Genomic DNA, 56782 nt, shown 5'->3' with positions numbered 1-56782 from the left:
GTATTGCAAGAGCGTTATCGCATTCCGGGCAGCATGCCTTTCATGCCGCGCATCATTTTCGCCATGCCGCCCCCCTTGGAAAACATTTTCATCATTTTCTGGGTTTGCTCGAACTGGCTCAGCAGACGGTTCACATCCTGCACCTGAACCCCTGCCCCCGCTGCAATGCGCCGTTTGCGCGCAGCCTTGATAAGCTCCGGCTTGCGGCGCTCCTGCGGGGTCATGGAATTGATGATGCCTTCGAGGCGGTTGACCATCTTGTCGTTGACCTGGGCGTCACCGGCCATCTGCCCCATCTGGCCGGGCAGCTTGTCCATCAAGGCAGCCATGCCGCCCATTTTTTTCATTTGCTGCATCTGTTGCTTGAAGTCTTCGAGATCAAAACTCTTGCCGGACTTGAGCTTCTTTGCCAGCTTTTGCGCTTCTTCCTGATCCACGCCACGCTGCGCATCCTCGATCAGCGACAACACGTCACCCATGCCCAGCACGCGGGAAGCCATACGGTCCGGATAGAATGCTTCCAGTCCAGCCGATTTCTCACCCACGCCGACAAACTTGATTGGCTTGCCGGTGACATGCCGCACCGACAGCGCCGCACCACCGCGCGCATCGCCATCCAGCTTGGTCAAAATCACACCCGTAAGCGGTAGCGCATCGCTGAAGGCGCGGGCAGTGTTCACCGCGTCCTGGCCCTGCATCGCATCGACCACAAAAAGTGTCTCGACCGGATCAAGCGCCGAGTGCAGACGCTTGATCTCATCCATCATGACTTCATCTATCGCCAGGCGGCCGGCGGTATCGACGATCACGACATCATGAAAATGCTTGCGTGCAAAATCCACGGCAGACAAGGCAATCTGTTCTGGCTGCTGCCCGATCTGAGACGGGAAGAAGTCCGTATCAAGTTGCTGCGCCAATGTTTTTAGCTGTTCGATCGCGGCTGGACGATAAACGTCGCAACTGGTCAGCAGCACTTTCTTTTTCATCTGTTCACGCAAAAACTTCGCCAACTTGCCGGCAGTAGTGGTTTTGCCCGCACCCTGCAGACCCGCCAGCAAAATCACCGCGGGTGGGCGCGCGGCCAGATCGAGCGTGGCATTGTGTTCACCCATGAGGCGAGTCAGTTCTTCGTAAACGACCTGCACCACCGCCTGCCCCGGCGTCAGGCTGGACAGCACCTCCTGGCCGAGCGCGCGCTCCCTGACCTGGGAAATGAAATCCTTGACCACCGGCAGTGCCACGTCGGCTTCCAGCAAAGCCATGCGCACTTCACGCAAGGCATCCTGGATATTGGCTTCAGTCAGGCGCGCCTGACCACGCAGATTTTTGATGACGCCGGAAAGGCGTTGTGAAAGGTTATCGAACATGTGTGTCCCTAACTGAGGTGAGGCGTTAGGGGTGAGGGGTGAGGCGAAAAAGCAAAGACACGCACCGGACCCGGTTTTGCGCCTCACCCCTCCCGCCTCACCCCTACACCCTTTTTAATGGTGTAGAATCGGACAATCTGAATTTTATCCTAAACCATGCCGGATTTATCACCTCTTTTCCTGACCGCACTCCTCTATGCCGGACTCGGAGCCTATTTCTGGCGCGCGCTCTGGCTTGGGAAAAACACCACCACAACGCCCCATGCGTGGGAAAAACCAGCCATTCTGCTGCCGCTGCTGCTCCATGCATGGCTGTTGCTGCAATTTATCATCCAACCAGACGGAATCAAGCTTGGTGTTGGGCACGCCATCTCCGCCATCGCCTGGCTTACGGTACTGGTGTACTGGCTGGGCAGCCTGCGCAACAATCTGGGATGCCTGCAGGGGTTTGTCCTCCCATTCGCCGCGCTCAGCATAGCCGCCCCCTTGCTCCTTCCCGCCACACATACCCTGCTGCATGCCGAGCAAACCCTTTTCAAGATTCATTTGTTCATTGCCACCCTTGCCTACAGCCTGTTTACCATCGCAGCCATGCATGCGCTTCTGATGGCGGCATTCGAACGGCATCTCCACTCCAGACCGCTTTCAACCCTGCTACAGAGGCTCCCCCCGTTACTTACCATGGAACACCTGCTATTCCGCATCCTGTGGGCAGGTTTCACCCTGCTCACCCTGACCCTGATGAGCGGCATGCTGTTTTCGGAGGAACTATTTGGCAAGGCACTGCAACTCAGCCACAAAACCGTATTTGCACTGATTTCCTGGGGCATCTTTGCCGCTCTGCTGGGTGGGCGCCTGCGCTATGGCTGGCGCGGACGCACGGCCATACGCTTGACGCTGAGCGGATTCATGGCGCTGTTACTGGCCTATATCGGCAGCAAATTCGTGCTTGAAATCGTTCTTGGCCGTTGAAATAATGGTCAAAACCGCTCAACACCGCCGGTTATCCCTCGCATAAGGATTCCGTCGCTTGGACGACACTCCCATCAGCGTACTGCTAGGCGTACTCATCATTCTGTTGATTCTCTCGGGGTTTTTCTCCATCTCCGAAACCAGCATGATGGCGCTTAACCGTTACCGGCTGAAACATCTTGCCCAGTCCGGCCACCGCGGCGCCAAGCTCACCACTCAACTGCTGGCCCGGACCGACAAGCTGCTCGGTGTGATCCTGCTGGGCAACAATCTCATCAACGCCGCATCGGCAACCCTGGTCACCATCATCACCGTCCGCCTGGTCGGCGAGGGAGAGCTCGCCCTGTCCATCAGCACCCTGGCAGTCACTTTCGCCATCCTGGTATTCAGCGAAATCACCCCCAAGGTCATGGGCGCCGCCTACCCGGAACGGATCGCCCTGCCTCTGAGTTTCATCCTGGCGCCCCTGCTGAAACTGTTTTATCCCGTCATCTGGTTTGTCAACCTGTTCGTCCAGGCGCTATTGTGGGCACTGCGCCTGAAGCCGGGATCGGCAACAGCCAGCAGCTTGAGCCTGGAAGAGTTGCGCACACTGGTGCTAGAGGCCGGGCACTACATCCCGCAAAAGCACCAGAGTATCCTGATCAACCTGTTCGAGCTGGAAAACATCACCGTGGATGACGTCATGACACCACGCAACCAGATCGAAGCCATCGATATCGACGCGCCCGCGGAAGAAATTCGCCGCCAGCTTTCCACCAGCCACCACACCCGCATCCCGGTTTACCAGGGACAACTGGACAATATTATCGGCCTGGTCCATGCACGCAAGGTGCTGCACCAGACCCAGAGCGGAGAACTTGACGCCGACGCGCTGCGCGACATTATGCGCGAGCCCTATTTCATCCCCGCCAGCACTGCGCTGTTTTCCCAATTACAGCATTTCCAGGAAAATCAGCGCCGCATCGGCATGGTAGTGGACGAATATGGCGAACTGCTTGGGCTGGTCAGCCTCGAAGACATACTGGAAGAAATCGTTGGCGAATTCACCACCCATGCCCCAGCGCAGGGCGGCACCTATCGCCGCCAGGAGGACGGAAGCTGGCTGGTGGACGGAAGCAGCCTGTTGCGCAATCTGAATCGCAAACTCGGCCTGCAATTTCCACTCGACGGACCCAAAACCCTGAATGGCCTGATCCTCGAACATCTGGAAGACATTCCCGAGGCCGGCATTAGCCTGAAAATTGCTGGCGTTCCCCTGGAAATCATGCAAACTCAGGACCGTTCGGTAAAAGGGGTCAGAATCTTCCCCCCTGCCGCCATGGCTGAGCAATAGCGCCTCCCGCCTTTACAAAAAAACATGCAGGGGGCATCATTTGAAAATCATTCTACATACTAGGCAGAAAACTTAAGATGGTCGCAGCGACGGTTCCAACTGGATTAAGCGGTCTGGCTCGCGCCCTGGTTCAAGAGGGCCTGCTGCTTGACGCCGATGCCGACGCAATCCAGACACAAGCCGCAGCAGCCAAAACCAGTTTTGTAAGCCAGCTGATTCAAAGCAACAAGTTAAACGCACTACAAGTAGCCGAATTTGCTTCGAAAAATTTTGGCTTCCCGTTGCTCGACCTGAGTATGGTTGATGCCGAGCATCTGCCCAAAGGCGTGCTTGACGCCTCTATTGTGCAAAGCCGGCGAATTATTGCCCTGTACCAGCGCGGCTCCCACCTCTTTATCGCCACATCCGACCCCACTAATCTTCAAACGCTCAATGATGTCCGCTTTCAAACCAACCACACTGTCGAACAGGTGGTGGTTGAAGACAACAAACTTGGCAAGCTGATCGAAAAAATAGTCGAATCCAGTGACACCTCGATGAAAAGCCTGGATGTCGAGGATATCGGCGATCTCGAATTCACCGATGACGAGACGCTGGCAAAACAGGACGAAAACGCCAGCGCGGAAATCGACGATGCTCCGGTAGTCAAATACCTCCAGAAAATTCTCATGGATGCAATCAATGGTGGCGCATCCGATATTCACTTCGAGCCCTATGAGAAGTTTTACCGCATTCGCTATCGCACTGACGGCATACTGTTCGAGGTGGCTCAACCCCCTCTCGCCATCAAGGACAAGATTTCTTCTCGCATCAAGGTGATTTCCAAACTGGATATCGCCGAAAAGCGCGTCCCTCAGGACGGGCGGATGAAGCTGGTACTATCCAAGAACCGCGCCATCGACTTCCGCGTCAGCAGCCTGCCCACGCTGTATGGCGAGAAGATCGTAATGCGTATTCTCGACCCTTCCAGCGCCACCCTGGGGATTGATGCGCTTGGCTATGACCCAGACCAGAAAGAAGCTCTGCTCAATGCAGTCGAACGGCCATATGGCATGGTACTGGTCACCGGTCCGACAGGTAGCGGCAAAACGGTTTCGCTGTATACCTGCCTCAACATCCTCAACAAACCGGGCGTCAACATCTCAACAGCAGAGGACCCGGCCGAAATCAACCTGCCTGGCGTCAACCAGGTGAACGTCAACGACAAGGCGGGGCTGACTTTTGCCGCCGCGCTCAAGTCCTTTCTGCGCCAGGACCCGGATGTCATCATGGTGGGCGAGATCCGCGACCTCGAAACGGCCGACATCGCCATCAAGGCGGCGCAAACCGGCCACATGGTACTATCCACCCTGCATACCAACGATGCACCCGCCACCCTGACGCGGCTGATGAACATGGGTGTTGCGCCTTTCAATATCGCCTCGTCGGTGATCATGATCACCGCCCAGCGTTTGGCACGCCGCTTGTGCAGCTGCAAAAAACCCATCGATATTCCCCGGGAAGCCTTGCTGCGCGCCGGCTTTGCCGAGGGTGATCTGGATGGCAGCTGGCAACCCTACGGTCATGTTGGCTGTGAAAGATGCAAGGGTTCCGGCTACAAGGGCCGGGTCGGCATTTATCAGGTCATGCCGATAACTGACGAGATGAGCCGGCTCATCATGAAGAACGGCACCGCCCACGACATTGCCGATCAGGCGCGCCGCGAGGGTGTACAGGATTTGCGCCAGGCCGGACTGCGCAAGGTCAAAGCTGGACTGACCTCGCTGGAAGAAATTGAAGCCGTGACCAACGAATGAGGATCAACCCATGGCAGTCGCAAAAAAAATAGCCGTAAAAGAATACAACTTCAGCTGGGAAGCCAAGGACAAGAAGGGCAAGACAGTCAAGGGCGACATGGTGGCGGCAAGCGAAACCATCGTCAACGCCATACTACGCCGCCAGGGCATGAGTGTCCTGCGGGTCAAAAAACAGCGCACGCGTGGCGGCAAGATTACCGACAAGGACATCACGCTTTTTACCCGCCAGCTTTCCACCATGATGAAAGCCGGTGTGCCACTATTGCAGTCATTTGACATCGTGGGCAAAGGTCACAGCAATCCTGCGGTGCAAAAACTGTTGCTCGACATCAAGTCCGACATTTCCACCGGCAGCAGCATGAGCCAGGCATTCAAGAAATATCCGCTGTATTTTGACGCGCTATACTGCAACCTGATCAATGCCGGCGAGCAGGCAGGTATTCTCGACACCATTCTTGATCGTCTTGCCACCTACAAGGAAAAAATCCAGGCCATCAAGGGCAAGATCAAGGCTGCCCTGTTTTATCCGATATCAATCATCGTGGTGGCATTTGTGATTACTGCGGTAATCATGATTTTCGTGGTGCCTGCATTCAAGGAACTTTTCACCAGCTTCGGCGCCGACTTGCCAGCTCCCACCTTGTTCGTGATGGCCGTATCCGACTTTTTCGTTGCCTATTGGTACCTGATTTTCGGTGGTATCGGCGGCGGATTCTGGTTCTTTTTTTACACCTGGAAACGCTCGCGCAAGATGCAGGAAGTGATGGACCGGCTGTTTCTCAAAGTCCCCGTATTCGGCCCGGTCATCGAAAAAGCCACCATCGCACGCTGGAGCCGCACTCTTGCCACCATGTTTGCAGCTGGCGTACCGCTGGTGGAGGCCATGGATTCTGTTGCTGGCGCGGCCGGGAACATCGTTTACTACAACGCCACCAAGAAAGTCCAGGGAGAGGTCAGCACTGGCACCAGTCTCACAGTGGCCATGCAAAACACCAACCTGTTCCCCAATATGGTGCTACAGATGGTATCCATCGGCGAGGAATCCGGCGCGCTTGATTCCATGCTCAGCAAGGTGGCCGATTTTTATGAAGCAGAAGTGGATGATGCGGTTGAGGCCCTTGCCAGTCTGATGGAGCCGATAATCATGGTCGTTCTCGGTACGCTGATTGGCGGCCTGGTCATCGCCATGTACCTGCCGATTTTCAAACTGGGCCAAGTGGTCTAAGTCAAAAACAGGTTTCGCGCCCTTCGGGGGGCGGAACCTGCCTACCCAATCCGGAACGCCCCCGATGGAACTGCTGCAACTTCTCCAAACCACTCCAGTGGCCTTTGTTGCTCTATGCGGGCTACTGGGCCTGATGGTGGGCAGTTTCCTGAATGTCGTCATCCATCGACTGCCCCGGATGATGGAACAGGAGTGGCGCGAGCAGTGTGCGTCGCTCGACGTCGACCCGGCACAAGTATCTCCAGCGCCAGGCAGCCCGCGCTACAACCTGGTCGTCCCGCGCTCCGCCTGCCCCGCCTGCGGGCATCAGATTCGTGCGCTGGAAAATATTCCCGTGTTGAGCTACCTGGCGCTCGGCGGCCGCTGCGCCCAGTGCAAAACCCGCATCAGCCCGCGCTATCCCGTTGTGGAAGTGCTAACAGGCGTACTTAGCGCCTTTGCCGCCTGGCATTTTGGTTTTGGCGCCGCAGCGCTGACTGCGCTGGTATTCGTCTGGGCACTGATTGCATTGACCTTTATCGATTTCGATACTCAACTGCTGCCCGACAGCATTACCCAGCCGCTGCTGTGGCTTGGGCTGCTGGTCAATATTGGCGGCACCTTTACCAGTCTCCCCTCTGCCGTGCTTGGTGCTGTGGCAGGTTATCTCATTCTGTGGTGCGTTTACTGGTTGTTCAAGCTCACCACCGGCAAGGAAGGCATGGGCTTCGGGGATTTCAAGCTGCTGGCCGCCATCGGCGCCTGGCTGGGCTGGCAGGTGCTGCCACTCACCATTCTGTTGTCCTCCCTGGTAGGGGCGGCGGTAGGCATCACGCTCATCCTGTTCGCCGGCCATGGCCGCCAGATCCCCATCCCTTTTGGGCCCTACCTCGCTGGAGGCGGCCTGATTGCATTGTTCTGGGGGCAGGCCATCACGCAGGCCTATCTCGGCGTTGCGCTCTAAGCTGGTCATCGGACTGACCGGCGGTATCGGCTGCGGCAAAAGCGCCGTGGCGGAGCTGTTTGCCGAACAGGGAATTTCCATTGTGGACACCGACCAAATCGCCCGGCAGCTCACGGCAGCGGGCGAGCCTGCTCTGGCTGCCATTGCATATGGGTTTGGCGCGGAATTTCTGCTGCCTGATGGCGAACTGGACCGGTCCCGCCTGCGCCATCTAATTTTTTCATCCCCCGAAGCGAAGGAAAAACTGGAAGCCATTCTCCACCCCCTGATCCGGGATGAAGTCAAACGTCGGCTCGCACTGACGCAATCACCTTACGCCATGGTTGCCGTACCGCTGTTACTGGAAACCGGAGCCTATCGGGATATCGCCCAACGGATACTGGTCGTGGACTGCGGCGAAGCACAACAGGTGGAACGGGTCGTGGCGCGCAATGGCCTGGATGAGGCTGAAGTTCACGCCATCATGGCTCATCAGCTCAGCCGTCAGGAACGGCTGCGCCAGGCTGACGATATCGTGGACAATCACGGCACCCGGCCCGCACTGAGTCCGCAGGTGAAGCGCCTGCATCTCCGTTATCTGGAGTTAGCCGCTTCTCAGGGCTGAGACGGCTTGCGCATTTCCTTTTCCTGCTCACGCAACTGGCGCAGGCGTGCCTCCGCCATTGAAAGCTGATAGAAATCCCCATCTCGGGTTTTAAGGGCGATCTGCAACTGTATGACCGCTTCAGTCAGATTCCCCTGCAAGACATACGCCTCTGCCAGCGCGCGGTGTTGCGGCACAATTTTACCCAAGGCAGCATAGGCCTGAGCCTGGAGCATATATAGGCGCGCATCGTTATCGCGGCTTTTCATGGCGCCATTCAGCAGAGCCAATGCCTCGGCAGCCGCACCAGTCTGCAGCATGGTTTCAGCACAGCCCTGGATCAGGGCAAGGTGGTTGGGGAAACGCTTCAAACCATTGCGACAGATATCGAGAGCCGCCCCGTGCTGCCTTGTTGCAAGCTTGACCTGCATCGCCAGCACCTCGAACATGGGATGATCTGCCAGCTTACGCGCCAGCGCCAGTTCCCGCTCTGCCCGGCTGTAGTCCTTGCTACGCAGCAGCGCGCTGGCCAGGCCATAACGCTGCGCCACTTCGCTACTGTATTTTTTTTCTGCCAGCGCGGCCTCAAATCCCTTGACCGCGTTCTGGGGAGAACCTTCTCCAGCCTCCAGTTTGGCACGCACCAGCCGGAAGGCCTGACTATCCGGCACCTGGCGGTAAGGCAGGGCCTCGACCCGGTTTTGCACATCGGCGATACGCTCGGTGGTGAGGGGATGGGTGCGCAAATATACCGGCGCATTATTTTCATACAGGCGGCCATACTTCTGCATGCGCCCAAAAAAATCAGCCATCGCTCGGGGGTCGAACCCGGATGCGCCCAGAACCTGAAGTCCAATGCGATCAGCCTCGCGCTCGTGTTCACGCGTGTAATCAAGCTGGCTCTGGATACCCGTCGCCTGCGCGGTCGCCACAGCAGCATTCGCCACCTGGGGATTGGAGCGTGCCGCCAGAATGGCGATGGCCAATGCGGCAAGAGAAGTCAGCGTATTCTTCTGCGTCCCCGCGATTACCCTTGCCAGATGCCTCTGGGTAACATGGGAAATTTCATGCGCCAGCACGCTGGCCAGCTCCGATTCGCTCTGTGCGGATAAAATCAGGCCGGTGTGGACACCGATGAACCCGCCGGGCAGCGCGAAAGCATTCAGGGTGCTGTCCCGAATAACAAAAAACTCAAAGCTACCGGCTGACTCCTGACTGTTGGCCACCAGCCTCGCGCCCAAGGCATTGAGATAATCCGTCACCTCGGCATCGCTCACCAGGTCGCGGCTGCCACGGATGTCCGTCATGATGGATTCACCGATACGGCGTTCCTGTCGCGAAGAAAATACGGCCTGGGAAGATTCACCCAGATCAGGCAATTCATTTGCCAGTGCGTGGGGCGGCAAACACATCAGAAACAGCAGTAAATAAATCAATTTCATGGTGCTATGATAGCTGCTCCAGCTAATAAGTTCACATACAACAAGGAGCTACGGTGAGCCAATTCACCCATTTCGATGCACAAGGCCAGGCCCACATGGTGGATGTAGGGGACAAAACCGAAACCCGGCGCATCGCTCGCGCCTCCGGCCGAATTCAGATGCAACCAGAAACACTACAACTCATCCTTGCCGGAAATGCAAAAAAAGGCGACGTCCTCGGCATCGCACGCATCGCCGCGATCCAGGGTTCAAAGCGCACGGCAGACCTGATCCCCCTCTGCCATCCGCTGGCACTCACCAGGGTAGCCGCGGAATTCAACATCGACCAAGGCAACCACACGATCGAATGCGTGGTGACGGCTGAAACGCTTGGCCGCACCGGAGTTGAAATGGAAGCACTGACCGCGGTAAGCGTCGGTCTGCTGACTATCTATGACATGTGCAAGGCCGTTGACCGCGGCATGCAGATAAGCGCCATCCAACTACTGGAAAAACAGGGCGGAAAATCTGGCCACTGGATCCGTACAGGAGCGTAAAACACATGGCACTGACCCGGCTTTACTCCTCTTCCACCGGTGACGCCCCCTGTGGGCACACTCCTCACCACTCACGGCCCTGACACCATGTTTGAATACATTTTTTTTGATGAGGAACTACGCCAGCGTTTTGTCACTTATGCACGCTCGCATGGCGTCGACTGCACTCTGCCCGCGGATGATATGGGGCTGTTGGCTGCCACGCCTGAAGACATAAACGAGATGGTTTCCGATGAACTGGATACCTATTATGATGCGCTGATGGAGGAACAGGCAGACCGGACAGATGCAGCCGATGGCAAGGCAACCCATCAGGCTGCCGGCGTTCGCGTCACGCTCTCCGATGGGAGCGCCTGCATGATAAAACTTGAACCCGCTCTGGCCAACCGGCTGCTCGCTGCCTTTACGCTCGAGGAAATACAGGAACTGGTCAATGCCATTGCCCGCAGCGTGGAAAACCCGTCTGACGGCCCTTTGTGTCAACGCTGAATCAAGTACCCGACAATTTAGATCAGGTCTATTTATTGACTAATCAAAAAAATCCGGTTGAGCATATACTGGTTTTCTTGATAAATTCTCACGACTTAGCAGGACTGTGCCATGCCCTTTCTGCCTACCCCGTGGCTCTGCCATGGAGGCATAATCAAACTCAACCCGCCTGGTTTCCCTGAAATGATGGAAGAGACTGCGCCCGGCAGCTGTAACCGGCAAGGGAATGAATTTGCTTTGGTACATTAGAAAACCCTGTTTTATTAATAGACGAAACTACCGTCTAAACACCGTAGCAGCTATGAGTCCAACCGCTCTGGACTCACTAAAACCTACTGATTAAAGGCCCTTAATGAACGCTCAAGTGCAGTTCGAGAACCACGACAAGCAGGAAGTCAAGAACACCACCTGTTACATGTGCGCCTGCCGTTGCGGTATCCGCGTCACACTGAAAAACGGCGAGATACGTTACATCCAGGGCAACCCCGACCATCCGCTCAACCAGGGCGTGATCTGCGCCAAGGGTTCATCCGGGATCATGAAGCAATATTCCCCCGCGCGCCTGACCCAGCCGCTGCGCCGCAAGCCGGGCAGCGAGCGTGGCGCGGGCGAGTTCGAGGCGATTTCCTGGGATGAGGCCTTTGCCATGCTGGAAGAGCGGCTGGCGCATATCCGCGCTACCGATCCGAAGCAATTCGCGCTCTTTACCGGGCGCGACCAGATGCAAGCCTTGACCGGCCTCTTCGCCAAGCAGTTCGGCACCCCAAACTATGCCGCCCACGGTGGCTTTTGCTCGGTCAACATGGCGGCCGGCATGATCTACACCATCGGCGGCTCGTTCTGGGAGTTCGGCGGCCCCGACCTCGACCGCGCCAAGCTGTTCGTGATGATCGGCACCGCCGAGGACCACCATTCCAACCCGATGAAAATCGCCTTGGCCAAATTCAAGCGCAACGGCGGCCGCTTCATCTCGATCAACCCGGTGCGCACAGGCTATTCGGCCATCGCCGACGAATGGGTGCCGATCAAGCCGGGCACCGACGGCGCGCTGCTGCTGGCGCTGAACCACGAAATCATTCGCCAGGGCTTGTACGACCGCGATTTTTTGGTGCAGTATTCGAACGCGGCGGAACTGGTGAATCTCGACGAGGCCAGCAGCGAATTCGGCATGTTCGTGCGCACCGAAGTGCCCGAGGAAGAGGGCTGCTTCGACCCGCAGAACAAGCTGTGGTGGGATCGCAATAGCAACAAGGCGGTGGTGACTCATGCTCCCGGTGCGGATCCCTTTTTGCTGGGCGAATTCAAGCTCAAGGATGGCACGCTGCTCAAGCCCGCGTTCCAGTTGCTGCAGGAACGGGTCGAGGACTACACCCCGGAATGGGCGGAAGGGATTACCGGCATCCCCGCTGCCACCATCCGCCGCCTGGCGCACGAAATGGGCGTCACCGCGCGCGACCAGCGCATCGAGTTGCCCATCGCCTGGACCGACACCTGGGGCAAGGAACACGAAACCGTCACCGGCAATCCCGTCGCCTTCCACGCCATGCGAGGCATGGCAGCGCATTCCAACGGCTTTCAGACCATCCGTTCGCTGGCCATCCTGATGTCGCTCTTGGGCACCATCGACCGCCCCGGCGGCTTCCGCCACAAAGTGCCGTTCCCGCGCCCCATCCCGCCCTGCGCCAAGACCCCCAAGGGACCGGAAGGCGTGCGCCCGAATACGCCGCTCGATGGCATGGCGCTGGGCTGGCCGGCCGAACCGGACGATCTGTTCGTGGACGAAAACGGCGCCCCGGTGCGCATCGACAAGGCATTTTCCTGGGAGCATCCGCTGGCGGTGCACGGCCTGATGCACAACGTCATCACCAATGCCTGGCGTGGCGACCCCTACACCATCGACACGCTGCTGATTTTCATGTCCAACATGGCGTGGAATTCGACCATGAACACCGTCTCGGTGCGCGACATGCTCAACGACAAGCGCGAGGACGGCGAGTACAAGATTCCCTTCCTGGTGGTGTGCGACGCCTTCCACTCGGAAACGACCGCCTTCGCCGACCTGGTGTTGCCGGACACCTCCTACCTGGAGCGCCATGACGTGATGTCCATCCTCGACCGGCCGATTTCCGAGTTTGACGGCCCGGTGGACGCGGTGCGTATCCCGATCGTGCCACCCAAGGGCGAATGCAAGCCGTTCCAGGAAGTGCTGATCGAGCTGGGCGCGCGCCTGAAGCTGCCGGCCTTTACCCAGAAAGATGGCTCCCGCAAGTATCGCGACTACCCGGACTTCATCGTCAACCACGAAACCGAGCCCGGCTCCGGCATCGGCTTCCTCGCCGGCTGGCGCGGCAAGGGTGGCGAAAAAAACATGCGTGGCGAGCCCAATCCGCGCCAGTGGGAAATGTACGCCCAGAACGGCGGCTTCTTCCACCACGAACTGCCGCGTTCCTACCAGTACATGCGCAACTGGAACCAGGGCTACCTGGAATGGGCGCAGCGTAACCGCATCACGCGCTACGCCGAGCCAATCTCGATCCATATCTATTCGGAAGTGCTGCAGAAATTCCGCCTTGCCGCCCAAGGCAGGACGGAGGGGCGTCAACCGCCGCAACACCTGAAAAAACGCATCGAAACCTATTTCGATCCGCTGCCGTTCTATTACGAAACGCTCGAATCCCAGCTCACCGATACCCACAAGTACCCGCTCAACGCCATCACCCAGCGGCCAATGGCGATGTACCACTCGTGGGACTCGCAGAACGCCTGGCTGCGCCAGATTCATGCCCACAATTACCTCTTCGTCAATCCGAAAACCGCTGCCGCGCAAGGCATCAATGACGGCGGCTGGATGTGGGCCGAATCCATGCACGGCAAGGTGCGCTGCATGTGCCGCTACTCCGAGGCGGTGGAACCGGGCACGGTATGGACCTGGAACGCCATCGGCAAAGCCGCCGGGGCATGGGGGCTGGATGCGGACGCCAACGAGTCGCAAAAAGGCTTCCTGCTCAACCACCTGATCAGCGAGGAGTTGCCGGCCCACGACGCCGGCGCCCATCTTTCCAACTCCGACCCGATTACCGGGCAGGCCGGCTGGTTCGACGTGCGGGTGCGCATTTACCCGGCGGGCGCGGAAGAGCCGCAACAAACCTCGCCGCAATTCGAGCCGCTCAAGCCGGCGCCGGGAATGGCGCAAAAAAGGCCGGACTGGTTTGCCTTCTTTGCCGGGAAAGGAGACTGGAAATGAGCCAGCTTGCCCTCGTTATCGACCTCAACGTGTGCGTTGGCTGTCATGCCTGCGTCACCAACTGCAAGGAATGGAACACCTCCGGCATGGCCGGGCCGCTGTCCGATTTCAACCCCTATGGCGCCGAACCCACCGGCACTTTCTTCAACCGGGTACAGACCTTTGAAATTGGAAGCTTCCCCAATACCGAAACGGTGCATTTCCCCAAATCCTGCCTGCACTGCGAGGATCCGCCGTGCGTGCCGGTGTGCCCCACCGGCGCTTCCTACAAGCGCAAGGAAGACGGCATCGTGCTGGTGGATTACGACAAGTGCATCGGCTGCAAGTATTGCTCCTGGGCATGTCCGTACGGCGTGCGCGAGATCGACGAGAAGCAGAAGGTGATGAAAAAATGCACCTTGTGCGTGGACCGCATCTACGACATGGGATTGCCGGAAAAGGAACGCAAGCCCGCCTGCGTGCTTGCCTGCCCGACCAGCGCGCGTCTCTTCGGCGACGTGCATGATCCGGAGTCAGCGGTGTCGGTGGCGATCCGCGAAAACAGCGGCTACCAGCTCATGCCGGAATGGGGAACCAAGCCGTCCAACCACTATCTGCCGCGGCGCAAGACGCAGCTGCGCATCCACGACGACGAACTGGTCCGCGCCGACAATCCGCTCAAGAAGGAACGTCTGCTGCCCAAGCCAGACAAGAGCGAGCCTTCGCTGGACGATGTGACTTCGTGGTAAAAAACCAAATTAACCACGGGGGGGCACGGGGAAAATTAATGAATGTATGTATTTCTGTCTGGCACATTTGGGCAAATGAATTGAAGCCTCAAGTTCTTGCCTTCCCCGTGTGCCCCGTGTGCCCCGTGGTTAAATAGTCGTTTTGGAATAATTGAAAAAATGGAGTTTTAGACCGTGCATCCTGCCTTTTCCGTAATTTTCCTCACCACCCTGATCGGTGTCGGCCAGGGATTATTCCTGGCCTTGTACACCGGCCAGGTTTACGCCCTTTTCAATGTACTTTCCGCGCAGGGAGACCATCAGTTTTACGCCGTGGGCAGCCTGCTCGCGCTGGCATTTCTGGTGGCGGGACTGGTCGCATCATTTTTCCACCTCGGCCATCCCGAACGCGCCTGGCGCGCCGCCGCCCAGTGGCGCACCTCCTGGCTGTCGCGCGAAGTGCTCGTTCTGCCGGCATTCATGGCCTGCGTGCTGGCTTACGGCGCGGCACATTATTTCGCCTGGAATATTCCACTGTTTACCCTGGGCGAGACCCTGCAAGTTGACCTCATCATGCTGTTCGGCGCCGCTGGCACGCTGCTGTGCTTCGCGCTGTTCGTCAGCACCGGCATGATCTACGCCTGCCTGCGCTTCCTGCAGGAATGGCATACCCCGCTCACGGTAAGCAACTTCATCCTGCTTGGCGGCGCCTCCGGCTTCGCCCTGGCCACCGGCTACGCCGCAATCGCCGCGCCCGAACTGACCGGCTTTTACGGCAAGTGGGCGCTCATCATCACGCTGCTCGCCCTGCTCTCGCGCCTGGCATCGCTGGTGAGAAACCACAAGCTCAAGCCGAAATCCACCCTGCAAAGCGCTATCGGCGTACGCCACACCAATATCGCGCAAAAATCGCAGGGCTTCATGGGTGGATCATTCAATACGCGCGAGTTTTTCCATGGCAAATCGCAAAGCCTGTTGCGCTCGGTTAAATGGCTGTTTATTGCCCTGACCTTCGCACTGCCGCTGGCATTTCTTGCCTGGGGCCTGTCGGTCAACTCTGCCGGAATGTTGTTGCTGGCATTTGCCGTTCAATACGCGGGGCTGATCGCCGAACGCTGGTTTTTCTTTGCGCAGGCAAATCATCCGCAGAATTTGTACTATCAAGCAATCTCTTGAATGGAATATATATCCCATAAATTGAATGGCTTGCATAATGGTCGAAATTTGGTATATTAGCGCTTTCTAAAGTTCAACCAGATTCAAGGCAAGGAGAAATCATGTTCGGCATCCCTGAAATCGACATTAGCGGCCTCGAAAAACTGAAGTCGGAAGGCAAGATCAAGCTGATCGATGTCCGCTCGGAAGGTGAAGTTGCACGCGGCTGCATCGAAGGCGCCGAACATATTCCCATGCACCTCATCCCGCTCAAGGCCAACGAGTTTTGCGCGGAAACACCGACCGTTTTTTATTGCCAGAGCGGCGCACGCTCGGGGCAAGTGACCGCCTTCATGTCGCAACAAGGTTTCAGCAACGTGATGAACCTGCAAGGCGGCATCCTGGCCTGGATGCGTTCCGGCCAGATGCTGTCCAGCCCGGTATAAATTTTCGGTTGCAATAATTTCACAAACTCTAAATAATCCCTTTTTTCGTTGGCAACAATTAACCTGCTTAGGAGATCTACATGAACGCTGATAAAGAACTGGACGCTCGCGGCCTGAACTGCCCCCTGCCGATTCTGCGCGCCAAGAAAGCACTGGCCGAAATCGGTTCCGGTCAAGTACTGAAAATCCTGTCCACCGATCCGGGTTCAGTCAAAGACTTCCAGGCATTTGCCAAGCAGACCGGCAACGAATTGATGTCTTCCACTGAAGCGGGCGGCGAATACACCTTCTTCATGAAGAAAAAATAAATCAGCACCTATTCCAAAATAATAAAAACAAGCGTCCGCCAAAACGCATAAAACCAACACGAGGGGCCTATCAAGAAATGGATGATCAAAAGAAACTAACGATTATCGCCACCAAGGGAACGCTGGACTGGGCCTATCCGCCCTTCATCCTGGCGTCCACTGCTGCGGCGCTCGGCTACGAAGCAACGATTTTCTTCACTTTCTACGGCCTGCAGTGCCTGCGCAAAGATCTGTCCTGCTTGAAGGTCAGCCCCTTGGGTAACCCTGGCATGCCCATGAAGATGCCGTTCGGGCCGAAATGGTTCATGGATATCAACTGGAACATCCCGAACATCATCCAGGCATCCATTCCCTGGTATGAAGACGTTGCCACTGCATTGATGAAAAAAACCATCGCCAACAATGGCGTGGCGACCATCGCAGAACTGCGTGAACTGTGCCAGGAAGCGGAAGTCAAGTTTCTGGCCTGCCAGATGACGGTAGAGCTGTTCGGTTTCAAGCATAGCGATTTCATCGACGGGATCGATTATGTCGGCGCGGCCACCTACTTTGAGTACGGCGGCGAAGCAGACATCAGCCTGTTCATCTAAAAGAACCGGCCACGCCAGAAAAACCGGCCTTGTGCCGGTTTTTTTTCGCCCTTACAATTAGCTCAGGCGTCAGGCTGTCCTGCCGCTTTACATGCCCCCGCTGACCATTTCATTCGCCCCCGCAGAACCGCACACTCCAGCCTGTTCAACTGAGGTTTATTGGTTTAAGCATTTTTACACTGGAACCATGATGAAAACATCTTCCTTCTTGCACCTTACGGCATTCTGCCTGTGCACGACACTGGCTCTGCCAGGGTGCGCCAAGAAGCCCGAGGAGCAAAAAAAGGGGCCGCCTGCGGCTGTCATCACTGTCACCCAGGCGCAGATCCGCACCATGCAGATCCTGGAACAGTCGGTCGGCGAAGCAGACAGTTCGAGCGCACCAAAGGTTGGGGCCGAAGTGGCTGGCCGCATCATCAAGGTGAACGTGGACATCGGTGATCAGGTAAAGAAAAACCAGGTACTGGCCGAGATTGACCCCACCGATTATTCCGCCGATGCCAAGCGGCTCGAAGCCCAGGCCGTCAGCCAGGGCAAGCTGACCGAACGCTATCGTGAACTGGCAAAAAAAGGCTTCATCTCCCCTTCTGCTCTCGAAAGCCACGCTGCACAGGATGTTGCGGCACGCGAGCTCTACACCCGCGGCGCGAAGAACTTGTCACGTACCCGCATCGTCTCGCCGGTGGACGGCAAGGTCGATAGCCGCTTTGTCTCGGCCGGAGACTGGATCGATCTGGGCAAACCGGCATTCCAGCTTTCCAGCAGCGAAAATCTGCGCATCCGCCTGCCCTTCCCGGAAGGTGCCGCGCCGCGCATCAAGGTGGGTCAGACAGTTACACTCTCCACACCCACCGCACCCGGCGCCGGCGTAAGCGGAAAAATCGAACAAATTCTGCAGACGGTAGTGAGCAGCAACCGGGCCTTCGATGCCGTGGTGGAAGTAAGGAACCCTGGCGGCTGGAAACCCGGCGCCTCGGTCAACGGCGCTGTCATCGTCGAGGAACATGAACAGGCCATCGTGGTGCCGGAGATTAGCGTGGTGCTGCGCCCGGCCGGCAAGGTGGTCTACGTGATCGCCAATGGCAAGGCTGTTCAGCACATTGTCACCACGGGGGTCACTCAGAACGGTCAGGTGGAAATCCTGCAAGGGCTCGGGGAGGGCGAAACGGTAGCCATGGACGGCGCAGGCTTCCTCACTGACCAGGCAGCGGTCAGCGTGAAAGAAACGAACGCCCCAAAAGGCGCACGAAAATGACCCTGCCCGAACTTTCCATCAAGCGCCATGTGCTGGCGTTCATGCTGTCGGCCGTGCTGGTGCTGTTCGGCTACATCAGCTACCAGCGCATCGGCATGGATCGCTTTCCCCTGATCGAGTTTCCCATTGTCTCGATCTCCACCACGCTGAAAGGCGCCAACCCCGACATCGTTGACGCCAGCGTCACCAACGTGATCGAAACGTCGATCAACAGCGTGCCCGGCATCGAACACATCCAGTCTTCCTCCTCTCCCGGCGTGTCGGTGATCAACATCACCTTCAGCCTGGACAAGAAAGTCGATGTCGCCTTCAACGAGGTGCAGGCCAAGGTCAACCAGATCCTGCGCCGCCTGCCCAAGGATGCCGACCCACCCGTCGTCGCCAAGGTCGAGACCAACGCCATGCCGATCATGTGGCTGGCGCTGCGCGGCGACCGCACCCAGCAGCAGCTCAACCAGTACGCCATCAACACCATCAAGAAGCGTCTGGAAACCATCAACGGCGTGGGCGAGGTGCGGCTGGGCGGGCGGCGCGACCGCACCATCCGGGTCAACCTGCTGCCGGCCAGAATGTCCGCATTCAAGGTCACCGCCCAGGATATCAACGTCGCCTTTGCCAACGAGCACGTCCAGCTCGCCGGTGGTTTTCTGGTCAGCGAGAAAACCGAAAACCTGATCAAACTCGACCTGGAATTCCATCGCCTCGACGATCTGGCAAAAATGATCGTCGCCTACCGCGACGGTGCGCCGGTGCGCCTTAAAGATATCGCCGAAATCGAGGATGGTCTGGCTGATTACCGGCAGCTCGCGCGTTTCATGGGCAAGACCACCATCGGCCTGGGTATCGTCAAGGTCACCAATACCAACACCGTGGCGATTGTCGAGGCGATCAAAAAACGCCTGGAAAGCGAGATCATCCCGCAACTGCCGCCCGGCATGACCCTGGAAGTCGTCTCCAACGATGCAATCTTCATCCAGGAAATCGTCAATTCCCTCAAGGAACATCTGATCGAAGGCACCCTGCTGGCCTCGCTGATCGTCTGGCTGTTCCTGCGCAGCATGCGCTCCACCCTGATCATCGCCACTGCCATCCCGGTGTCGCTGATGGGCGCGGTGGCGGTGATCTATTTTTTCGGCTACACCCTCAATTCGCTCACCATGCTCGCCCTGCTGCTGTTGATCGGCGTGGTAGTGGACGACGCCATCGTGGTTTTAGAGAATATCTTCCGCCACCGCGAGGAAATCGACGCCGACCCGGTCACCGCCGCCATCAACGGTAGCCACGAAGTGATGTTCGCGGTGATCGCCGCCACGCTGTCCCTGGTATCGATTTTCGCGCCGGTGATTTTCCTTGGCGGCATCATCGGCCAGTTTTTCAAATCCTTCGCGGTGGTGGTGACCTTCGGCGTGCTGGTCTCCCTGCTTGTGTCGCTCACGCTGACGCCGATGCTGTGCTCGCGCTACCTCAAGGCGGAAAAACAGCACGGGCGCCTGTATTACACCCTCGACCGTTTCTTTCACGGCATGGACAAGCTCTACCGCTATCTGCTCGACAAGGCGTTGCAACACCGCTGGAAGGTGGTGGCATTGACCCTGGCGACCGTGATGGCGAGCAGCTACTTTTTCATCAACGTAGGCAAGACTTTCGTGCCCGAGGAGGACGAAGGCCGCTTCATGGTGAATCTGAGAACCCCGCTCGGCTCCAGCATCGAATACACCGACAGCCGTTTACGCCTGGTCGAGGAGCTGTTGATTCGCCACAAGGAAATCGTCACCGAATTTGCCCTGATCGGTCTCGGCAATGCAGGGCAGGTCAATCAGGCAATGGTGGTGGTGCGCATGGCGCCGCGCGGCGAACGTAAAATCAGGCAGCAGGACGTCATCCCCGTGATCCGCAAGGAGCTGGCGCAAATCCCCGGCGCACGCGCTTTCGCCGCGCCCTACCCGATGGTCGGCGGCCAGCGCGGAGAGCCCCTGCAGTTCGTGATCAACGGTCCCAATCTTGCCGAAGTGGGGCGTCTAGCCAAGGCCATGCAGCAAACTCTTTCGGCCGATCCCGGCCTGGGGCGCATGGACCTCGATTTGCAGCTCGATCTGCCGCAACTCGTTCTCGATCCTGACCGCACCCGTATTGCTTCCGCCGGGCTGACGACCCAGGACGTGGCGCTGGCGCTCAACATGCTCTCCGGCGGCGTGGATATCGCCAAATTCAACGACGAGCCGGGCGACGGCCAGCGCTACGATATCCGGGTCAAGGCCAGGGACGGCGAATTCAGGCAGCCTTCCGATCTGAACAAGGTTTACCTGCGTTCGCGCGATGGGTCGCTGGTACGCCTGGACACCGTGGCGAGCTTGAAGCAGACGCTTGGACCGGCAGTGATCGGGCGCTTCGACCTGCAATATGCGGCTACCTTCTACGGCACGCCCACCATCCCGCTCGGCGATGCGGTAACCAGGGTGAAGGCCGCCGCCGCGGAAACCATGCCGATAGGCTATAGCGTGAAAATGATCGGCCAGGCGGAAGAATTCGCCAAGACCGTGCAGTACATGATCTTCGCTTTCTCTTTGGCAATGGTCCTGCTCTACATGGTGCTGGCGAGCCAGTTCAACTCCTTCATCCAGCCCTTCATCATCATGGTGGCACAGCCGCTGGCGATCATCGGCGGGGTGATGGCCTTGTGGCTGTTCAACCACACCCTCAACATCTACTCGATGATCGGACTGGTGCTGCTGATCGGTCTGGTGGCGAAAAACTCGATCCTGCTGGTGGATCTCACCAACCAGCGGCGCAAGGAAGGGAAAGGCATAGACGAGGCGCTCTCCAACGCCTGCCCGATCCGGATGAGACCGGTGCTGATGACCTCGCTGACGGTGATCCTGGCGCTGCTACCGGCGGCACTAGGCCTGGGAGCAGGCTCGGAAACCAATGGCCCGCTGGCCGTAGCGGTGATCGGCGGCATGATCACCTCCACGCTGCTCACCCTGGTAGTGGTTCCGGCGGTCTATTCCCTGGTTGAAGGCGGGCTGGAGCGCTGGCGTACACGGCATCCGCAAGCGGAGAATTGACTAGAAAAAACCATTAACCACGGAGATCACAGAGGGCACGGAGTAAAAACAATGGACACACCTTAATCCGTTATTCCCGAAGACATCAAAAACCCGATATCGGTTTCTCCGTGTCCTCTGTGATCTCCGTGGTTAAAATGCCTCTATCAACTCAAGCCGAACCGGTCAACTCAAAGCACACCCGGCCATCCTGATTGCTGGTCATGGCAAGCCGGCACCCTGCCTGGCGCGCCAGCCGCTCCGCCTGATACAGGCCGACGCCCAGTCCATTGTCGGAGTGAACAGGGGTGGTGAGAACACGATTCGCCAGTTCATTGCCCAGGGCAGAGCCATCGTCGCACACGGTCAGAGACCCGCCTCCCTCACATGAAAATCCGACCCGGATTGCCAGGTCGCGTTCCACCTTGCGTTTTTCAAGCGCATTCTGCAACAGATTGTCCGCCACGCTATCAAACAGCTCCCCTGGCAGGCGCACATGCGCCGCCATGCTCATGCCATAGGCGGCAAATTCGAGCCTTTCCCCGGCATAGCGCTGCTGCAAAGCCTCCCACCAGGCTTGCGCGGAAACACGTTCGATAGCCTCAGCCGCATTCACACTGGGCGACTTGAGCTTGTCCAGCGTCAGTTGCAGGCGTTGCACGATCTGCGGCAACTGACGCTGCATCAAAGCCTGCAAGGCCTGCGCCTGCCCGGCATCACTGTCTACCACCGCCGCACTCAGGGTTTTGAGTGATTGCAGCAGGTTTTTCACATCATGGGTCAGGCGCGCCCCGGTTTCATAAATTGCCTGGGTGTAGGCGTTGTACTTCTGCTCCTGTTCACGTTGCTTGGCCTCGTAAAAATGCCCGAGTACCTGTGTCAACAACTTGATATGGAGCACCAGGGCTGGACTCAAAGCCCAGCGTGTATAAATCACCAGATGCACCTGATGGAAAGTGAAGTCCACGGAGTGCTTGGAAACCTCGCCAAACTTGCCCCCGCCACCCGGTGCCTGCCAGCGCCCGCCCGCCACCCAGGGCAAAGCGGCAATATCTTCCAGTGCCAGCCGCAGAAAGCTTGCCGCATCGTTCTCCTGCTCCGCCAGGACCGCAAGATTGCGCAGCCAGCGTTCGAAAGGCAGCCCCACGCCCAGGAGGTAACGCGACATCAACTGGCCAACGCCGGAAAAACTGCCATGCGGATTCCACAGCCAGCCCAGGGCAAACAGGACGCCAGCGATCCCCATCAGGGCCTGCGCCAGGGCCAGGGGATAATTGCTCTGGCTGATCATCTTGACTGCAAAGCTGCCCAGCACCAGCACCACGACCAGCAGGAACAGCATCAGGCTATAGAAAAAATCAACCGCATAAAAAGGCCGGGCTTTCTGCCGCGCCCCTGATATTGCGATCAGAAGCGGCACCACAACAAGCCCATAACGCGTCATCAGGATCAGGGCCATGTTGCCCCGGACCTCGCCAAACAGGTGCGGCACCACCCATAACAGCAGGATGGACAACAGATACAGCAAGGCAAACAGGTGGCCAAAGCGCTGACGGCGCTCTGTCATGCCCGCCACATCGCCACCGGCCAGGCCGACCAGGATGCCCAGCCACAGCGTGGCTGCCCACCAGCTGTGCCAGAACACGATCAGCGCGCCCCCTCCCAGCAGGACCAGCACCACATGGCCCAGGGAAAGCCGGTTTTCGCTGCGCCATACCGGCTGCCACAGCAGAAACAGGCCAAGATGCACCAGCAGGGCAGCGCTCGACCACCACGCATCCACTCCCCAGGCAAGCGCAAAATGCAGGGACAGCAACATGCCCGCCAGCAGCCAGTGCGGACGCTCACTGCCCACGCGCCGTGCCATAATGGAAACAATACCGTTCATGGGCGCCCCTAAAATTTGAATAACGCACCGGATTGGATGCATCAGAACAAGCTGGCGCCAATTCTAACACCCGGCCTGCCCGGCACAAGAATGACGGCAATCAGCGAACTGACGATCCATCAACACAGGCGTTGAACATTCAACACATCACTTCATTTTTCCTGCCAGAATCGCCCCGCCAGCCGCCATTCTTGCTGGCACGGAAAATGCCTAATCAACAGCACAAGGTAACCAGTCAAGTCAGGAACATAAAAATGAAAACTCAACAAAGCGGTTTCACATTGATCGAGATCGCCATCGTGCTGGTCATTATCGGCCTGCTGCTGGGCGGCGTGCTCAAAGGCCAGGAACTGATCACCAGCGCACGGGTTAGAAACATGATTTCCCAGCAGGATGGCATCAAGGCAGCCTATTTTGGCTTCCTGGATCGCTACCGCGCGCTACCGGGGGATTACTCGGCTGCCATTGGCAACATCAAGGATGTCACCAAAGCAGGAGATGGTGACGGCCAAATTGAACTCACCAATGGCACAAATGCGGAATACATCCTGGTCTGGGAACACCTCAGCAAAGCTGGCTTCATCAACGGAAGCTATATTTATTCTGCAACCGTAGCTGACAGCAACACTCCGAAAAACCCTTACTCCGGCTATCTACAACTGCGTTATGACGCTAACTATGGCGACCCCACCGCCACAAATCCAGCACGCCATAACTTGAAGACCGGCAACCAGGTGCCAGTGAGCATTCTGGCCGAGGTGGACCGTAAAATCGATGACGGACTACCCTATTCCGGCGCATTCCAGTTCTCGGACTATGTCGTATCAGGAGGAACAGCTCCAACGGTCACTGGTACTGCTAAGTGTATTGTTGCCGCCAGCGGCACAACCCCGGCGCAATGGGATATTTCCACAGAATCCACTAACTGCGGTGGCGCAAGCATCTTCTAAAAATATCAATTTTTTTCCTACTTCAAAGCCCGCGCGCAAGACGGGCTTTTTTTCGTCCCTCACCCCTGTAGCAGCCTCGCTTCAGCCAGCGCCAGATTTTCCGCCCCACCCAGCAGCACCACCACATCCCCGGCCATCAGCTTCATTTCCGGTGAAGGCTCCACGCCCCGGATACCCCTTCTGCGGATTGCCGTCACTTCCACCAGCAGGCTGCCCAGCCCCAGTTCAGCCAGCGTCTTGCCGATAGAAACAGCGTGGTCACCCAACGATACCGAGGAGAGGCGGGGTTGCTCGTGCTCTTCCAGGCTGCCCTCGGCATCGCTGCGGAAAACACCGCGAAACAGGCCATAGCGCTGCTCGCGCACTTCACGGATACGCCGCAGCACGTGGGAGAGCGGCACGCCAAGCAGCATCAGGGCATGGGAAGCCAGCATCAGCGAGCCCTCCAGCACTTCAGGCACCACTTCCGCCGCACCGGCCTGTTGCAGCCGTTCCAGATCGGAATCGTCCAGGGTGCGCACCACAACGGGCAAGTCCGGGCGCAACTCGTGCACCTGGTGCAGCACCTTGAGAGCGGAAGCCGTGTCGGCGTAGGAAATCACCACCGCGCGCGCGCGCTGCAAACCCGCAGCCATCAGCACCTCGCGCCGGCTGGCATCCCCATAAACCACATTCTCGCCTGCGGCGGCGGCCGCGCGCACGCGCTGCGGGTCAAGATCCAGGGCAAAGAAGGGAATTTCTTCCAGCTCGAGGAAGCGAGAAAGATTCTGCCCGCTGCGCCCATAACCGCAGACGATCACATGCCCTTCCTTGCCCGCGCTTTTGACCACGATTTCATGCAGTTCCAGTGCGCGGTAATTCCAGTCGTTGCGGCACAGGCGTGTCACGATCGCGGCGCTGTGTTGCAGAAGAAAAGGCGCTACAACCATGGAAAGCAGCATCGCCGCCAGGATAATCTGTGCGACTTGCGGAGGCACCAGCCCCCCCCCATTGGCGAGGGCCATCAGGACAAAACCGAATTCTCCCGCCTGGGCCAGGAACAGCCCGGTCCTGAGCGACACACTGGTGTCGTGACCAAAGAGGCGGCTTAGCAGGGTGACGATCGCCCCTTTACCCACGACCAGAATCAATAGTGAAAGCACCACCCAGCCCAGATTCACCGCGACAACCGTCATATCCAGCAACATCCCGACAGTGACGAAGAACAGCCCCAGCAAGACATCGCGGAAAGGCTGGATATCTGCTTCCACCTGGTAGCGGTATTCCGTTTCGGAAATCAGCATTCCCGCCAGAAACGCCCCCAGCGCGAGAGAAAGCCCGGCCAGACCGGTCAGATAAGCCAGCCCGAGCGTCACCAGCAACACATTGAGCATGAACAATTCGGGCGACTTGCGCCGCGCCACCCAGTGAAACCAGCGGCGCATCAGACGTTGCCCGAAATAGAGCAAACCGATCAGCAGCGCCAGTGCCTTGAGAAAAGCGGCTCCGACTGCTTCAGTCAGATCTCCGCCGCTGGCAGCCAAGGCCGGAATCAGAATCATCAGGGGCACCACCGCCAGATCCTGAAACAGCAACACGCCGATCACCAGCCGCCCATGACGTGACTGAAGCTCTAGCCGCTCGGCCATCATCTTGCTGACGATGGCCGTGGATGACAAGGCCAGCACACCTCCCAGCGCCACGCCCGCCTGCCAGGAAAGCCCGAGCAGCATGGCTGCTGCCACCACCAAACCCAGGGTCACCATCACCTGTGCGCCACCCAGGCCGAACACCACGCCGCGCATGGCTTTCAGTTGTGGCAGGCTGAATTCGAGCCCAATGCTGAACATCAGGAACACCACGCCGAATTCGGCCAGATAGCGGGTTTCTTCCGTATCGGAAATCCAGCCCAGAGCATGAGGGCCGGCCACCATGCCCACCAGCAGGTAAGCCAGCAGGGGAGGGAGGCGCAGGCTGCGGAACAGGGCTACCGCAAAGACGGCAGCGCCGAGCAGTACCAGCACGGCCTGAAGGGTGTTTGGAGCGTCATGCGGCATGAAACTTTAAAGTCCTCAAAAAGCGGCACAGCTTTATCCTGTGCGCGTTCGGCCTTATACTATCATGACTTTATTTATACGCCGGTTGGGCAACGCTCTCCGGCCAATCCTGATGACTTCACCCGAAAAAATTCTGGCCCTGGCTCGCCAGGTTCTGGCCATCGAAGCCGATGCCATCCATGCACTGAGCGCGCGCCTCGATCATAACTTCACCTGCGCGGTCGAATTGTGCCTGATCTGCAAGGGACGCATCATCGTCAGCGGCATGGGAAAATCGGGTCATATCGCAGGGAAAATCGCCTCCACCCTTGCCAGCACCGGCACACCGTCCTTCTTCGTACACCCCGGCGAAGCCAGCCATGGCGACCTGGGCATGATCACGCCGCAGGATGTGGTCATTGCCCTGTCCAATTCCGGCGAAAGCCCGGAGCTGGTGGCCATCGTTCCGCTGATCAAGCGTCTGGGCGCCAAACTCATCACCATGACCGGCAACCCCCAGTCCACCATGGCGCGCGAAGCCGATCTCCATCTCGATGCCAGCGTGACGCAGGAAGCCTGCCCGCTGGGACTGGCGCCGACCGCCAGCACCACTGCAACGCTGGCGCTGGGAGATGCGCTGGCAGTCGCGCTGCTGGATGCGCGCGGCTTCGGCAAGGAAGATTTTGCCCGCTCCCACCCTGGAGGGGCGCTTGGCCGCCGCCTGCTGGTGCATGTGCAGGATGTGATGCATCAGGGCGAAGCCTTGCCCAAAGTGCATGCCGATGCCAGCCTGAGTGAAGCACTGCTGGAAATGACCAAAAAAGGGCTGGGCATGACCGCGGTGGTGGACGCCAACGACCACATACTGGGCCTGTTCACCGATGGCGATCTGCGCCGTCACCTGGATTCTCCGCTGGATATCCGCGCCACCCCCATCCGCGAGGTGATGACCACCCAACCGCTCACCATCCTGCCAAACCGGCTGGCGGCGGAAGCGGTGCAATTCATGGAACAGCGCAAAATCAACGGATTGCTGGCCGCCGACGAATCGGGCCGGCTGGTGGGCGCCTTCAACATGCACGACCTGCTGCGCGCAGGCGTGGTTTAAGGGACGACACGATGCAAGCAGTTTACGAACTGGCGCGCAACATCAGGCTAATGATTTTTGATGTGGATGGCGTGCTCACCGATGGCAGCCTTTTTCTCGGCGATGACGGCCAGGAATACAAGGCATTCCACTCCCTCGATGGCCACGGCATCAAGATGCTTAAAAACAGCGGGGTGGAAATCGCCATCATCACCGGACGCACCTCGAAAGTCGTGACTCACCGGGCCCAAAATCTCGGCATCACCTACCTCTATCAAGGCGTACACGACAAGCTGGAAGCATTTCAGCACCTCACGGAGAAGCTGGGCATCCGCTTCGAGCAATGCGCATTCATGGGCGATGACGTGGTGGACCTGCCTGCCATGCGCCGCTGCGGGCTGTCGCTCACGGTGCCCCAGGCGCCGGACCGGGTGAAGCAACACGCTCATTACGTCACGCTCAAGGAGGGGGGGCGAGGCGCAGCACGTGAAGTCTGCGAACTGATCATGCAGGCGCAAGACACCCTGGAGGCGCAGTTATCCGTTTATCTCAAATAAGCGAACGCCTCTCGCTTTGGCTCCCTCTTGCGCTGCTGGGCCTGCTCGCCTTACTCACTTTTTGGCTCAACAGCACGGTTCAGGCACCATTGGAAAAGCGTGATGGCAGCACACGCCACGACCCGGACTACTGGGTGAAGAATTTCTTCGCCCGGCGCATGGGGCCGGACGGCCTGCCGCTGCATACCCTGGCTGCGGTCAAGCTGGAGCACTTCCCGGACGACGACACTACTCATCTGACCCGCCCGCATTTTATTGCCATGAGCGCGCAAAAGCCGCCGGTACACATCCAGGCCCAGCAAGGCCTGGTTTCCGGCAATGGCGAAGAGGTTTACCTTACCAGCCAGGTCGAGGTCCTCCGTGAAGCCGGCGCGGAAAAAGGCTGGTTGACGATCCACACGGACTACCTGCATATTACGCCGGACCAGGAAATTGCCCGCACCCATAAGGCAGTCACGATTAAAACCCCGGCCGCGCTCATCACCGCCACCGGAATGGAACTCAACAACCGCACCCAGGCCGTCAAACTGCTTTCGCGCGTAAAAGGGCATTATGAAAAACCCAAGATCTAGACTTGCAGCCGCCTTTGGATGCCTGTGTTTCCTGCTTCTCCCTACCTCAGGCCATGCTGAGCAGGCAGATCGCAGCAAGCCCATCAACCTGGAAGCGGACACCGTCAACCTCGACGACGCCAGCAAGGTCAGCATCTATCAGGGAAATGTACAACTGACTCAAGGCACCCTCTTGATTCGCGCTGACAAGCTGGTAGTCAAGGAAGACACAGCGGGCATGCAGCATGCTACTGCCTATGGCAATCCGGCCAGTTTCCGGCAAAAACGCGAAGGCACGAATGAATATATCGAAGGTTACGGGCTACGCATCGAATATGACGCCCGGGCCGAAAAGGCGGAGCTTTTCACCCAGGCCCGGATGAAGCGCAATCAGGACGAAGTGCGCGGCAATTACATTTCCTACGATGTCAAAACAGAATTCTTCCAGGTCGTCGGCGGCGGCAAGGAAGCAGCGGCGCCGGGCAAGGAGAAAGGACGCGTGCGCGCCATCATCCTGCCCAAACCCAAGGAAGGCGCCACAACGCCTGCGCCGCTCCCGTTGCGTGGCGCTGAAAATATTGCCAATCCGGGATCGGAATGAATTCCAAATGAGCGAGTTCACGGTTAGCAGCCTGAAAAAATGCTATAAATCCCGCACCGTCGTCAAGGATGTCTCCCTCAGCGTCCGCAGTGGCGAAGTAGTGGGATTGCTGGGCCCGAATGGCGCAGGAAAAACCACCAGCTTTTACATGATGGTGGGGCTGGTTCCCCTTGATGGCGGCAGTATCCGGCTGGACGGTAGCGAGTTGAGCCGCATGCCGATTCATCGTCGCGCCCGCCTGGGTCTTAGTTACCTGCCCCAGGAGGCCTCTATTTTTCGCAAGCTCACGGTGGCGGAGAATGTGGCCGCCATTCTTGAATTACGCGGTTTGAGCAGTGAGGAAGTGGCGCGGCAGACCGACGAATTGCTGCATGAACTGCATGTCCACCACCTGCGCGACAACCCCGCCCTGAGCCTGTCCGGCGGCGAACGGCGGCGGGTGGAAATCGCCCGTGCGCTGGCCTCTAACCCGCGCTTCATCCTGCTTGACGAGCCCTTTGCCGGCGTGGACCCCATCGCCGTGCTGGAAATCCAGAAAATCATCCGCTTTCTCTCCGAACGCGATATCGGCGTGCTGATCACCGACCACAATGTGCGCGAGACTCTCGGCATCTGCGATCACGCCTACATCATTAACGACGGCCTGGTTCTGGCCAGCGGCAAACCGGAGGAAATCGTTTATAATGAAGCCGTGAGAAAAGTATATCTCGGCGAACATTTCCGCCTATGACACGGCCCTGAGTTTCCACTTTCAGGAAACCAATTGCCCATGAAACAAAGCCTCCAGCTCAAGCTTTCCCAACACCTGGCCCTGACCCCGCAACTGCAGCAGTCAATACGATTGCTGCAGCTGTCCTCGCTGGAGCTTAACCAGGAGCTGGAGCAGTTCCTCGAGAACAACCCCCTGCTGGAACGCGTTGAACCGGATTCCGGCACCACCAGCACAGAAGAAGCCGGATCATTTGGCCCGGCCGGGCAGGAAACCGCAGTAGCGCCAGCGGAGGAAAGCGGCGAGCCGCCGCAGCAGGAAGACAGCTTCGCTGATGACCATGACATCTGGAATGAATCAGCCCCCTCCCACGGCATGCGCGATGACAATGACGAACCGGATTACCCGCAGCAAGATGCGGGCGTCACCAGCTTGCGCGATCATCTGAACTGGCAACTCAATCTTACCCAGCTTCCGCTGCGCGATCGCACCATTGTGTCGCTGATGATCGACGCGCTCAGTGATGACGGTTATCTGACGCAGAGCCTGGACGAGATTGCAGAAATGTTGCCCGCCGAGCTGGAGATCGACCCGCTGGAAATCGACACTGCCCTGAAACATTTGCAGAATTTCGAGCCGCTGGGTGTTGGCGCCCGTAACTTGGGTGAATGCCTGGCTCTGCAGCTTGAGGCCTTGCCGTCAGATACGCATTATCGCGATATTGCCCTGCGAATTACCCGGCAATATCTTGAACATTTGGCAAGCAGGGATTACAACAAGCTGAAAAAGCTGTTGCAGTGTGATGATGACAATCTACGTGGCGCGCAGCATCTTATCACTCATCTCAACCCCCGGCCGGGCTCGGTCTTCGCCGCCGCTGACACGCGCTACGTCGTGGCCGATGTCATCGTCAAAAAGATCAAAGGCATGTGGGTCGCCAGCCTGAACCGCGAGGCCATGCCCAAGCTGCGCGTCAACCGCATGTATGCCGATATTCTGAGCCGCAACCGGGAGGGTGGCGGACAGCAACTCGCCAGCCAGCTGCAGGAAGCGCGCTGGATGGTCAAGAACATCGAACAGCGCTTTGATACCATTCTGCGAGTATCACAAGCCATCGTGGATCGGCAGAAACACTTTTTCGAACATGGCGAAGTCGCCATGCGGCCCTTGGTGCTGCGCGAGATTGCGGAAGAAGTCGGCCTGCATGAATCCACGATATCCCGTGTCACCACGCAGAAGTACATGCTCACACCCAGAGGAATTTTCGAACTGAAATACTTCTTCGGCAGCCATGTGGCGACCGAAACCGGTGGCGCCTGCTCGGCCACCGCCATCCGCGCCCTGATCAAGCAACTGGTAGGGGCAGAAAACAGCAAGAAACCGCTCAGCGATACCCAGATTACTGAAATTCTGGCACAACAGGGTATCGTGGTCGCCCGCCGTACCGTTGCCAAATACCGCGAGGCATTACAAATCCCCGCAGTTTCACTACGCAAGTCTCTCTAACCCCAAGATTTTTATTACAAGGAGTATGAATCATGAACCTGACTATCACCGGCCACCACGTAGATGTAACCCCTGCCATTCACGACTACGTCACCAGCAAGCTGGACAAAATTACCCGCCACTTCGATCAGGTCATTGACGTCAAGGTCATTCTGTCTGTCGAAAAACTTGTTCAAAAAGCAGAAGTAAGCGTCCACATGAGGGGAAATGACGTATTTGTACAGTCCGAAGATGCAGACATGTATGCCGCGATTGATTCCCTGGTGGACAAGCTGGATCGTCAGATCCTCAAGCACAAGGAAAAAAATGGCAACCACCACAGTGATGTAAAACACCAGGCTGCCGAGGAATAACAGTTGTCATTTGACGTCCGAGGTTAAGCCATGGAGCTCATCGCAAAAATACTCCCACCCGAGAATGTCATCGCGGAACTCGATGTGGGGAGCAAAAAACGGGCTTTCGAGCATGTCGGCGAAATGCTGGAACAAAGCCTGCATCTCGGCCGCAGCAAGATATTCGACAGCCTGTTCGCGCGCGAAAAACTGGGCTCTACCGGCCTCGGACATGGCATCGCCATTCCGCACGGGCGAATCAAGGGCCTGCAGGATACCCTGGGTGTATTTGTACACCTGAAAGAGCCGATCCCCTTCGATGCCCCGGACGGCGCGCCGGTGTCGCTGCTTTTCGTGCTGCTGGTGCCGGAACAGGCGACCGATCTGCACCTGCAGATTCTGGGTGAATTGGCTCACATGTTCAGCGACCACCATTTGCGCGAGCAACTGAATGCCAGCCGCGACCGCGAAACCCTGCACCACCTTCTCACCACCTGGGCGCCCCATGCCGCAAATAAGCGTTAATCAGCTTTTTGCGGACAAGGGCGACAAGCTCGGCCTGGCGTGGGTGGCCGGCAAAGGGGGCGGAAACAAGCTGCTGACCAGCGACACGGTACAGAAACTCTCACTGGCGCTGATCGGCTACCTCAATTTCGTGCATCCCAACCGCGTACAGGTACTGGGCTGCGCGGAAATGGATTACTTGCGCAGCCTGACGCCGGAAGCCCTGAACCAGTCCGTCAACAATCTGTTCAGCACCGAGCTGGCGGCAATCATTGTCGCCAACGGGGAAAGCGTGCCCCAATTGCTCAAGGAGGCGGCCGACCGCACCCTGACGCCGCTGTTCACCTCTCAGGAACAGAGTCCCGACATGATGAACGTACTGCGCCATTACCTGGCGCAAGTGCTGGCAGAATCCACGGTGCGCCATGGCGTATTCATGGAAGTGCAGGGAATGGGCTTGCTGATTACCGGCGACAGCGCCGTGGGAAAAAGCGAGCTTGCGCTGGAACTGATTACGCGCGGCCACCGCCTGGTGGCAGACGATGTGGTGGAGTTCTACCAGGTATCTCCCGACACCCTTGAAGGCCGCTGCCCGGTCATGCTGCAAGACTTTCTCGAAGTGCGCGGACTCGGTGTGCTGGATATCCGCGCGCTGTTCGGAGAAAACGCGGTCAAGCTGAAAAAGAATCTCCGGCTGATCGTGCATCTGGAAAAATTGACTGAAAAAACCATGTCCCTGGACCGATTGCAGATCGATGCCTACTCGCAGCAGATTCTCGACACCACCATCCCCGAAGTACGCATCCCGGTGGCGGCTGGCCGCAATATCGCGGTGCTGGTCGAAGTTGCGGCGCGCAATCACATCCTGCAACTGCGCGGCATCAATAGCACCCAGCAGTTCATTGAGCGCCATGACCGCATGATGGCCGAAGACAAGTTCGCCAACTGACGCCCATGCAACTCATCCTGGTCAGCGGCTTATCCGGTTCGGGTAAAAGCATCGCCCTCAATGTTCTCGAGGACAGCAGTTATTTTTGCGTCGACAACCTTCCTCTGCCACTGCTCACCGAGACTGCCCACTACCTGCTTGACAGCGGCGTCAAGCAGGCCGCGATCAGCGTCGATTCACGCAGCAGCAGCGACCTCAACCAGCTGCCGCAGAGCATCACAAATTTACGCCAGAAAGGGCTGGACGTGCGCGTGCTGTTCCTGGAAGCCAAGACCGATGAACTGGTCAAACGCTTCAGCGAAACCAGGCGCCGCCACCCCCTGAGCGATCAGGGCCGCACACTCACGGAATGCATCGAACGTGAACAGGAACAGCTTGAGGCAGTCAGTGACCTCGGCCACCGCATGGATACCAGCGAAATATCGCCCAACACCCTGCGTGCCTGGATCAAGGATTTCATTAAGCTCGACCGCTCCCGGCTGACACTGTTGTTCCAGTCATTCGGCTTCAAGCATGGCATACCGCTGGACGCCGATTTCGTGTTCGATGTCCGCTGTCTTCCCAACCCGCATTACGATCCGGTCCTGCGCCCGCTCACCGGCAAGGATGCGGAGGTCCGGACATTTTTGCAGAAAGACCCCATGGTGCAAAAAATGCTGGGCGACATCAGCCGCTTCGCGGCCGACTGGCTGCCCTGTTTCATTCGCGACAATCGCAGTTATTTAACCATTGCCCTGGGGTGCACGGGCGGACAGCACCGTTCTGTATTCTTTGCAGAAACGCTGGCCACCCAGTTCACCAGCGAGTATCAGGTGCTGATCAGGCATCGTGAGCTGACATGAACCGGGGGTTAAAAGCCGGGGACTGGCTGGCCATTCTCGCAGGCATGATGCTGGTTGCTTACCTGTTCCTGACATTTTGGGGTGGAAGCAAAGGCACCAGCCTGATCATTCGCAGTGGCGGCAAGATCGTGGAAGAAACGGATTTGACGCGCAACCGGAACTTTGAAATCAGCGGGCCGCTCGGCACCACGCTGATTACTGTCGAGAATCATCGTGTCCGCGTCGCCAGCGACCCCAGCCCGCGTCAATACTGCGTCAAACAGGGCTGGATCTCACGTGCGGGAGAAGCCGCCCTGTGCCTTCCCAACCAGGTCAGCGTGGAACTGCTCGGTGCTGCCAGACATTATGACTCACTCAGTTATTAAGCTTCCTGCCAGCCAGGAAGATCACCGTATTGCGCGCATGGCCGCATTCGCCATCGGGCTGTCTCTGGCGGAAGCCGCACTACCCTCGCCACTGCCCGGTATCAAGCCCGGCCTGGCCAACATCATCACGCTACTGGTGTTGCAACGCTTCGGCTGGCGTGCGGCTGCCTGGGTTTCCCTGCTGCGCGTCATGGCCGGAAGTCTTCTGCTTGGCACATTTCTCACGCCTGGTTTTGTCCTGAGCTTTTCTGGCGCGCTGATCAGCCTGCTCGTGCTGGGGGCCGCATGCAAGCTGCCTTCCGACACTTTCGGGCCGGTCACCCATAGCATCCTGGCCGCATTCGCCCATATTGCCGCACAACTGGGCGTGGTCTATTTCTGGCTTATCCCGCATGCCGGTGTGCTTTATCTGGCACCGGTATTTGCCGCTGCGGCACTGCTGTTCGGCATCGTCAACGGACTGATTGCGGTCCGCCTCCTTGACGAGCCGCGCCATCCGCCTTTACCGATACAGACATGAAACCAGCCGTTCTGATCTTCCTGCTGCTGCTGAGCCTGCCCGCCACTGCGGCGGACTGGATCAGGGTCCGCCCGCTGGCGGAAGGCGACCAGTATTTTTACGACCGCTCCAAGCTTTACATCAATGGCGATGAAATCACCTACTGGAAGAAGGTGGCATTCAGAAAACCGGCAACGGTAAAGGGCCAGGCTGCTGTGAGTGGCCTTTATCGTGAACGCATTCACTGCGCCGAACACACGCTGAAGCTGATCAGTTACCTGCTTTATGCTGGCGATGGCAACACCATCGAGTATATCGCCAGTCACGAAGGTGAATCCGCCCCCATCATTCCCGACACGGTAGGAGATGTCTTCGAAAAGACCGTATGCGAACTGGTGCGGCAAAAGCAGGAAGCCACGCGGCGAAAAGCGGTAGATGAGGCCGGGGAAGCCGAAAGCGGCAAAGTAAAGCCGGCTCCACTGCCTGGGAAGTCAGGCGAAGATTCCACGCCGCCAGCAGAAAAGGCGGTGCTACCGGATCAAGCGGAAAAGGCGGCCATTCCAGCGGCTTCCCCTCCTCCTGCGGTGGTGAATTAGGCTTTCTCGTGGTTTAATCTCGAACAATGAATCCTGCCCAGACCATCACCCTTGCATTCACCGGCGCATCCGGCATGCCCTACGCCATGCGCCTGCTGGAATCCCTGCTGGCCGCGGACAAAACAGTCTACCTGCTCTACTCACAGGCAGCGCAAATCGTGGCTCAGCAGGAAATGGGGCTCACTCTCCCTTCCAGCAGCCGCGAGGTTCAACATCTGTTGCGCGAACAACACCAGCACTTACCCGGCAAACTCCTGGTTTTCGGTCGCGACGAATGGTTCGCGCCCATCGCATCCGGCACCAGCGTTGCTGACGCCATGGTGGTGTGCCCCTGCACCATGGGCACCCTGGCGGCCATTGCCGCGGGCATGAGCGACAACCTGATCGAACGTGCCGCTGACGTCAGCCTGAAAGAACAGCGCAAGCTGATCCTGGTACCCCGGGAGACGCCGTTTTCCGCCATTCACCTCGAGAACATGCTCAAACTGGCACGCCTCGGCACCGTCATCTTGCCAGCGAATCCTGGCTTTTATCACCATCCCGCCAGCGTGCAGGATCTGGTGGATTTCGTGGTGGCGCGCATTCTTGACCAGCTCAATATCCCCCATCAGCTCATGCAGCGTTGGGGAGAATCCCTCCCCTGAGCTACCCCGAACATGGCCGGGGATGGTTACTTACTTGCCCGTCCCATACAAATGATGTGCAAACTGGGCGAAATCATTGCTCACCTTGCGGAACAAGCGGTCAAGATTGATCAGGGCATGTTCCACCAAGTTGATGGCGATAAAGGGATGTTCCACTTTCATACGCTTATACATGGCACGAGAGAGGCGCAACACCTGAGTGTCCGGGGCGCGCGCAACCAGCCTCACGGAACGGGGCTTGCGATCGAAGAACGACATGATGCCAAGCATTTCTCCCGGCCCCTCGCGCACGATCTCGTATTCCTTTTTCTTTTCTGCCACCACCAGCGCAATTTCACCCTGCACAACCAGATAGAGCGCCTCACCCACCTCGCCGATATCCGCCAGGATATCGCCTTCATTAAACTGGCGCAGTGTCAGATATTTAAGCAAGGTCTTGATTTCTGAAGTTTTGAGTGGCTGGCATAGGTACTGACGAGCCAAGAACACCGCGAGGTCCGGGTTCTGTTTCTTTTTGTTTCCCTTGATGCGCGCCGGTTTTTCAACCTTGCTCGGCATTGCGGCTCCTTGTGCTTGATTCGTGGGTGACGGCAGGCGAGAATGATGTCAGTCCAACCATCTAGAGATTGCCATGAAATTGTTGTGGATACTTGCTTCAGCAAGTTTGGTCCTGGCTGCCTGCGGCGAGGAACAAAAACCCTACCAGCCGCCGACACCCAAGACCCCTGCCTCTACCCTGTTCCAGTCTGAGCGTCAGGCGCTGGACAAAGCCAAGGGAGTCGAGCAAACAACAGAAGAGCACGCCCGCATGCTGGAACAAAAATCCAGAGAACAATAAAATTCATTTTCATCGTACGGCAGTAGAATCGCCTTACCCATCATCACTGCCTGCGGCGACTCCTGGCGCCCTGCATGAAGTCACCCGCACCCGGCCTGAGAGAAGCTTTGCCTCACCATGAAAGACTTCCACATTCAGACGGCTTTCGATTAAGACAAGATCGGATTTGCCCATCTTGGCTCAGTGGTTAGTGGCAACCGCCTCCACCTCCACCGCAACCACCGCAACCGCCGCTGGATTTACCGCCACCGCTTCCGCAGGAAGAGCCGGCTGTGTCATTGGGATTAATGAATATGAACTGGAAATTACCAGGGCTCATTTCCACGAAATCCAGTATTGCTCCGCCAAGAAGCGCCTGGCTTTGCTTGGCCACCAGCAATTTAAGACCTTCTGATTCAATCAGCATGTCATCATCGGCCTGCTCATCGAATCCCATTCCATACTCGATAGCGCCTTCATAATCACGCTTCGCAGCAATTCTTAGCGCCATGCCTTCTGCGCCCGCCTGAGCGGCAGCGTTCTGAACTTGTAAAGCGGCTTCAGCAGTTATTTTTACCATGTCATTCTCCTTTGATTAATCCATACATACCTTGCTATTGTCCCGGGACTTAACTTCCCGGACAAACTCCACGAAGCGCTTCGCCCAATTGTAGCTATGGAGAGAGCGAAAGTGCGTGTAGCAGGCAAGCAGGTTCTTGTACACAATACCGTCATTTTTACCATCAATGCCGTGCCCACGCCGGACTTCAAACGCATATTTGAGGTCAGTTTCGACATTTTCCAGGCTCGAGTAGTGAAATTCATGAGCCAGCAACTCACGTCCGGGCTCTTCTCCCGGCCACTGGCATCTTCCTGTTGAACGCACGCGGACATAACCACGCCCCACCGGTTTGCCGTGCATAACCACGTCCGCCGGAATGACGCCAACCATTTTGCAGGTTTTGCCTTGCCATGACAAACTACGCGCCAGATACATCAATCCGCCACATTCAGCATAGACAGGCAATCCTGATTCGATTGCTGCATGTATTTGCTGACGTAGGCTGATGTTCTGTTCGAGCTGTTCCATGAACAACTCCGGGAAGCCGCCACCGATGAATAATCCGTCCAGTTGTTCCGGCAATTTCTCATCGTGAAGTGTATCGACATTGACAATCTCGGCTCCGGCAGCGCGCAGAGCCTGCAGGTCATCCGCGTAGTAAAAGCCAAAAGACTGATCCCGCGCGACACCTATCCGTAGTTTAAGCTCCGAAGGCACGGCAATATCCAGCGTGTCCAGCTTGAAAGCGACCGGTTCCAGAGCTGGGGCGCTTGCCGAAATTTTTATCAGGGAATCGAGATCAACCTGTCCACCTACCACCCGGCCTATCTCCTGAATATGCTTTAACGCTTCGCTGGACTCATTGCTGGGCATCAATCCAAGGTGCCGCTCGGTTATCTGCAAGCGGGAATCATGGTGAACGGCGCCCAGAACCGGAACATCGGTGTAGTGCTCAATCACCGCGCGCAGCTTGCTTTCATGCCTTGCGCCACCCAGATTATTGAGAATTACGCCCGCAATGCGGATGTCAGGATCAAAAGCCTGATAACCCAGGATCAGCGGCGCTATTCCACGCGTCATGCCGCGCGCATCAATGACCAGCACCACAGGCGCATGCAGCAATTCAGCCAGTGCGGCATTACTGTTGCTGCCATCAAGGTCAAGCCCGTCATACAGGCCCTTGTTCCCTTCGATCAGGCTCAGATCGGCCCCGACAGCGTATTGCTGGACCGTGGCAACAATCTCTTCGCGCGCCATCAGGTAAAAATCCAGATTGCGGCACGGACGTCCACTTGCAGCGCCTAGCCACATCGGATCAATGTAATCCGGGCCTTTCTTGAAAGGCTGGATATTGAGACCACGTTGCGTGAGGGCAGAACACAGGCCAATACTGACGGTTGTTTTGCCGGAGGATTTGTGAGCCGCAGAGATTAGCAGGCGTGACATGGATCTAAGCAACTCCAGAAACGATTAACCCGAAGTAGCTGCATGGCAAGAGGCTATTCATATAGCTTCCATTACCTGCAGCCTACTTCGGGTTATGCCGGCAATTCGGCGTTTAGTCGGTGGCAGCCACCTTGCTGGAATGATGTGCATCATCCCGTGGCAAAAAATTAAGCACTCGTACCGCAATGGTAGTGATCAGCAACGCAATTCCCAATCCTCCCAGGCCAAGCAGGAATTCAGGCAGTGTTGGGCTGTAGTGCTGAATAGCGCCGTCAAAGAATGAGCTGCTTACCTGCATTCCCGGAAATATATCGAGCGGAAATGCCTGTCCACCGATAAGAAGAACATACAGCTGCGCAAATCCACCCAGAATAATCAATGAAGACGCCAGGAGCACCGTTTTCAGCTTGGCGCCAATGGTGGGGTGCAGAAGCAGTCCAATCGGAATCAAGGTACCAATCAGAATATGTCCAACCCAGAATAGATTCGTGAACACCCCGCCATCAAGCAGTATGAATCTCTCGAAGCTGGCCTGCTTGGCGAAATAAAGATTTGTAAGATGGTAGACAATGGTGAAGTAGAGTACCGCTCCGGCAAATGTAGCCAGCAGATTCTTCATGCGGCGCAGAATCGCTGGGTCAAGCTTCATGCCATTCCATGCATACATGAAAGATTGGACCAGAATGAACACTGCCAGACCGAATGAAAATGACATGATAATGAACATGGGCGCGAGAATCGCTGAATTATATGCTTGCCGGGCGACCAGAAAACCAAAGATGGAGCCGGTTGCCGTGGTCAGTGCCAGACGCCAGATAAAAGCGGAGAAACCTGCATATTTCGAGTATGCATACATTTTCCGGTCCATCATGGTCCAGATATATATGGCCACGATGGCAAAAAAGCCGGTGTACAAAATCACATTGAGCGCAAAAATCGACTTGAAGTTGAAATGGGTCATCGCAACGATCAGACGATCCGGACGGCCTAGATCCAGCATCAGCACGGTCAGGCCGCCAGCCAGCAATGCAATGGCGAGAAGGCCGGAGAGTGGCGCACGAGCCTTGTAAACAGGTTTGCCAAACACGGAACCAATCGAAGCAATGTTAAGGACGCCCGATGCTGCGACGATCATGAAAATTGCAAACACATGAGGCAGGCCCCACACGATTTGGTTGTTCATCCCGGTCACGACGTGACCATGTGTTTCCATATAATGGGCAGCCCCCAGCCCAATCAGGGCAACCAGACCAAGCAAGCCGGCAAGCGCGTAAAAAGCACGCCCCTCAATTTTACGAAATGCGTCAATATTCATGTCGCTTATATTCCCTGATAACGAATGCCAACATTAAGGCCCAGATCAGCACGCACCTGAGTTGTCGCAAGCTTCGTAACACGTTTGGAAATTTCACTGTTCTGATCGTTCAGGTCCCCAAACAGGATTGCGTTATGCCCTGCTTCGGAACAGGCCTCGGCACAAGCTGGCTGCCCCCCTTTGTCAACACGGTGAACACACAGCGTGCAGGACTCCACACAGCCCTTGCCGCGTGGCACGTCGGGATTCTGATCATGCAATTCTTCATGCACGAAAGAACGCGCTTTGTATGGGCACGCCATCATGCAATACCGGCAGCCGATACAGATATGACGGTCCACCAAAACAATGCCGTCAGCGCGCTTGAAAGACGCGCCTGTCGGACATACGTCAACACATGGCGGATGCTCGCAGTGCTGGCACATCATGGGCAAACTGTGCGATTGTCCGTTGCGCAGGTCCTTGATTTCAACCTTGCGAATCCACTGAGAATCAGTTTCGCGGGAACCGGAGAAACCATTCTCCTTGCCACAGGCCGATACACAGTCATTGCATCCGCTTGCACACTTTCCAGTATCGATCAGCATGCCCCAGCGTACCTTGTTGGATGCTGCCTCTTCGGGAGCACGGCCATGGGCCAGATCAAACAAAGTGACGCCTGGTGCTATCGCCAGACCTGCCATGGCAGCGCCATAACCGATAAACTGGCGGCGGCTCCCGTCGCTCGGCTTATCATCATTGGTTTTGTCCACATTGTGACTCATTTACTTGCCCCGCCTGTGGTGTTGGGTTCTAAAGAAACAGCCTGCATTTCCTGCGGCATTTTTGCAGCCAGGCCAGACTCCGCCCCTGCTTTCATGCTCTGCTTGTCAATGGAGCGAAAAGCAGTGGCCGCCTTTGGCTTGCTTGAATGACATTCGAAGCAGTCCAGCTTAACCGCCGCGTATGAGTGACAACTCTGGCAGAATCCATCCTTCCCCAGCACGCTGTTTGTTTGCTTGTCAGCATGGCAGTCTATACAACCCTGAAGACTGAATTCTGTGGTACGAATACCCTTGCGCATGGTGTCGTTGCGCTGATGCTTGAGTACGTCCATGTGGTGACGCCTCATGTACGGCGTATCCTTCACGCATTTGTCGCCAGATGCCTCCGTATGAACAGGCATGGCCACACGACTGCCAGAAGAACCCACATGAGCATCCGCCGATGCCGTCGCGATGGAGCCAGCCGCCAGCAGAGTTACCAGCAAGGCCCTCCTCTGCCAACGCAGCATCGCGCGCAATTTTACCAGGCTGACCATTGTTTACTCACCCATACCCATTTTGATGTACCCAGTCGGACACACGTCTGCACAGATATGGCAGCCGATGCACTTGGAGTAGTCGGTATCAACATAGCGACCAGTAGTGGAGTCAGTACGCTTGACCTTGAACACAGCCACTTGCGGGCAATACACCACACAGTTGTCACATTCAAAGCACAAACCGCAGCTCATGCAACGCTTTGCTTCCGCCACGACCTGCTTGTCGTCGAGCTTCATTAAACGCTCTTCGAAATGGCCCAGTGCCTGCGCGGCATTCAGCGTGATGTGTTCCCGTTTGTTGCGCGCAACAAACGGGAAGTGGCCAAGGAACAATTCATTGGAAGGAATCACGTATTTGTCCGAGCGATCCTCGAAGTTATGCACTGCGTATTTTGCGCTATCTGTGCCACGAAGACCCAGATCGATGTCCTTGGCAAATTTTTCAGCCTTAACAAGTTCTTCCTTGTCGGCAGCTTTAAAGCCAGCAGGCGCATGTTCGGTTTCAACCAGTTTGCGCACCAGATCCCAGTGGTGCACATCGATCTTCGGCCGCTTGTCCTGTGCCTCACCCTTCAGATACACGTCGATGCTCTCAGCTGCAATGGAGCCATGGCCGATAGCAGTAGTCAGGAGATGAGGACGAATTACGTCGCCACCGACAAAGTAACCTTTCTTGTTCGGTACTTCGTAATTCTTGTTGGCGCTAATCAGGCCCTTACCGTTGTCAAAACCGTCAAAGCCAGTGAAATCGACAGCCTGGCCAATTGCAGAAACGATAAGATCAGCGGGAATATCCTTTTCCGTACCCGTCTTGATAATGGTTTCACCCTTAACGACTTCAAACTCGGCCACACGCAGCGCAGTAGCACGGCCATCAGCGCCTTTAATTACCGAAATCGGGGTCACGCCGCCAATAATTTCGATACCTTCGGCCAGCGCCTGTTCGATTTCATGCTTGTTGGCGTTCATCTTGTCGATAGCCGCACGCGAAACAAGAATAACCTCGGCTCCTTCGCGGGCAGAAACTGCGGCCACGTCGTGAGCAACCTGACCAGCAATGATATGCTCGGGACGGTCAGACTCGGTCGCCACTGTGATGTTACCCAGACGGCGGGCTACCGTAGCCACGTCGATTGAGGTATCGCCACCGCCAATCACCACCACGCGCTTGCCAACGTGTTGCAGACGGCCATCATTGAAGGCACGGAGGAAAGCCATTGCGTTCACGCAGTTGGCTGCATCAAAACCCGGGACTGGTAGCATGCGGCCAGATTGTGCGCCCATACCCAGGAAAATCGCGTCGTAATCTTTTTCCAGTTGCTCCAGCGTGACATCCACGCCAATCCGGGTATTCAATTTCACTTCAACGCCCAGATCAATAATGCGCTGGATTTCCGCATCAAGCACTTCACGTGGAGTACGGAAGCCTGGAATACCGTAGCGCATCATGCCACCCAGATGGGCATGGTCATCAAAAATCGTGCAGGCATGGCCTTTCATGCGCAACTGGTAAGCTGCCGACATGGAGGCAGGGCCGCCACCGATCAGCGCTACTTTTTTACCGGTGCTGGCGCCAGCCTGTGGCAGCGTCAGCTTGTTGGCAATCGCATAATCGCCGACAAAGTGCTCAACCGAGTTGATGCCCACAAAGTCATCGACCTGGTTACGGTTACAGCCGCTTTCGCATGGCGCCGGGCAAACACGGCCCATCACGGATGGAAATGGGTTAGCCTGGGTAATGCGCTGGAAAGCATAGGTCTGCCAGTTGCTATCTTTTGGCGGTTTTTCAATGCCACGTACAATATTGAGGTATCCGCGGATATCCTCACCTGCGGGGCAGCTGCCCTGGCATGGGGGGGTGGAAAGCACATATTCAGGGCACTTATGAGTCCAGCCTGCCTGGAAAAACTTGTCCTGCAGCTGACGCCAATCGTTTGTGTTCTGACCATCTTTGTAACGGCGGTAGTTCAGTTTCGTGTCTTTCATTTCTTCGGATGAGGCGGACATGTATGCAATCTCCTAATCTACAAATATTGAATGGCGTGCGTACTAATGACGCAAGCACTTTACGTAATAAAACTTATGCTTCGGACTCTTCAGCTTCAGATTCTTGTTCTGTCTCTTCCGGTACTTCAAGCAGAATGGCCGTGGCAACCAATTGGTGCACACCACCCACCATGCTCATATCAAAACCGTAGTACGGTATCACCTTGCTAAACTGCGACTTGCAAATCGCACAGATCAGCGCCAGGAAATTGACCTGCTTGGCCTTCACCACATTATTGAAAGCCTCCATTCTCGGCAGCGCGCCCTTGACACGAAGTTCCATCAGGTCGTCAGTCAGCAATCCACCACCACCACCGCAACAGAACGTTCCTTCATGAATGGTTTCAGCCTGCATGTCGTGAAAATTATTGGCCACGGCCTTGATGATTTCACGCGGAATAACAAACTGTCCACCGGGCATGTCACTCATACGTGAACCGCGAGCAACGTTACAGGAATCATGAAATGTAATCGTGCGATGATCATTTAACGATTTGTCGAATTTCAACTTACCCTGCTGAATCAGGTCGTAAGTAAATTCGCAAATATGCTGCGGTGCGGGGTATTTTGGATCAAGTTGTTGCTGCAATTGTCTTGCAAAAGGATCTTCACCGCCATGGCCGACACCGGTAAGAGTATTCCAGAAGCTGTAAGCAACACGCCAGGCGTGGCCGCATTCACCGACTACAATCCGCTTCACGCCAAGATCCAGAGCAGCATCACGAATACGCATCGCACCTCGACGCATGTTATCGTAACTGCCGATGAACAAGCCAAAATTGCCTGCTTCGGACGCCTTTGAACTCAACGTCCAACTGATGCCGGCTGCGTGGAATACCTTCGCATAACCAATCAGACTTTCCACATGAGGCTCGGCAAAAAAATCAGCCGATGGGGTTACCAGCATGATTTCAGCGCCTTTTGCATCGAGCGGTAATTTTACTGGCACACCCGTGGCGTCGAATATATCTTCTTCCAGTCCTTCCAGGGTATCTGCCAGAGCAGGGCCAGGCAGACCCAGGTTGTTACCTATCTTATGCATTTTACCAATAATTTCATTGGTATATTTTTGACCGATACCAACAGTATCCAGAATCTCGCGACCAGCCATCGTGACTTCGGCGGTATCAATTCCATAGGGGCAATATACCGAGCAACGACGGCATTCGGAGCACTGGTAATAATAACTGTACCAGTCCTGCAAGAGCTCTTCTGTCAGATCTTTCGCCCCGACCAGCGAGGGAAAGTATTTTCCCGCAAAGGTAAAATGACGGCGGTAAACACTACGCATCAATTCCTGGCGGGCAACCGGCATATTCTTCGGATCAGCGGTGCCAATAAAGTAATGGCACTTGTCGGTGCAGGCGCCACAATGCACACATGCATCCATGAAAACCTGGAGCGAGCGGTACCTTCCAAGCAGATCACCCATCTTGGCGATGGCCTTATCGTGCCAACCCTCCGGCAAAGGTCCAGGAAAGCCAATGCCCTCCTGAATGACATCAGAGGCAGGAAATGATTTGATATGTGCAGACGCACCCTCTTTAACTGAAGGCACATCAATAAATCCCGTCAGCTTTGGCACATCAAATTTTGGAGCTGCCACTATTCCTCCTGCTTACTTTTGTAGTTAATGCTTGTTTCTTTAAAACCGAGCCACTAGCAAATTATGCATCGGACCTGGATTGCGCACTGGATTCCAGCTTGGCAGCCCACGGTGAAATATGGCGCCGGTCTCTTGGATCATCCGTCTGATTGCGAGTTGGGCTGAAGAAAATGCCCGGCGCATGCAGAAGTTTGCTGATCGGAAAAATTGTCATTAACAAGGCCACTAGCGTGAGATGCACCAGCAACACCGGATCTGCTGGCAGTGGCTGCAAATCAAACACCATCAAGCCGAGCATGAACGCCTTGACCGCGACGATATCTGTGTGTGCAACAAACTTCATTCCAAGACCAGTAAGGCCGATTGCAATCAACAAAATGAGCATCAGATGATCCGAAGGTGTCGAGATATAACGCACCCGATCCACCAGAAAACGCCTTGCCCAAAGTCCACCTAATCCGGCGACCATGGCAAATCCGGCGTACATTCCGAATGGCTGGATCATTTCAATCGGTGCCCATACAGGTTCTGTAAAATAGCGAAGGTGGCGCAAGGTAACCAACAGAAGCGATATATGGAACAGATAGCCAAACAGCCAAATCCATTTATTGGACTTGAAGAGGCTCTCAAACAAAGTCACTTCGCGTGTCATACGCAAAACCACGCCAGTCTTGGTCGTAGGCGCTGGAGTAGTTGGAATCTTCAAAGGCGCTGGCGTGCGCGCATAAGTACGGATCTTGAGAATCAACCCGCCCACCAAAATCGCGGTGGCTGCGTAAAACAGGCACGCAAACAGTACGGTCAGAAGCGACATGTACATCCCCTGGAGTAGTTCGATCAACAAGCTTGGCTTGTTGCAGTTATTCTTGGGAGCTTCGAACGTAACCCCCATGCTTTGGCATGGAGGTTACGGCCAAAAACTCGCCTTGCTTTATACTTAGATGCAACCGGTCGGCTTAGGCAGGCCGGCAATTTTACAAGCCTGCTTGGCGGGACCATATGGGAACAGTTCATACAGGTACTTGCTGTTGCCTTTTTCAGGCCCGAGTTTTTTACCGATCGCCTTAGTCAGAACACGTACAGCCGGTGCGATCTGATAATCGTTGTAGTACTCACGCAGGAAATTGATCACTTCCCAGTGCTGTTCAGTCATCTCTACTTTTTCTTCGATAGCCAGGTATTTGGCTGCTTCTTCATCCCACTCAGCCAGGTTTACCAGGTAACCTTCTTCATCTGTTTCATAAGTCTTACCGTTAATTTCGAAGCCCATGTGTTTCTCCTTATAATCAAATAATCAAAAAGCGTTGCTTTTACAGCCAAGACATCAAGGATTTGCTCTCTGCCACAAGGTCCACGAAGCCGTTGTAATCCACCTGCTTAACGCCGTCAATCACGGTATCCTGCATGCCGCGTGCCTCAAGGTCTGGCCAAAGAGCGCATACGGAGCAGTTCTTCATGGCCTCTTTTATCTGGCCCTCAACTTTGTTGCCCTTGGTCACGGCATAGATAGCATCTTCGATGAGAAGAATGGTGCTACCCGGCTTGACCATACGCAAGGCGCTTTCGAGAGAGTTTCTGTCCAGCGGCGATTTATTCACGATGTGCAACATCTGCATCCCCCTCCTAGAAACTAAGAACCACGTCTTGCTCTTCGAGCAGCGCAGCCATTTCATCGGCAGCCAGCACTTCCACGTCAACGATAAGATCGTCGGCGGTCAGGCCACGGGCCTCCATTGATTCCTTTTCGACATACAACTTCTCGATGTCGTAGCCCTCGAGAGCGCGGTAGGTCGGAGAGAAATTTTTCATCCCCACTGCCTTGGTTGCCTGCCCTTTTTTGAGCTGGTAAACACCATCATCCGCAAACACCAGGCTGACATCCTGATCGAAAGCGGCGCTGATCAGCACCACTTCCAGCGACTCCAATGCGTAGATCGTTCCGTATGGCGCCTTACGATTGATGAAGGCGAATTTTTTTACGGTACCGGACATGTCTTCTTCCATTTCGATACCTCCCGTGCTTTCACTCATAAATTTACTCCTAACTTAATCGCCAAAGGTCACGAGGCGATCTGAGCGGATACCAGACTCAACCAACTGTCCCAATCCGGAAATCCGGAATCCGGCAGCCAGATTGTCATTGACAATACCGCGGCGCAGCGCAGCAGCCACACACACCACCAAATCCACGTTATGCTCTTCAGCCAACTTACTCCAGCGCTGAACAATATTACGGTCGTCTGCCGGCGGTTCGGTTAGTTTGGTCGCGTTATTCACACCATCATGGTAAAAAAACACGCGGTCTATCTCGTGCCCCTTCTCAATCGCAGCCTTGCAAAACTGATAGGCCGAATCTGAAGACTGATGATTGTAGGGACCTTCATTTATCAAAATTCCGAATTTCATCCCTGAATGTCCTGTATCAATAAATTATAAAATAGAGATAATCTTCATCACCGCTTTGTATGCGGTGATGAAGACAAGTCCAATTAGAACCTGATGTGAGTCGAGGCGTTCAGGGTAGTGCGGGACCCGCGCCAATCATCAATATGGTACTTGGTGAACGGCAGGCCGGTTTTTTCGAAGAAACGTGGCCAGCCAATACGATCGATCCAGTCACCCATGCGCTCCCAAGGCTGAGCGTCAGCCTTGTACACAGCCAGAATATTCTTCACAACAGCTGCCACTTCAGGCCAACGGGGAAGATTATTAGGCAGACCAGAAGCCACCAATTTGTGGAATGTTGGCTTGGAGCGGGCATTCGAGTTCTTGCCACCCACCCAGATCGCGATCTTGGAATGCTCCGGATCGTTGATCTGCATCGGCGGGCACGGCGGGAAGCACGCGCCACAGCAAATGCACTTCTTCTCATCCACTTCCAGCGAAGGCTTGCCATTGACCAGCGCCGGGCGAATTGCTGCAACCGGGCAACGCGCAACAACGGTAGGACGCTCGCACACATTGGCAACCAGATCGTGATTGATCTTTGGCGGCTTGGTGTGTTGCATGATGATCGCGATGTCAGCCTGACCGCCGCAGTTGATTTCGCAGCAGGAGGTGGACAGTTTGACGCGGTTGGGCATTTCGCACTTGATGAATTCTTCGTGCAATTCGTCCATCAGCGCCTTCACCACGCCGGAAGCGTCGGTGCCGGGAATATCGCAATGCAGGAAGCCCTGGGTGTGCGAAATCATGGACACGGAGTTGGCGGTGCCGCCAACAGGGAAGCCATGGCTGTTCAATTCCTTGATCAGCGGATCAACCTTGCTTTCCGCAGTAACCATGAACTCCACATTGCTTCTGGCGGTGAAGCGCATGTGACCATCGGCATGCTTGTCAGCCAGGTCGCACAGCAAGCGGACGGTGTAGCCATCCAGTTGACGCGCGGTACCGAATTTGACGGTCCAGACTTCGGTGCCATTTTCAGCGCGGTGATACAGAACACCCGGCTTTGGATGGGAATGGAATACCCACTTGCCGTAGTTTTCCCTTAACGTAGGATGCATGAAGGGCATAGGATCCGGTACGCCGCACTCATCAGGTGCACGCAATTCAGCCATTATTTATTCTCCAAATATTAACTAGATTAACCAATTTCGACGCAGGATCAGGCCGCAGCCTTGCGCTCGTTCGCTTTCTCGACTTCTTCGTCCCAATCGTCCATGCGCACGTATGGGTTTGCACGTGGGTGATTAACCATGTTCGGATCAACATCAATATCCAGACCCTCGAGGAAATTCACCAGCCCTATACGCTCGATCATTTCGCCGGTACGCTCATGCTCCAGCGCATTCTCAGCGAAGAAGTCGATAATATTGCGGGACATTTCATTCAGTTTTTCGAAGTCTTCTTCGGATTCCAGCTTCATGAATGGAATGATTACAGTACCCATGGTGGCGCCGATCTTCAGCACGCTCTTGCCGCCGACCAGGATGGTTACGCCCTTGTCCTTGCCTGGCAGCAACGCGCCCGGCATGACGTTCAGGCAGTGCATGCAGCGCACGCAGTCGTGGTTTTCAATCTGCATTACGTGCTGATCGTCAACCGCTACAGTAGAAATACTGTCACCGGTAACTGCGTCAGCCTTGTTGCGCAAGGTAATGGCGCGAGTCGGGCACTTGCTGATCACGTCATTGACCAGCTTGTCCATGCCGTGACCCTTCATGTAGTCACGAGCCTGCTGCTCGTTGACCTGAATGTTGTCGCGCCAGGTGCCGATGGTGGCCATGTCGGAACGCTGAATGGAGTTCACGCAGTCGTTCGGGCAACCGGAGAACTTGAACTTGAACTTGTATGGCAATGCCGGGCGGTGCATATCGTCAATATTGGCATTGATGATGGTGCGCAACGCCTTGGCTTCGTCGTAGCAGGACATTTCGCAACGCGCTGCACCAACGCAGGACATGGAAGTACGCAGCGCAGGACCTGCACCACCCATGTCAAAACCCATCGCATTGATTTCTTCCCAGGCGGGCTGGACATTGGCAGTTGTGCAGCCTTGCATCATGATGTCGCCGGACTGGCCATGCAGACCGATCAGGCCGGAACCATACTTGTCCCAGATGTCAGCAAATTTGCGCAGGGTGGCGGTGTCATAGTGCATGCCGGCAGGAGGCTGAATACGCAAGGTGTGGAACTCGGCCGCATCAGGGAAAACCGGGTTCTCATGCTCGTCCTTGAGCTCGGTAAAACGCGGAATTACACCACCGCCATAACCGAACACACCAACCGTACCACCCTTCCAATAACCTTTTTTAGTCTTGTAGGATGTTTCCAGTTGACCCAGCAGGTCAACCATGATGTCTTTTTTCGCGGCTTCGCGCTTGAGGCCGGTTACAAAGCTGGGCCATGGACCACTCTCAAGCTTGTCCAGCATCGGCGTATCGTGCATTTTTTTAGCCATATATATTCTCCAAAAAAAAAGTAACGTCTAGCTATGCCGGTTTCTTGACCGGCACCAGCCATCTCGATTTAAGCTACAACTTTGCGTGTTTCTTTTAAGACTGCGTCGGCCCACTCGCGGCAAGTTCACCACTAAACGCGCCTGACTTCCAGCAGATAGTCGAATACTACAACCGTTACACTTTCAATTTCTATCATTCTTCGCGGCTACCCCATCGCGCAACAGGAGTACTCCACCGCCCCCTTAGGGGTATTATGATACTAGCCATATGGGGTATGCCCCTTGCAGTATCGGGCGCAGAACTTATATTTCGTTACAATCCTGAAAACTCTTAAGAGCCCAAAGCTAACACAATTATGGATGAATCAATAAGCCTGGAAAAATTTCTGTCGACCCCTTTCCGTCAAGAGATCGAGCTACAACAAGTCAACCATGAAGCAGGTTTCAGTACATTGCGCCTGCGAATTCGGGAAATCAAGCGTTTTACCATTTTCGAGATTGATAAGGAAACCGCACAACACTGGGGCAATGCCCTACTTGACTGGGCAAAAACACAGGAACAAGGAGCAACAAAATCGGCTGGCTAAGCTACAACGAGGATGCCTCCTCCGTCGACGAAACATTGGTCACCGACGTCCAGTTTGACATCCGGGGTACGCTGCTGCCCATCGACCACGGCTACGAATTATTCACAGAACTGGCGCGTCTGCTGCCCTGGTTTGCCGATGAACCGCTCGGGGGTGTTCATGCAATTCATGGCGCCGATACCGGGCATGGCGAACTGATACTCAACCGGCGCACCAAGCTTATGGTACGCGTGGCCTCCCAACGAGTACCCGATCTGATGCGGCTATCCGGACAAACCATCCATATTGGCGGGCGCGCAATCGAAATAGGCACAGGAAAAACACGCCCACTTTCGCGGCACACCCCGCTGTTTGCGCATTGCGTTGCGACCGGAAGTGAAGACGAACTGGACTTTTCCAATGATATTATGCGCCTGCTGGATGAGATGAAAATCGATTCCCGCTTCATTTGCGGCAAACGCCAGGCCATCAGGACGCAGGATGGAGTGGTGAGCGGCTTCAGCCTGATGCTGCATGGCCTGCCGATGGAGCATTCGTTCCTGGTACAACAACAGGGGCTGGGGAAATACCGTAAAATTGGCTGCGGCATTTTTATCCCTCACAAATCCATAAACGCGCTCACTTGAGCGTAATTGTTTTAATCAACGACCTTTAGACAAGGAGAAAACCATGGGTTACGTCGTAAATGGCACCGAACTGGAAGTGGATGAAGACGGCTTTCTACTGGAGCCTGACTATAGCGATGAAGTGGTAAAAGTAATCGCTGAAGCCGAAGGCCTCAAGCTGACTGATGAGCACTGGACGGTGGTCAACTACATGCGCACAAAGTACAAGGAAGACGGTCAAACCCCAAACTTCCGCAACATGTGCAAGGACTTTGATGCCGATCATCCTGGTACCGACTGGAAAAAGCACTTGTACGTCCTGTTCCCGATGCAGCCGAACCGTCAGTCCGCCAAAGTGGCTGGCCTGCCGAAGCCGTTTGGAAAAGGCGGTTACTAAAAAGCAGCAAATTTCCGGGTTCCGGTTTTCGGGTTAAACTACGGAATCCGGAATCAGGAACCCCTTCATGAAATTCACCACCCTCGTCAGTGCAGCACAACTGGCGCAACATCTGAATGATCCGGACTGGGTTGTTTTTGATTGCCGCTTTACCTTGAGCGACCCTGATTCAGGCCGCCGCACCTACCAGGCAGGCCACATTCCCGGCGCGCGCTATGCTCATCTCAACGACGATTTTTCATCTGAAGTAACCGCCACCAGCGGACGCCACCCATTGCCAGACACTCAGCTACTGGCACTGAAACTGGGCCAGTGGGGCGTGGACAGCAGCAAGCAGGTCGTCGTTTACGATGACAGCCTCGGCTCCATGGCAAGCCGCATGTGGTGGGTTTTGCGCTGGCTCGGGCATCAATCCGTTGCCCTGCTCGATGGCGGCGTACAGCGCTGGATTCGCGATGGGCATCTGATAACCGCAGATCCAGCCAGCATTGCTCCGGCGGAATTCACGGCACGCCCCGACAACAGCATGTGGGTTGACGCAAATTGCATCGAGGAGGCGCTGCGCAGCGACAAGTGCCTGATTATTGATGCCCGTGCAGAAGAACGTTTCAGCGGTGAGCGCGAGGTTCTGGACAAGGTGGCCGGGCACATTCCGGGCAGCATCAATCTCCCATTCGAGGACAATCTCGACATGGGCGGCACCTACTTGACGGCTGAAGAACTCAAGGAAACCTATCTCGATCTTCTGAACGGCGTCGAACCGCAACGCGTAGTACACATGTGCGGCTCCGGCGTCACTGCCTGTCACAACGTAATCGCCATGGAACATGCCGGTCTCAAGGGTTCGAGGCTTTATCCCGGCTCATGGAGCGAATGGATTACCGACCCCGGCAGGCCGGTCGAAACTGGAGAATAATCAAGCATGGCGATTCGAGTCAAAAGCAAATGGCACACCCAAGGCGCACCCAAGAGTCCGTTTCAGGTGGCGACTGTGATTGCATCACTGATTTTTCGGGTCGCAGAAGAAAAAGCCACCCACATGCAACAGGCTCATTTCGAGATCAGCTCCAAGGAGCAGGGTTTCGCGATGATTGCCGAGTATCTCGCCTTCCTCGTCCAGTACACCGACCGCTTCGTCTACCAGCGCGTGGAAGATGAATACCGCAGTGAGCTCATCAACGCCCTGGTCAAGCGCCTGGCAGAAATCCTGGAAGACAACCAGATTGCCCACATGGGCCCATCGCCGGACAATTATCAAAAACGCTTCATTAGCCTGCTGGTAGAGCGCCTGGCCGAATATGCCACCTTCGATTACGAAGATGGCGAACCCAACTATGCTTGCCGCCGTTTCCTCGGCAGCAAGATTCTCGAACAGATGCCCAAGCGCGATCATTCCTGGACCATCGATCAGGTCGTCGAAATCGAGGTGCCCAACGCCCTGACCCTGGTCAGAAAAGGCCTGGACGGCCTGTTCGCGGAAGACTCCGGCACCCTGTAAGCTCTCTGGCCGCGCTTGAAAGCACTCACCTTCTCCGTCTTGCGGCAGCTTTCCAGCAGCGAATTCAGCTCCGGAGAAGCGATCGCGCGCCGGCTCGGCGTTTCGCGCGGCTCGGTCTGGCAGGCGCTGCGGGATCTGGATCAGCATGGCATCCAGATCTTCAGTCTGCCGGGGCGCGGCTATCGTCTGGCCGAAGCAGTACAGTGGCTGAACCGCGAAGAAATCCACGCCGCACTGGGCGACAAATCCCGCCTCATCCAGCTCGAAGTCGTGGAAATTGCAGAATCCAGCAACAGTATTCTGATGCAGAAAGCCGCCCTGGGCGCGGCCCACGGCAGTTGTCTTGCGGTAGAACTGCAAACCCGGGGGCGCGGCCGTCGTGGGCGGACATGGCACACCAGCCTGGGTGGCAGCCTGACGTTTTCCCTGCTTTGGCGTTTCAGCCAGGGCGCAAGCCACCTTTCCGGACTCAGCCTTGCTGTAGGGGTTGCGCTGATGCGCGCACTGGAACAGGCCGGCATCTGCGACGCCCATCTCAAATGGCCGAACGACATATTGCATAGAGAGCAAAAACTGGCTGGCATCCTGATCGAACTGCAAGGCGACATGCTCGGCCCCAGCGCGGCTGTGATTGGCATCGGTCTCAATCTGAAACTGGCTGCGCCGGTCAGAGCGAATATTGATCAGGCGGCAACCGACATCGCCACGATCCAGCCTGACTTGCCAAACCGCAATCATCTGCTGGCGCTTATCCTGAACCACCTCAGCGGCGTGCTGCGGCAGTTCGAGGCTGAAGGGTTTGACAGGCTACGGGAGGAATGGAGCCGCCATCACTGCTACCACGACAAGGCGGTACGCATGCTGCTGCCCGATGGCAGCGAATATCACGGCATGGTGACGGGCGTGGCGGAAGACGGCGCGCTTCTGGTGCGAGGCAAGGATGAAGAGAGACGCTTCACCGCCGGAGAAATCAGCATGCGGAGCAACGCATGAGCATCCTCGCCATTGATGCCGGCAACACTCGTATCAAATGGGCCTGTTACGCCCACGGCGCGTGGCAGGAGCAAGGCTGGACGCCGACAGAGCAGCCACAACTGAAAGTCCAGTGGGCAAACTTGAAAACGCCGGCCAGGATCATCGCCTCAAATGTCGCGGGCACTGCAACCGAACATGCCATCACCGGCGCCAGCCAGCATTGGGGCGCCCCCCCCCTGTATATCCGGCCCCAGCCATCGCAGTGCAATGTAAGCAACGGCTACAACGAAGCAGAACGTCTCGGCAGCGACCGCTGGGCGGCACTGATCGCGGCGCATCACTTGCACCCTGGCCGGGATTTGCTGGTGGTCCAGGCCGGCACAGCGGTGACGATTGATACCCTTTCAGCTCAGGGCCATTTCCGTGGCGGCATGATCGTGCCCGGTCTCAGGCTGATGCTGGATGCCCTGGCGCGCAACACTGCCAGACTAGCAAGGGAGGATGGAGAAATTCTCCCCTTCCCCTGCAACACTGCGGACGCGATGATGAGTGGCGCGGCAAACGCTATTGCCGGCGCGGTTGAACGGGGGTTCAGGCAGCTTGCAACTCGCCCCCTGTGTTTGATCAGCGGCGGGGATGCGGATATCCTGCTGCCTTTACTGGCCATTCCCATCCAGAAAACCGATCAACTGGTGCTGGAAGGTTTGCTCCGGATTGCCCTTGAAACCTGAAAGAAGATAAGAGATGAACACATTGATTTGCGGCTCGCTGGCCTACGACAGCATTATGGTATTTCCAGACCAGTTCAAGAACCACATTCTGCCGGAGCAGATCCACATCCTGAACGTCGCCTTCCTGGTGCCGGAAATGCGGCGCGAGTTCGGCGGCTGCGCCGGCAACATCGCCTACAACCTCAAATTGCTGGGCGGCAAGCCGCTCATCATGGCCACCGTGGGCGACGACTTCGAACCCTATGCGCAGCGGCTGGATGGACTCGGGCTGGCACAAACCCACGTGCGCCGGGCCAGCGGCTCATACACCGCCCAGGCTTTCATCACCACCGACCTGGACGACAACCAGATCACGGCCTTCCACCCCGGCGCCATGAGCTTCTCCCATCTCAACCATGTGCACGATGCCAGCAACGTCGCACTGGGCATCGTCGCCCCGGATGGCCGTGACGGCATGTTGCAGCATGCGCGCGAGTTTCAGGAAAAAGGTGTGCCTTTCGTCTTCGATCCGGGCCAGGGCTTGCCCATGTTCAACGGCGAGGAACTGATGAATTTCGTCGCGCTGGCGGACTACGTTGCCCTCAACGACTATGAGGCCAAGCTGCTGCAGGAACGCACCGGCAAGAACCTCGATCAATTGGCGCAAAACGTACGCGCCCTGATCGTGACCCTGGGCGCCAAAGGCTCGATGATCTACAGCGACGGAAAAGTGCTGGAAATCCCCTGCGTACAGGCCGAACAGGTGATCGACCCGACCGGCTGCGGCGACGCCTACCGCGCGGGCCTGCTCTATGGCATCGTCAACGGCATGGACTGGGAAACCACCGGACGCCTGGCAGCGCTCATGGGCGCGCTCAAGATTGCCAGCCGTGGCGGACAGAACCACGTTCACTCACGGGATGAAATCGCCAGCCGCTACCGCGAGCAGTTCGGCACCCATCTGGAGTGAGCAGACCCACTTCCCGCCTGGTGCGTGCATGGCGTGTGGCCCGGCTCGGGCTGCACGTTCTGCGCGGGGTGCTGACCGCCGCCATCGTGCTGCCGTGGAGCACGCCCCGTCTGCGCCTGGCGCTCGCGCGGGAATGGTCAAGTAGCCTTTTGGGCTTGCTGGGAATTCGCCTTGCAATCCATGGCACACCACCGAACGAAGCCAGCCGCAAAGTAATGCTGATTGCCAACCACGTTTCCTGGCTCGACATTTACCTCATCAATGCGGTGCGGCCAGTGCGCTTCGTTTCCAAAGCCGAAGTGCGCAACTGGCCAGTTTTGGGGTGGTTCGCAGCGAAAACCGGCACCCTGTTTCTGGAGCGGGGAAAACGGCGAGATACCGCGCGCATCAACCATGCCATCACCATGGCGCTGAGCCAGGGCGACTGCGTGTCATTCTTCCCCGAGGGCACCACCACGGATGGCACCCACCTCAGGCCTTTCCTCGCATCCCTGCTACAGCCGGCAATCGACGCGGGCGCGGAACTGCGCCCGGTAGCGCTCCGCTATCTCAACAGCGATGGCAGCATCAACTCCCGGGCTGCCTACTGTGGCGATATGTCGATGATGGACTCCATGCGCAACATCCTGGCCCAGCGTGAAATCCGGGCCGAACTGCGGTTCCTCGAACCTATTGCCTGTGCCCACAAAACCCGCAAGGAACTGGCGCGACAAGCGGAAGCCGCTATTTCCAGCGCTTTGAGCCTGGCAAGCCCGCACAGGACACCTGGAAAGCCTGGCGGTCTTCCAGCCGCAGGGCAGTAAGCTCACCGCTCCACAAACAGCCGCTATCAAGGGCCGCCAGATTAGGCCGCAGCATCAGCCCCAGCGCCGACCAGTGACCGAAAATCACGGTCACATCCTGACTGGCACGCCCGGGCACGTCAAACCACGGCAGCAATTCCGCAGGCTGGCTGCCGAGCGGCCCCTTGTGCGAAAAGTCGATCAATCCGTCCGAAGTGCAAAAACGC

Annotated in this window: 61 protein-coding genes (1 of these 61 only partly in view); 41 read left to right on the top strand and 20 right to left on the bottom strand. The window is 56.6% G+C overall.

What is annotated here, in order from left to right; genetic code table 11:
- Positions 1-14: 14 nt before the first annotated feature.
- The gene (gene ffh / locus WC392_06130; GenBank protein ID MFA5241943.1) at positions 15-1367 is read right to left on the bottom strand and encodes a signal recognition particle protein; all 1353 of its coding nucleotides are present in this window, start codon (positions 1365-1367) and stop codon (positions 15-17) included.
- 156 nt (positions 1368-1523) lie between these two features.
- Here ffh and ccsA point away from each other — a divergent pair, with 156 nt between their 5' ends.
- From ccsA to coaE, 6 genes are all read left to right on the top strand, one after another.
- Positions 1524-2339 (top strand): cytochrome c biogenesis protein CcsA, encoded by an 816-nt coding sequence (ccsA, locus tag WC392_06125; protein ID MFA5241942.1) that lies wholly within the window; start codon positions 1524-1526, stop codon positions 2337-2339.
- A 58-nt stretch (positions 2340-2397) separates the two neighbouring features.
- Positions 2398-3675: an HlyC/CorC family transporter gene (locus WC392_06120; protein MFA5241941.1), complete on the top strand. Its 1278-nt coding sequence runs from the start codon at positions 2398-2400 to the stop codon at positions 3673-3675.
- Between the two features lie 77 nt (positions 3676-3752).
- On the top strand, positions 3753-5471 hold the full coding sequence (gene pilB / locus WC392_06115) for a type IV-A pilus assembly ATPase PilB (protein ID MFA5241940.1): 1719 nt from the start codon (positions 3753-3755) through the stop codon (positions 5469-5471).
- A 10-nt stretch (positions 5472-5481) separates the two neighbouring features.
- Complete coding sequence (locus WC392_06110) at positions 5482-6696, top strand: type II secretion system F family protein (protein MFA5241939.1); 1215 nt, start codon at positions 5482-5484, stop codon at positions 6694-6696.
- Positions 6697-6760: 64 nt separating this feature from the next.
- Positions 6761-7639 (top strand): A24 family peptidase, encoded by an 879-nt coding sequence (locus tag WC392_06105; GenBank protein ID MFA5241938.1) that lies wholly within the window; start codon positions 6761-6763, stop codon positions 7637-7639.
- A complete protein-coding gene (gene coaE / locus WC392_06100; protein ID MFA5241937.1) occupies positions 7629-8243 on the top strand; it encodes a dephospho-CoA kinase in 615 nt (204 codons plus the stop codon). Before WC392_06105 ends, coaE begins: the two co-directional genes overlap by 11 nt.
- Here the strand turns inward: coaE and WC392_06095 are convergent.
- Entirely contained in the window at positions 8234-9664 is a 1431-nt protein-coding gene (locus tag WC392_06095) for a M48 family metalloprotease (GenBank protein ID MFA5241936.1), read from the bottom strand. The two genes, coaE and WC392_06095, sit on opposite strands and share 10 nt — an antisense overlap.
- Before the next feature lie 53 nt (positions 9665-9717).
- Between WC392_06095 and moaC the strand changes: the two genes are divergently transcribed.
- The 10 genes from moaC to WC392_06045 all read left to right on the top strand — a co-directional run bounded on the left by moaC (position 9718) and on the right by WC392_06045 (position 21459).
- Positions 9718-10200 (top strand): cyclic pyranopterin monophosphate synthase MoaC, encoded by a 483-nt coding sequence (moaC, locus tag WC392_06090; protein ID MFA5241935.1) that lies wholly within the window; start codon positions 9718-9720, stop codon positions 10198-10200.
- A gap of 87 nt (positions 10201-10287) precedes the next feature.
- Positions 10288-10689, top strand: coding sequence for a hypothetical protein (locus WC392_06085; protein ID MFA5241934.1), 402 nt, complete (start codon positions 10288-10290; stop codon positions 10687-10689).
- Between the two features lie 352 nt (positions 10690-11041).
- On the top strand, positions 11042-13933 hold the full coding sequence (locus WC392_06080) for a molybdopterin oxidoreductase family protein (protein ID MFA5241933.1): 2892 nt from the start codon (positions 11042-11044) through the stop codon (positions 13931-13933).
- Positions 13930-14661 (top strand): 4Fe-4S dicluster domain-containing protein, encoded by a 732-nt coding sequence (locus WC392_06075; protein MFA5241932.1) that lies wholly within the window; start codon positions 13930-13932, stop codon positions 14659-14661. Before WC392_06080 ends, WC392_06075 begins: the two co-directional genes overlap by 4 nt.
- 174 nt (positions 14662-14835) lie before the next feature.
- Complete coding sequence (locus tag WC392_06070; protein MFA5241931.1) at positions 14836-15816, top strand: DmsC/YnfH family molybdoenzyme membrane anchor subunit; 981 nt, start codon at positions 14836-14838, stop codon at positions 15814-15816.
- A 101-nt stretch (positions 15817-15917) separates the two neighbouring features.
- A complete protein-coding gene (locus tag WC392_06065) occupies positions 15918-16241 on the top strand; it encodes a rhodanese-like domain-containing protein (protein ID MFA5241930.1) in 324 nt (107 codons plus the stop codon).
- Positions 16242-16321: 80 nt separating this feature from the next.
- Positions 16322-16549 carry a sulfurtransferase TusA family protein gene (locus tag WC392_06060; protein MFA5241929.1) on the top strand — a complete coding sequence of 76 codons (228 nt, stop codon included), beginning with the start codon at positions 16322-16324 and terminating at the stop codon, positions 16547-16549.
- Between the two features lie 77 nt (positions 16550-16626).
- On the top strand, positions 16627-17139 hold the full coding sequence (locus tag WC392_06055) for a DsrE/DsrF/DrsH-like family protein (protein MFA5241928.1): 513 nt from the start codon (positions 16627-16629) through the stop codon (positions 17137-17139).
- A gap of 187 nt (positions 17140-17326) precedes the next feature.
- The gene (locus tag WC392_06050; GenBank protein ID MFA5241927.1) at positions 17327-18394 is read left to right on the top strand and encodes an efflux RND transporter periplasmic adaptor subunit; all 1068 of its coding nucleotides are present in this window, start codon (positions 17327-17329) and stop codon (positions 18392-18394) included.
- Positions 18391-21459, top strand: a complete 3069-nt coding sequence (locus WC392_06045) for an efflux RND transporter permease subunit (GenBank protein ID MFA5241926.1) — start codon at positions 18391-18393, stop codon at positions 21457-21459. Before WC392_06050 ends, WC392_06045 begins: the two co-directional genes overlap by 4 nt.
- Positions 21460-21610: 151 nt before the next feature.
- Here the strand turns inward: WC392_06045 and WC392_06040 are convergent, their stop codons facing one another.
- Positions 21611-23326: a sensor histidine kinase gene (locus tag WC392_06040; GenBank protein ID MFA5241925.1), complete on the bottom strand. Its 1716-nt coding sequence runs from the start codon at positions 23324-23326 to the stop codon at positions 21611-21613.
- Between the two features lie 32 nt (positions 23327-23358).
- Between WC392_06040 and WC392_06035 the strand changes: the two genes are divergently transcribed.
- Positions 23359-24276 carry a prepilin-type N-terminal cleavage/methylation domain-containing protein gene (locus WC392_06035; GenBank protein MFA5241924.1) on the top strand — a complete coding sequence of 306 codons (918 nt, stop codon included), beginning with the start codon at positions 23359-23361 and terminating at the stop codon, positions 24274-24276.
- 59 nt (positions 24277-24335) lie between these two features.
- Here WC392_06035 and WC392_06030 read toward each other — a convergent pair whose 3' ends face one another.
- Entirely contained in the window at positions 24336-26312 is a 1977-nt protein-coding gene (locus WC392_06030) for a monovalent cation:proton antiporter-2 (CPA2) family protein (GenBank protein ID MFA5241923.1), read from the bottom strand.
- A gap of 112 nt (positions 26313-26424) precedes the next feature.
- On the opposite strand from WC392_06030, the gene WC392_06025 reads away from it, so the two are divergent.
- Genes WC392_06025 through WC392_05960 form a run of 14 tightly spaced genes read left to right on the top strand, consistent with a single transcriptional unit; the run spans position 26425 to position 36033 of the window.
- On the top strand, positions 26425-27399 hold the full coding sequence (locus WC392_06025) for a KpsF/GutQ family sugar-phosphate isomerase (GenBank protein MFA5241922.1): 975 nt from the start codon (positions 26425-26427) through the stop codon (positions 27397-27399).
- 11 nt (positions 27400-27410) lie between these two features.
- Positions 27411-27935, top strand: a complete 525-nt coding sequence (gene kdsC, locus WC392_06020; GenBank protein ID MFA5241921.1) for a 3-deoxy-manno-octulosonate-8-phosphatase KdsC — start codon at positions 27411-27413, stop codon at positions 27933-27935.
- Positions 27872-28507, top strand: a complete 636-nt coding sequence (gene lptC / locus WC392_06015; protein MFA5241920.1) for an LPS export ABC transporter periplasmic protein LptC — start codon at positions 27872-27874, stop codon at positions 28505-28507. The genes kdsC and lptC overlap by 64 nt, the downstream gene beginning before the upstream one ends.
- Positions 28488-29087 carry a lipopolysaccharide transport periplasmic protein LptA gene (gene lptA, locus WC392_06010; GenBank protein MFA5241919.1) on the top strand — a complete coding sequence of 200 codons (600 nt, stop codon included), beginning with the start codon at positions 28488-28490 and terminating at the stop codon, positions 29085-29087. The genes lptC and lptA overlap by 20 nt, the downstream gene beginning before the upstream one ends.
- A 7-nt stretch (positions 29088-29094) precedes the next feature.
- Complete coding sequence (gene lptB / locus WC392_06005; protein ID MFA5241918.1) at positions 29095-29817, top strand: LPS export ABC transporter ATP-binding protein; 723 nt, start codon at positions 29095-29097, stop codon at positions 29815-29817.
- Positions 29818-29856: 39 nt separating this feature from the next.
- On the top strand, positions 29857-31302 hold the full coding sequence (locus WC392_06000) for an RNA polymerase factor sigma-54 (GenBank protein MFA5241917.1): 1446 nt from the start codon (positions 29857-29859) through the stop codon (positions 31300-31302).
- Between the two features lie 32 nt (positions 31303-31334).
- Positions 31335-31655 (top strand): ribosome-associated translation inhibitor RaiA, encoded by a 321-nt coding sequence (gene raiA / locus WC392_05995; GenBank protein ID MFA5241916.1) that lies wholly within the window; start codon positions 31335-31337, stop codon positions 31653-31655.
- Between the two features lie 30 nt (positions 31656-31685).
- Positions 31686-32159, top strand: coding sequence for a PTS IIA-like nitrogen regulatory protein PtsN (gene ptsN / locus WC392_05990; protein MFA5241915.1), 474 nt, complete (start codon positions 31686-31688; stop codon positions 32157-32159).
- Positions 32140-33087: an HPr(Ser) kinase/phosphatase gene (gene hprK / locus WC392_05985; protein ID MFA5241914.1), complete on the top strand. Its 948-nt coding sequence runs from the start codon at positions 32140-32142 to the stop codon at positions 33085-33087. The genes ptsN and hprK overlap by 20 nt, the downstream gene beginning before the upstream one ends.
- A gap of 5 nt (positions 33088-33092) precedes the next feature.
- Positions 33093-33929: an RNase adapter RapZ gene (gene rapZ, locus WC392_05980; protein ID MFA5241913.1), complete on the top strand. Its 837-nt coding sequence runs from the start codon at positions 33093-33095 to the stop codon at positions 33927-33929.
- On the top strand, positions 33926-34294 hold the full coding sequence (locus WC392_05975) for a NusG domain II-containing protein (protein MFA5241912.1): 369 nt from the start codon (positions 33926-33928) through the stop codon (positions 34292-34294). The genes rapZ and WC392_05975 overlap by 4 nt, the downstream gene beginning before the upstream one ends.
- Positions 34275-34814, top strand: coding sequence for a Gx transporter family protein (locus tag WC392_05970; GenBank protein ID MFA5241911.1), 540 nt, complete (start codon positions 34275-34277; stop codon positions 34812-34814). The genes WC392_05975 and WC392_05970 overlap by 20 nt, the downstream gene beginning before the upstream one ends.
- Positions 34811-35389, top strand: a complete 579-nt coding sequence (locus WC392_05965; protein MFA5241910.1) for a surface-adhesin E family protein — start codon at positions 34811-34813, stop codon at positions 35387-35389. Before WC392_05970 ends, WC392_05965 begins: the two co-directional genes overlap by 4 nt.
- 26 nt (positions 35390-35415) lie before the next feature.
- Positions 35416-36033, top strand: coding sequence for a flavin prenyltransferase UbiX (locus tag WC392_05960; protein ID MFA5241909.1), 618 nt, complete (start codon positions 35416-35418; stop codon positions 36031-36033).
- Between the two features lie 30 nt (positions 36034-36063).
- Here the strand turns inward: WC392_05960 and WC392_05955 are convergent, their stop codons facing one another.
- Positions 36064-36591: a cyclic nucleotide-binding domain-containing protein gene (locus tag WC392_05955; protein MFA5241908.1), complete on the bottom strand. Its 528-nt coding sequence runs from the start codon at positions 36589-36591 to the stop codon at positions 36064-36066.
- Between the two features lie 73 nt (positions 36592-36664).
- Here WC392_05955 and WC392_05950 point away from each other — a divergent pair, with 73 nt between their 5' ends.
- Positions 36665-36871, top strand: coding sequence for a hypothetical protein (locus WC392_05950; GenBank protein MFA5241907.1), 207 nt, complete (start codon positions 36665-36667; stop codon positions 36869-36871).
- A gap of 187 nt (positions 36872-37058) precedes the next feature.
- Here WC392_05950 and WC392_05945 read toward each other — a convergent pair whose 3' ends face one another.
- From WC392_05945 to dsrA, 14 genes are all read right to left on the bottom strand, one after another.
- Positions 37059-37430, bottom strand: coding sequence for an iron-sulfur cluster assembly accessory protein (locus WC392_05945; GenBank protein MFA5241906.1), 372 nt, complete (start codon positions 37428-37430; stop codon positions 37059-37061).
- A 15-nt stretch (positions 37431-37445) separates the two neighbouring features.
- Positions 37446-38858 (bottom strand): cobyrinate a,c-diamide synthase, encoded by a 1413-nt coding sequence (locus WC392_05940; GenBank protein MFA5241905.1) that lies wholly within the window; start codon positions 38856-38858, stop codon positions 37446-37448.
- Between the two features lie 112 nt (positions 38859-38970).
- The gene (nrfD, locus tag WC392_05935; GenBank protein ID MFA5241904.1) at positions 38971-40173 is read right to left on the bottom strand and encodes an NrfD/PsrC family molybdoenzyme membrane anchor subunit; all 1203 of its coding nucleotides are present in this window, start codon (positions 40171-40173) and stop codon (positions 38971-38973) included.
- A 5-nt stretch (positions 40174-40178) separates the two neighbouring features.
- Complete coding sequence (locus WC392_05930) at positions 40179-40925, bottom strand: 4Fe-4S dicluster domain-containing protein (GenBank protein MFA5241903.1); 747 nt, start codon at positions 40923-40925, stop codon at positions 40179-40181.
- An 8-nt stretch (positions 40926-40933) separates the two neighbouring features.
- Positions 40934-41473: a hypothetical protein gene (locus WC392_05925; GenBank protein ID MFA5241902.1), complete on the bottom strand. Its 540-nt coding sequence runs from the start codon at positions 41471-41473 to the stop codon at positions 40934-40936.
- A 3-nt stretch (positions 41474-41476) separates the two neighbouring features.
- On the bottom strand, positions 41477-43483 hold the full coding sequence (locus tag WC392_05920; protein MFA5241901.1) for an NAD(P)-binding protein: 2007 nt from the start codon (positions 43481-43483) through the stop codon (positions 41477-41479).
- Between the two features lie 73 nt (positions 43484-43556).
- Positions 43557-45128, bottom strand: coding sequence for a 4Fe-4S dicluster domain-containing protein (locus tag WC392_05915; protein ID MFA5241900.1), 1572 nt, complete (start codon positions 45126-45128; stop codon positions 43557-43559).
- 61 nt (positions 45129-45189) lie between these two features.
- A complete protein-coding gene (locus tag WC392_05910; protein MFA5241899.1) occupies positions 45190-45942 on the bottom strand; it encodes a respiratory nitrate reductase subunit gamma in 753 nt (250 codons plus the stop codon).
- A 123-nt stretch (positions 45943-46065) separates the two neighbouring features.
- Positions 46066-46398, bottom strand: a complete 333-nt coding sequence (locus tag WC392_05905) for a TusE/DsrC/DsvC family sulfur relay protein (protein MFA5241898.1) — start codon at positions 46396-46398, stop codon at positions 46066-46068.
- A gap of 40 nt (positions 46399-46438) precedes the next feature.
- Positions 46439-46744, bottom strand: coding sequence for a sulfurtransferase complex subunit TusB (gene tusB, locus WC392_05900; protein ID MFA5241897.1), 306 nt, complete (start codon positions 46742-46744; stop codon positions 46439-46441).
- Between the two features lie 7 nt (positions 46745-46751).
- Positions 46752-47159 (bottom strand): sulfurtransferase complex subunit TusC, encoded by a 408-nt coding sequence (gene tusC / locus WC392_05895; GenBank protein MFA5241896.1) that lies wholly within the window; start codon positions 47157-47159, stop codon positions 46752-46754.
- Between the two features lie 15 nt (positions 47160-47174).
- Complete coding sequence (gene tusD / locus WC392_05890; GenBank protein MFA5241895.1) at positions 47175-47534, bottom strand: sulfurtransferase complex subunit TusD; 360 nt, start codon at positions 47532-47534, stop codon at positions 47175-47177.
- Positions 47535-47617: 83 nt separating this feature from the next.
- A complete protein-coding gene (dsrB, locus tag WC392_05885; GenBank protein ID MFA5241894.1) occupies positions 47618-48688 on the bottom strand; it encodes a dissimilatory-type sulfite reductase subunit beta in 1071 nt (356 codons plus the stop codon).
- Between the two features lie 47 nt (positions 48689-48735).
- A complete protein-coding gene (gene dsrA, locus WC392_05880; GenBank protein MFA5241893.1) occupies positions 48736-50031 on the bottom strand; it encodes a dissimilatory-type sulfite reductase subunit alpha in 1296 nt (431 codons plus the stop codon).
- Positions 50032-50387: 356 nt separating this feature from the next.
- On the opposite strand from dsrA, the gene WC392_05875 reads away from it, so the two are divergent.
- The 9 genes from WC392_05875 to WC392_05835 all read left to right on the top strand — a co-directional run bounded on the left by WC392_05875 (position 50388) and on the right by WC392_05835 (position 56576).
- Positions 50388-50618 carry a hypothetical protein gene (locus WC392_05875; GenBank protein ID MFA5241892.1) on the top strand — a complete coding sequence of 77 codons (231 nt, stop codon included), beginning with the start codon at positions 50388-50390 and terminating at the stop codon, positions 50616-50618.
- A gap of 35 nt (positions 50619-50653) precedes the next feature.
- Positions 50654-51244 (top strand): type I-MYXAN CRISPR-associated protein Cas6/Cmx6, encoded by a 591-nt coding sequence (gene cas6, locus WC392_05870; protein MFA5241891.1) that lies wholly within the window; start codon positions 50654-50656, stop codon positions 51242-51244.
- 43 nt (positions 51245-51287) lie between these two features.
- Complete coding sequence (locus tag WC392_05865; GenBank protein MFA5241890.1) at positions 51288-51620, top strand: TusE/DsrC/DsvC family sulfur relay protein; 333 nt, start codon at positions 51288-51290, stop codon at positions 51618-51620.
- Between the two features lie 67 nt (positions 51621-51687).
- Positions 51688-52536, top strand: coding sequence for a sulfurtransferase (locus WC392_05860; GenBank protein MFA5241889.1), 849 nt, complete (start codon positions 51688-51690; stop codon positions 52534-52536).
- 6 nt (positions 52537-52542) lie between these two features.
- The gene (locus tag WC392_05855) at positions 52543-53118 is read left to right on the top strand and encodes a hypothetical protein (protein MFA5241888.1); all 576 of its coding nucleotides are present in this window, start codon (positions 52543-52545) and stop codon (positions 53116-53118) included.
- A 15-nt stretch (positions 53119-53133) separates the two neighbouring features.
- Positions 53134-54111, top strand: coding sequence for a biotin--[acetyl-CoA-carboxylase] ligase (locus WC392_05850; protein ID MFA5241887.1), 978 nt, complete (start codon positions 53134-53136; stop codon positions 54109-54111).
- On the top strand, positions 54108-54824 hold the full coding sequence (locus WC392_05845; protein MFA5241886.1) for a type III pantothenate kinase: 717 nt from the start codon (positions 54108-54110) through the stop codon (positions 54822-54824). The genes WC392_05850 and WC392_05845 overlap by 4 nt, the downstream gene beginning before the upstream one ends.
- A gap of 13 nt (positions 54825-54837) precedes the next feature.
- Positions 54838-55773: a carbohydrate kinase family protein gene (locus tag WC392_05840; GenBank protein MFA5241885.1), complete on the top strand. Its 936-nt coding sequence runs from the start codon at positions 54838-54840 to the stop codon at positions 55771-55773.
- The gene (locus tag WC392_05835) at positions 55770-56576 is read left to right on the top strand and encodes a lysophospholipid acyltransferase family protein (protein ID MFA5241884.1); all 807 of its coding nucleotides are present in this window, start codon (positions 55770-55772) and stop codon (positions 56574-56576) included. The genes WC392_05840 and WC392_05835 overlap by 4 nt, the downstream gene beginning before the upstream one ends.
- Here the strand turns inward: WC392_05835 and WC392_05830 are convergent.
- Positions 56497-56782: the end of a symmetrical bis(5'-nucleosyl)-tetraphosphatase gene (locus WC392_05830; GenBank protein MFA5241883.1), read on the bottom strand. The gene runs 542 nt beyond the window's last position; 286 of the gene's 828 nt are visible here — the last part of the coding sequence; its start codon lies off the right edge, out of view; the stop codon is at positions 56497-56499. The genes WC392_05835 and WC392_05830 overlap by 80 nt on opposite strands.

Source organism: Sulfuricella sp. (genome assembly GCA_041651995.1).
In the GTDB taxonomy this organism is placed as follows: Bacteria; Pseudomonadota; Gammaproteobacteria; order Burkholderiales; family Sulfuricellaceae; genus Sulfurimicrobium.
This window is presented reverse-complemented; position numbering and strand designations above follow the sequence as displayed.

Excerpts from the sequence above, each read along its gene's own strand:
- WC392_06025 (MFA5241922.1), top strand. The coding sequence starts at position 26,425 with ATGACTTCACCCGAAAAAATTCTGGCCCTGGCTCGCCAGGTTCTGGCC.
- WC392_06045 (MFA5241926.1), top strand. The coding sequence starts at position 18,391 with ATGACCCTGCCCGAACTTTCCATCAAGCGCCATGTGCTGGCGTTCATG.
- WC392_06095 (MFA5241936.1), bottom strand. The coding sequence starts at position 9,664 with ATGAAATTGATTTATTTACTGCTGTTTCTGATGTGTTTGCCGCCCCAC.
- WC392_05950 (MFA5241907.1), top strand. The coding sequence starts at position 36,665 with ATGAAATTGTTGTGGATACTTGCTTCAGCAAGTTTGGTCCTGGCTGCC.
- WC392_06105 (MFA5241938.1), top strand. The coding sequence starts at position 6,761 with ATGGAACTGCTGCAACTTCTCCAAACCACTCCAGTGGCCTTTGTTGCT.
- WC392_05860 (MFA5241889.1), top strand. The coding sequence starts at position 51,688 with ATGAAATTCACCACCCTCGTCAGTGCAGCACAACTGGCGCAACATCTG.
- WC392_06075 (MFA5241932.1), top strand. The coding sequence starts at position 13,930 with ATGAGCCAGCTTGCCCTCGTTATCGACCTCAACGTGTGCGTTGGCTGT.
- raiA (MFA5241916.1), top strand. The coding sequence starts at position 31,335 with ATGAACCTGACTATCACCGGCCACCACGTAGATGTAACCCCTGCCATT.
- ccsA (MFA5241942.1), top strand. The coding sequence starts at position 1,524 with ATGCCGGATTTATCACCTCTTTTCCTGACCGCACTCCTCTATGCCGGA.
- WC392_05840 (MFA5241885.1), top strand. The coding sequence starts at position 54,838 with ATGAACACATTGATTTGCGGCTCGCTGGCCTACGACAGCATTATGGTA.
- WC392_05925 (MFA5241902.1), bottom strand. The coding sequence starts at position 41,473 with ATGGTCAGCCTGGTAAAATTGCGCGCGATGCTGCGTTGGCAGAGGAGG.
- WC392_05855 (MFA5241888.1), top strand. The coding sequence starts at position 52,543 with ATGGCGATTCGAGTCAAAAGCAAATGGCACACCCAAGGCGCACCCAAG.
- WC392_05940 (MFA5241905.1), bottom strand. The coding sequence starts at position 38,858 with ATGTCACGCCTGCTAATCTCTGCGGCTCACAAATCCTCCGGCAAAACA.
- WC392_06000 (MFA5241917.1), top strand. The coding sequence starts at position 29,857 with ATGAAACAAAGCCTCCAGCTCAAGCTTTCCCAACACCTGGCCCTGACC.
- WC392_05955 (MFA5241908.1), bottom strand. The coding sequence starts at position 36,591 with ATGCCGAGCAAGGTTGAAAAACCGGCGCGCATCAAGGGAAACAAAAAG.
- WC392_05905 (MFA5241898.1), bottom strand. The coding sequence starts at position 46,398 with ATGGGCTTCGAAATTAACGGTAAGACTTATGAAACAGATGAAGAAGGT.
- ptsN (MFA5241915.1), top strand. The coding sequence starts at position 31,686 with ATGGAGCTCATCGCAAAAATACTCCCACCCGAGAATGTCATCGCGGAA.
- WC392_06065 (MFA5241930.1), top strand. The coding sequence starts at position 15,918 with ATGTTCGGCATCCCTGAAATCGACATTAGCGGCCTCGAAAAACTGAAG.
- WC392_05960 (MFA5241909.1), top strand. The coding sequence starts at position 35,416 with ATGAATCCTGCCCAGACCATCACCCTTGCATTCACCGGCGCATCCGGC.
- WC392_05865 (MFA5241890.1), top strand. The coding sequence starts at position 51,288 with ATGGGTTACGTCGTAAATGGCACCGAACTGGAAGTGGATGAAGACGGC.
- lptA (MFA5241919.1), top strand. The coding sequence starts at position 28,488 with ATGAAAAACCCAAGATCTAGACTTGCAGCCGCCTTTGGATGCCTGTGT.
- WC392_06060 (MFA5241929.1), top strand. The coding sequence starts at position 16,322 with ATGAACGCTGATAAAGAACTGGACGCTCGCGGCCTGAACTGCCCCCTG.
- tusC (MFA5241896.1), bottom strand. The coding sequence starts at position 47,159 with ATGAGTGAAAGCACGGGAGGTATCGAAATGGAAGAAGACATGTCCGGT.
- WC392_06055 (MFA5241928.1), top strand. The coding sequence starts at position 16,627 with ATGGATGATCAAAAGAAACTAACGATTATCGCCACCAAGGGAACGCTG.
- WC392_06040 (MFA5241925.1), bottom strand. The coding sequence starts at position 23,326 with ATGAACGGTATTGTTTCCATTATGGCACGGCGCGTGGGCAGTGAGCGT.
- WC392_06030 (MFA5241923.1), bottom strand. The coding sequence starts at position 26,312 with ATGCCGCATGACGCTCCAAACACCCTTCAGGCCGTGCTGGTACTGCTC.
- WC392_05875 (MFA5241892.1), top strand. The coding sequence starts at position 50,388 with ATGGATGAATCAATAAGCCTGGAAAAATTTCTGTCGACCCCTTTCCGT.
- lptB (MFA5241918.1), top strand. The coding sequence starts at position 29,095 with ATGAGCGAGTTCACGGTTAGCAGCCTGAAAAAATGCTATAAATCCCGC.
- WC392_06085 (MFA5241934.1), top strand. The coding sequence starts at position 10,288 with ATGTTTGAATACATTTTTTTTGATGAGGAACTACGCCAGCGTTTTGTC.
- WC392_06050 (MFA5241927.1), top strand. The coding sequence starts at position 17,327 with ATGATGAAAACATCTTCCTTCTTGCACCTTACGGCATTCTGCCTGTGC.
- hprK (MFA5241914.1), top strand. The coding sequence starts at position 32,140 with ATGCCGCAAATAAGCGTTAATCAGCTTTTTGCGGACAAGGGCGACAAG.
- WC392_06080 (MFA5241933.1), top strand. The coding sequence starts at position 11,042 with ATGAACGCTCAAGTGCAGTTCGAGAACCACGACAAGCAGGAAGTCAAG.
- WC392_05965 (MFA5241910.1), top strand. The coding sequence starts at position 34,811 with ATGAAACCAGCCGTTCTGATCTTCCTGCTGCTGCTGAGCCTGCCCGCC.
- WC392_05920 (MFA5241901.1), bottom strand. The coding sequence starts at position 43,483 with ATGTCCGCCTCATCCGAAGAAATGAAAGACACGAAACTGAACTACCGC.
- dsrB (MFA5241894.1), bottom strand. The coding sequence starts at position 48,688 with ATGGCTGAATTGCGTGCACCTGATGAGTGCGGCGTACCGGATCCTATG.
- dsrA (MFA5241893.1), bottom strand. The coding sequence starts at position 50,031 with ATGGCTAAAAAAATGCACGATACGCCGATGCTGGACAAGCTTGAGAGT.
- WC392_05970 (MFA5241911.1), top strand. The coding sequence starts at position 34,275 with ATGACTCACTCAGTTATTAAGCTTCCTGCCAGCCAGGAAGATCACCGT.
- tusD (MFA5241895.1), bottom strand. The coding sequence starts at position 47,534 with ATGAAATTCGGAATTTTGATAAATGAAGGTCCCTACAATCATCAGTCT.
- WC392_06110 (MFA5241939.1), top strand. The coding sequence starts at position 5,482 with ATGGCAGTCGCAAAAAAAATAGCCGTAAAAGAATACAACTTCAGCTGG.
- ffh (MFA5241943.1), bottom strand. The coding sequence starts at position 1,367 with ATGTTCGATAACCTTTCACAACGCCTTTCCGGCGTCATCAAAAATCTG.
- WC392_05975 (MFA5241912.1), top strand. The coding sequence starts at position 33,926 with ATGAACCGGGGGTTAAAAGCCGGGGACTGGCTGGCCATTCTCGCAGGC.
- kdsC (MFA5241921.1), top strand. The coding sequence starts at position 27,411 with ATGCAAGCAGTTTACGAACTGGCGCGCAACATCAGGCTAATGATTTTT.
- WC392_05845 (MFA5241886.1), top strand. The coding sequence starts at position 54,108 with ATGAGCATCCTCGCCATTGATGCCGGCAACACTCGTATCAAATGGGCC.
- pilB (MFA5241940.1), top strand. The coding sequence starts at position 3,753 with ATGGTCGCAGCGACGGTTCCAACTGGATTAAGCGGTCTGGCTCGCGCC.
- WC392_05910 (MFA5241899.1), bottom strand. The coding sequence starts at position 45,942 with ATGTCGCTTCTGACCGTACTGTTTGCGTGCCTGTTTTACGCAGCCACC.
- tusB (MFA5241897.1), bottom strand. The coding sequence starts at position 46,744 with ATGCAGATGTTGCACATCGTGAATAAATCGCCGCTGGACAGAAACTCT.
- WC392_05945 (MFA5241906.1), bottom strand. The coding sequence starts at position 37,430 with ATGGTAAAAATAACTGCTGAAGCCGCTTTACAAGTTCAGAACGCTGCC.
- nrfD (MFA5241904.1), bottom strand. The coding sequence starts at position 40,173 with ATGAATATTGACGCATTTCGTAAAATTGAGGGGCGTGCTTTTTACGCG.
- rapZ (MFA5241913.1), top strand. The coding sequence starts at position 33,093 with ATGCAACTCATCCTGGTCAGCGGCTTATCCGGTTCGGGTAAAAGCATC.